Origin of the sequence: Clostridium sp. AM58-1XD (assembly GCF_003464085.1) — a bacterium.
GTDB lineage: Bacteria > Bacillota > Clostridia > Lachnospirales > Lachnospiraceae > Lachnoclostridium_A.
Genome location: NZ_QSDR01000008.1, coordinates 1 through 57,671, shown reverse-complemented (window position 1 = coordinate 57,671; position 57,671 = coordinate 1). Strand labels below are relative to the sequence as shown.

The following is a 57,671-nucleotide window of genomic DNA, read 5'->3' as shown; positions in this document are numbered from 1 at the left end:
TTACCACAGTCTGCATTGTAGGCTCATTCAGCGCAACCAATTCCATTTATGGGGTGATTGTCATGCTCTTGGCCGGATGCCTGGGATATCTTATGAATTGCTGCGATTATCCTACGGCTCCGCTTGTTCTGGCTATTGTGCTGTCTAAGATTTTCGAGACGAATTTGAGAAGGGCATTTCTGATGTCGGGAGGAAGTCCCATGATCTTCTTCCAGCATCCCATATCAGCAGTGTTCATGTGCGTACTGATTGTTTTGATTATGATACCGACTATCCGCGCAGCGCGGGGGAGAATGCGAAAGGAGAACTGATTATGAAAAAAATGATTTTAGGGGCGGCAGTATGGATGTGTATGGCAGCAACAGCTGGATGTTCAGGGACAGGGAAGGAAACTTCGAAGACAGACACCCCAAAGACAGAGGCAGCACAGGCGGTTCAGACAGGGGAGAAGGAAACAGGGCAGGAAGAGAGCGGCCGGGAAAATGCCTGGAAACCGGAAAAAAATATTGAATGGGTCGTGACATCCAGCGCAGGCGGCGGCAGTGATATCTACACAAGAATGATCTCAGACATTATGAAAAAAGAGGGGCTTGTAGATCAGACGATTCTGGTTAATAACCAGACGGATGGAGGAGGTGAAGTGGGACGCCTCAGGGTCAGCCAGGAGAAGAGCGACGGCCACCTGCTGCTCACATTCAACAGCGGGGATCTTGTACCAATGGTTACGAATACGGATAACAGAATTGAAAATTTCAGACCGATTGCAGTTATGGCGGTGGACAGGCATTTGCTGCTGAAAGGAAAAGCAACGCCGTATGCAGATTTGAAAACTGCGATTCAGGCGGCAAAGGATGGAACGAAAGTTACGGTCGGGGGCTCTAAGGGGGAGGATTACAGGCTATATAATATGCTGCTTTCTGTTTCCGGGCTGACAGATAAACAGCTGACTTATATCATGTATGACGCCACTTCGGATGCCATTACTTCCCTTTTAGGCGGCCACATCGATTACTGCATATCGAAACCGGCATCCAGCATTCAGTATATGGAATCAGGCGATGTAGAGGCAGAAGCGGCGTTAGCAAAGGAACGATTTGGAGGAAGTCTTTCCGAGGTCCCGCTTCTTTCCGAGGTTACAGGGCTTGAGGACATAGAAGCTCCTATCTGGAGGGGAATAGTCGGTCCGGCTTCCATGCCGGATGAGGCTGTGCAATTCTGGAGTGATACGATGGGAAAGGTAGCGGAAACGGAGGAGTGGAAGAACGATTACATCGAGAAAAATATGCTCACTCCGCTATATATACCAGCTGAAGAGGCGGCAACTTATATGAAGGATTATCAGGATACGATCCTGGCGGAGAAATAGATAAAGAAAATGGAGGAAAAGCAGTGCGAAACATAACAGTCATGATAAAACCTGCCTCCGGGCTTTGTGATCTGCGCTGCAGATACTGTTTTTATCATGATATCACCGAAAAGCGGAATGTAAAAAACTGCGGTATGATGGATACGGAGACAGCTGAAGTAATCATTAAACGTGTTATGGAAGAACAGGTTCTTTCCTGCTGCTTCGCTTTTCAGGGAGGCGAACCGCTTTTGAGAGGTCTGGACTTTTATCGCTGGTTTACGGAGACGGTACGATCCTGCAATAAGAAAAATAGAAAGGTCAGTTATGCAGTTCAGACAAATGGGATACATCTGAACGAGGAATGGGCAGAGTTTTTCAGGAGAAATCATTTTCTCGTTGGGATTTCCCTGGATGGTCCGGCAGAAATACATAATCAGATGCGGATAGATGGCGATGGGAAAGGCACGTACGGCAAAGTCCGCAGTGCATGCAGCCTGCTGACCAGGTATGGCGTTCCATATAACATACTCTGCGTTGTTACTTCTGCTTCTGCGAGGTATGGAATGAAAATTTATGAATATTGTAAAAAACAGGAGTTTTCTCATATACAATTTATTCCGTGTATGGAACCGTCCGGCAAAGAGAGAGGGGCATATGCCCTTTCCGATCAGGCATTTGAAAGCTTTCTAAAGACCATATTTGATCTGTGGTTTCAGGATTTTCAAAAGGGGAAGTATATCAGTATCCGCCATATCGACAATTACCTGGCCATACTGGCAGGAGAGGTACCGGAATTATGTACAATGAAAGAACGATGCAGCTGTCAGTTTGCCGTAGAGGCTGACGGCAGCGTGTACCCATGTGATTTTTACATGACAGATGAATGGTGCCTGGGCAATATCAAAGACCATTCCTGGGAAGAGATGCGGTCGGGGGAAACGGCAGAAAAATTTATTGCTGGTTCTGCCCTGGGAGAAACGTGTCTGGGCTGTGAATGGAGGCTGGTGTGCAAGGGAGGCTGCCGCCGCGACAGAGAGGAGGGGAAGAATATCTTCTGCCAGAGCTACAAGGGATTTTTCGATTATGCGATTAGGCGGTTGGAGACTGCTGCAATGGCGTTTAATGGAAGGTGACCCGTTTCAAACGGCTCTTTCTGATATCATAATAAAACAGGCCGGCTGTTGTAATCACAGATACGACAGCCGGCTTTTATGATGTTAAAATTTCTTTTTTGGAATTGAACTATTTCCATATAATATTGAAAGCATTACCTTGCCATATGAAATGAATGGAAGTAAGATTGAGGAAAAGAAAGCAGCACCGCTCAATATATCACAGTGAAACAAACCTGTACATCATCAGGAATAAAATTTTTCTTGCGTTACATGCTTTCCTCTTGTATACTTGGGGGTGAAATTATGAAAGAAGGTCCAAAATGGGAATAATAAAAGCTGCTAAATTAATCTTTGATTATGTTAAAAGAGATGATGAAGAGCATGTGGAAGAAGTTAACCGGGCGATCGATGATTTGACGCTGGATATCCGGGAAGGTGACTTTGTGGCAATACTGGGACATAACGGATCGGGAAAATCCACATTTGCCAAGCATGTGAACGGAATACTTATGCCCACAGAAGGCACCATATGGATTTCCGGGATGGATACCAGTGATGAAGAATATATTTGGGATATCCGCAAGACAGCCGGAATGGTGTTTCAGAATCCTGACAATCAGATTATCGGCAATATCGTTGAGGAGGATGTAGGATTCGGCCCTGAGAACATGGGAGTGCCTACGGAAGAGATCTGGAAGCGCGTGGACGAGAGTCTGGAAGCGGTAGGTATGACAGCTTACAGAATGAAATCCCCTAATAAACTCTCCGGAGGACAGAAACAACGGGTTGCTATTGCTGGCGTCATGGCGATGAAGCCAAGATGCATTATTCTGGACGAGCCGACGGCTATGCTGGACCCCAACGGCAGAAAAGAAGTTATCAGAACAATTCGTGAATTAAATAAGAAAGAAAAGATTACGGTTCTTCTGATCACCCATTATATGGAAGAAGTTGTCCGGGCAGACCGCGTAATTGTTATGGACAACGGACGAATCGTCATGGACGGCACGCCGAAAGAAATATTTTCCAGGGTAGGAGAACTGAAAGAATACCGCCTGGATGTGCCGCAGGTGACGGAACTGGCATATGAACTGGCAGAAGCAGGTATTCCGCTGAGCCGCGGGATACTGAGCATGAAGGAACTGATCGCAGAACTCGTTCCTTATATGAAGGAACAGCTGGGGATGGATGAAAAAGAGCCGGAACAGAAAGAAGAAAAGAACGAAGAAAAGAACGAGGCAGAACATGGCAATTAAAGTTGTTAATTTAAGTCATATATATGGAAAAGGCACTGCTTTCGAACAATACGCCCTGAAAAATATTAATATGGAGATTGAAGACGGTCAGTTTATAGGACTGATCGGTCATACAGGATCGGGAAAATCGACATTCATTCAACACTTAAACGGGCTTTTACGGGCGGACAGCGGTGAAATCTATTATAATGGGGAAAATATATATCAAAACGGATATGATATGAAAAAGCTGAGAGGGAAGGTGGGACTCGTTTTTCAGTATCCGGAACACCAGCTTTTTGAAATAGATGTGTTTACGGATGTGTGTTTCGGACCTAAAAATCAGAAGCTGCCGCAGGAAGAGATTGAGCAGCGTGCAAAAGACGCGCTCGAGATGGTTGGCCTGGATGAGAGCTACTATAAACAGTCACCTTTTGAGCTTTCAGGAGGAGAGAAGCGCAGGGTTGCAATTGCAGGAGTTCTGGCGATGAAGCCGGAGGTTCTGATTCTGGACGAGCCGACGGCCGGCCTGGATCCGAAAGGGCGGGATGAAATTCTGGAACATATTGCCGGACTTCACAGAAAAAAGAAGATGACAATCATACTTGTATCCCATAGCATGGAAGACATGGCGAAATATGCGGATCGGATTATCGTAATGAACCAGGGAGAAAAGGTGTTTGACGATACTCCAAGGGAGGTATTTAAACATTTCAGAGAACTGGAAAAAATGGGTCTGGCAGCACCGCAGATTACGTATATCGTACATGCGCTGAGAGAGGCGGGGATTCCGATTGACAACAGTCTGATTACCGTACAGGAAGCAAAGGATGCAATACTGAAATTACTCGGAAGATAGGAGAAGTCATGCTGAGAGAAATTACAATAGGACAATATTATCCTGTCGATTCCGTGCTGCACCGCATGGATCCAAGGACAAAGCTGTTCGGGACGATGATTTTCATCATCTCCCTGTTCATAGCAAAAAATCTGTGGGCCTATCTGCTGGCAACCGCATTCCTGGCCTGTGTTGTCAGGCTGTCGAACGTTCCGTTCCGATTTATTGTCAGGGGGCTGAAAGCTGTTTTTATCCTGCTCCTGATCAGTGTCAGCTTCAACCTGTTTCTGACAACGGGAGAACCTGTAGTGCAGCTGGGCTTCTTAAAGATTACCAGGGAAGGCATTCAGATGGCTGCATTTATGGCATTACGCCTTGTATACCTCGTAATCGGATCGTCGGTTATGACGCTGACAACGACGCCGAACGAACTGACGGACGGGCTGGAAAAAGGGCTTGGTTTTCTTCGGATCGTGAAGGTGCCTGTACACGAAATTTCCATGATGATGTCCATTGCCCTGCGTTTTATTCCTATACTGGTAGAAGAAACAGACAAGATCATGAAAGCACAGATGGCAAGAGGGGCTGACTTTGAGAGCGGAAATCTGATTCAGAAGGCGAAAAGCATGGTACCGCTGCTCGTGCCGCTGTTTATTTCGGCGTTTCGGAGGGCCACGGACTTGGCGATGGCAATGGAAGCGAGATGTTACAGAGGTGGAGACGGCAGGACGAAGATGAAACCGCTGAAGTATGCCGGCAGGGATCAAGCGGCTTACGCATTTTTACTCCTTTATCTGGCCGTCATGATCGGAATCCGATTTGCCTTGAAGAGATGATATAGATTATCCGGTAAGATATGGGATCATTACAGGAAGACATGAATCAAATAAAATCAGGAGAATTTACATGAAACGTGTAAAACTGGTAGTTGCCTACGACGGTACAAAATACTGCGGATGGCAGCTGCAGCCCAATGGGGTGACAATTGAAGAAGTATTAAATAAAGCTCTTTCAGATCTTCTGAAAGAGCCTGTTGCTGTAATAGGGGCCAGCCGAACGGACTCAGGCGTTCACGCGATGGGAAACGTGGCTGTATTCGATACGGAAAGCAGAATTCCCGCTGATAAAATCTGTTATGCACTGAATCAGAGGCTTCCGGAGGATATTAGAGTTCAAAGCTCCATAGAAGTGCCGGCAGGCTGGCATCCCAGGAAACAAAACTGCGTGAAAACATATGAATACAAGATATTAAACAGGAAAATTGATATGCCTGTATGGAGGCGTTACACACATTTCTGCTATTTTCCGCTGGATGTGGAAAAAATGAAGGCAGCGGCTTCTTATTTCCTGGGAGAACACGACTTCAAAAGCTTCTGCACCGTTCGCACTCAGGCTGAGGAAACGGTGAGAACCATATACAGTCTGGATGTGACGAAGTCTCATGACGATATCATTACCATTCGGATCAGCGGAAGCGGTTTTCTGTATAATATGGTACGCATTATTGCAGGTACGCTGATCAAAGTCGGTATGGGCGCTTATCCTCCGGAGCATGTGGAAGAGATTCTGGATGCCAGGGACCGTCAGCAGGCCGGTCAGAAAGTGGCGGCAAAAGGCCTGACCCTCATAGGGCTGGAATATGAAAAAGAGCTGAGGACGTTTCTTTCCGGAAAGAATAAGTACTGGAGCTATGATGTGCTGCAGACCCACATTCCATCAGACAAAACGGCGTATCTCTTTCTTCACAGGAGTACGGAAGAAGAGCTGGCAGGTGTGATGAAACGCGTGATCCACCAGGCTTTCCGAAACGGAGCTGCGCGCGTTATGGTAGCGGATCTTGGAAAATCGGGTGTGAAAGAGGGAATGTACGGGTACTACCGCATGAGAAGAGAAGCGGATGGAGAGCTATTTTGGGGAGGCATGGAACCTTCTGATCTTTCCGCTTTGGATAGGATTCCGGAACTTAAAAACCCAAGGGCCGCTGAGAACTGGCCCGACTGCCCGTATTTATTGCGGAAGATGGAAAAAAGGCCTGATTTCCTACGATTTTACTTGATTTTTCTGGAAAAATGGGTTGACACAAAAGTTTTCATATAATATAATGTATAACTGTGACGTTAGACAAAAATGCTTAACCAATGCCCCGGAGTAAGCATTTTAGGATATAAGTTATCTCTACAATGACATTGATTTTAACAGGAGGTTGACCAATGAAGAGTTTTATGGCTAGTCCAGCGACAATTGATAGAAAATGGTATGTAGTCGATGCAGAAGGATGTACATTAGGACGTTTAGCTTCAGAAGTTGCTAAGGTTTTAAGAGGAAAGAATAAACCGATTTTTACACCACATATTGACTGCGGTGATTATGTAATCGTTGTAAATGCAGATAAAATTACTGTAACAGGTAAGAAGTTAGATCAGAAGATCTACTACAATCACTCTGATTATGTAGGCGGAATGAAAGAGACTACTTTAAGAGAAATGATGGCTAAAAAGCCTGAGAAGGTAGTTGAGTTAGCAGTTAAGGGTATGCTTCCAAAGGGACCTTTAGGAAGAAGCATGATGGACAAACTTCACGTATATGCAGGACCTGATCATGAGCAGGCAGCACAGAAACCAGAAGTTTTAACATTTTAATGAGGTCTTGAAAGGAGGAAATAGAAATGGCTAACGCAAAATTCTACGGAACAGGAAGAAGAAAAAAATCTATCGCCAGAGTATACTTAGTAGCTGGTACAGGTAAGATTACAATTAATAAAAGAGATATCGACGAGTATCTTGGACTTGAAACATTAAAATTAATCGTTCGTCAGCCGCTTGTTGCTACAGAGACAACAGATAAATTTGACGTATTAGTAAACGTTCGCGGCGGTGGTTTCTCCGGCCAGGCAGGTGCTATCAGACATGGTATTTCCAGAGCACTGCTTCAGGTAGACGGTGAATACAGACCAGTTCTGAAAAAAGCAGGTTTCTTAACAAGAGACCCGAGAATGAAAGAAAGAAAGAAATATGGTCTCAAAGCTGCACGTCGTGCACCACAGTTCTCCAAACGATAAGCAATTATTTATTTATGATATAAGCAAAACCCACAAACCTAATGTTTGTGGGTTTTTTTTACTTTCTAGGAAAGGCCTTGTTATTGTAAAGTGATAAAGCGTATGGTTTCCGTTTGCAAATATCCCATACTGGATAGTTGAAAGACTGCGGCTAAAGTGATAGAATACTATTTTCTTCTAAAAATATAATAATATTTAGGATAAGGAGATGACTGCATGGAATGGGAGAAACTGCTTACGGATGAACGCTTTTTTGATAGAAAGAAGGAGGGCGGCAAACCTTATAAAAATGATTATGATACAATTATCTGCAGTACGTTGTTTCGCAGGCTGCAGGACAAGGCACAGGTTTTTCCCCTGGAAGAGGACGATTACGTAAGAACCAGGCTTACGCATTCTCTGGAAGTATCTGCTGTAGGAAAGAAGCTGGGAGAATATGCATTCCAGGAGCTGAAAAAAGAAAAGAAGGATGTATGGTTTGATAACCACTCCGAAAAAGAATTTTCGGATATTCTTTTGTGTGCAGGCCTTGTACATGACATCGGCAATCCTCCTTTTGGACACTTTGGGGAATATGCGGTCCGCGAGTGGTTTCAGGATCATATTCAGGACATGAGACTTGGAGAAAACAAGATCACGGATATATTATCATCGGAACAGCTTTCCGATTTTTTTAATTTTGAGGGAAATGCCCAGTCCCTGAGAGTCCTTTCCAAAACTCCGTATTTAGGCAGAATGGAAGGATTTAACCTGTCTTATGCCGTATTGGGAACAATTGTAAAATATCCGGTTTCTTCGGGAGCTTTGAAGGCGGATAATCCACAGAAATACAGGAAATTCGGCTACAATGTATCGGAGAGAAAGCTGTTTTTGGCACTGGATCGGAAGACGGGCATGAACGGCAGCCGCCATCCCCTTTCTTATCTTCTGGAAGCGGCAGACGACATTGCATACAGGACGTCGGATATGGAAGATGCCATGGTGAAGCAGGTCCTGAATTTTTCACAGATAACTGAGGCCTTTGAATATCATGCCGCCCACCATATGGACGACGAACGTGACAGAAAAATAGTTATTCAGTGTATTTCTAAGTTAAAGGATATGTATCAGGAGGAGATTGACAATAGAGGGCGTAAACCGGAACTGACTGCGGTACAGAGATGGAATCAATTGATACAGGAACTTATGATTCATGATGCAGTCACGTCTTTTGTGAGAAATTACGAGGCGATTATGACGGGTAAATTTGCAGGCGATCTGTTTGAAGGAACGGTTTCAGGCCATATGATACAGGCTATTTCAAAACTGAGTGAAGCATTTATTTACACGAGTTCCGTAAAAATCAAAACAGAACTGTTCGGACGCCGTGTGATCGATTCTCTGCTCAGCCAGTTTATGGCAGCGGCCGTAAAGTATGATACGGAAGAAAAACTGACTTTTATAGACTGCAGAACCATGGATATCGTTTCCGGATTTTACAAATCCATGTACCGTTCGGAGTCAGAGGGGAAGAGCGAGGGAGAACGGCTGTATCTTCGCATTCTTATGATCACTGATTATATAAGCGGTATGACTGATAATTATGCGAAAAGACTGTATAAGGAATTGTTTGCATAACAGAGCCGCAGAGGTTCTGGGCTGCATGTTTAAGCTTGCGGTTAACGGCAGCAAGCTTAAACATGCAGCCGGCTTTCATATGATAAGGTTAAAAAAACAGGGATACGGCACAATAGATCAGAAGCAGGGCCATAACTGTGTTTGTGATTCTGGCGTATTTTGAAAACAGCAGTTTAAAGGCAGAGCCAAAAGCCGACCAGCATAAGGTGAAGAGAAATCCGATGAAAGCCAAAAGCATGGCGAAACAAAACAGGATAAAAGGCGAATGGGAATAATAGGGCAGTATGTATGCTTCCATGGAGATGATACAGTAAATATAGATTTTGGGATTAATAAACTGTAGAATCAGACCTGATAGAAAACTGCTCCGGCTGTTCTGATCCTGTATATCCGAAGAACTGCGGAATGTTTCATAAGCCAGATAGAGCATGTAGGCAGCACCGGCAAGGAGCATAGGCGTTTTGATCCTGGGAATGAACGAGGACAGCAGACTGCAAAAAAGCGTGCACATGGCCATGACAAGAGAAAATCCACCCCATATACCAGATTAAAGGGAAGGGACTTTCGGAAACCAAGGCGGCTTGCATTGGACATGGACATAATATTGTTGGGACCGGGGGTTACAGCGGTAATAATGGCGTAAGTAAGAAAATTCATCCAGCTAAACATAGTAGTTGCTCCTTTTCTGTAATGGTAGTACAATATAGAGTAATAATAGTACAAAATATTGATTTATTATATTGTACTATTGATTCAATATATTGTCAATGAGGAGGAACGATTTTGGATATTAATATGACTGTTGCGGATAATGTAAAGAGAATACGCGAGAAGAAAAAGATGACGCTCGACACCGCTGCAGCCGTTACCGGCGTTTCACGCAGCATGCTGACCCAGATTGAAAAAGGAAGTGTAAATCCAACGATATCAGTCCTTTGGAAGATAGCAAATGGCTATAAAGTGTCGTTTTCATCCCTTGTAGAGGAAAACAGAAAAGAGATGACATTTGTTCCGCTAGCGTCTCTGAATCCTGTTTATGAGGATGAAGGGAAATACATTAATTATCCCATATTTCCTTTTAATGAGGACAAGTTATTTGAGACATACAGGATTCTGATCAAACAGGGCGGAGGTCTGAAGGCGAAACCTCATCTGGCGGAGTCGGAAGAATACGTTACTGTTTTCAGCGGTCAGGTGGAGATCACGGTTGGGGAAGAGGTACATCTCCTGAAAACAGGAGATTCACTGCATTTTTACGCGGATCAGAACCATGAGTACAGAAATGCAGGGGATGGAGAAGCGGCAATGAGCATGATTATTTGTTATGTGAAGTGAAATGGAAGTGTTGCAAAATGTGAAACTATAAATAATATCATTATATAAAAAATATAAAAAGGTGCTTCAAAATCAGAATCGACAGAGTTTTGCGGATCGGAACGACGAATTCTTTATTTTGAAACACCTGATTTTATTTAATAGAAAAGAGTTTCTATGAATCAAAGAATGCACTGCAGGGTGTGCATTCGCATGGAAGGATTGGGGACGCTGAAACAGCTGTGCCCGGCAAAGGAGTTCGCCCCGGCGGACTCTCTGCTCATTGCCTTTCTGCTATCAGCCGCCAAAAAGCGGCGTAGAGAGGTATCTGTCTCCAGAGTCGGGAAGGAGGGCTACAATGCGCCTGCCGTTGTTTTCCGGCCGCTTTGAAAGCTGCACAGCAGCCCATACAGCAGCTCCGGAAGAGATTCCGACGAGAATTCCTTCGGACTTTCCGATTTCCCTTCCTGTGTCGAGGCCTGTTCATCTGTAACGGCAATAATTTCATCATAGATGCTTGGATTCAGATTTTGTGGTACGAATCCGGCGCCGATTCCCTGGATTTTATGGCTACCGGCCCAGCCTTCTGTAAGTACAGGAGAAGAGGCAGGCTCTACGGCAACAATTTTAACAGCCGGATTTCGTGATTTCAGGTATTCACCTACACCTGTAACCGTACCGCCGGTACCGACTCCGGCAACAAAGATATCAATGTTTCCGTCTGTATCTTCCCAGATTTCCGGACCTGTACCAGCCCTGTGGGCAGCAGGATTGGAAGGATTGTCAAACTGGCTGGGGAAAAAGCTTCCGGGCAGCTGTTCTGCCAGCTCTGCCGCTTTCGCGATTGCGCCTTTCATACCTTCTGTTCCTGGCGTCAGGACGAGTTCAGCGCCGTATGCCTTCATAAGGGTACGTCGTTCTACACTCATAGTTTCCGGCATCACGATGATAATACGGTATCCTCTGGCGGCTGCTGCAGAAGCCAGGCCAATCCCCGTATTGCCTGAGGTAGGTTCGATGATAACGGAATCGGGCTTTAAAAGCCCCTGCTTTTCAGCAGCATCCAGCATTGATTTTGCCACCCGGTCTTTTACGCTTCCTGCAGGATTGAGATATTCCAGCTTGGCGATGATTTCCGCTTCGGCTCCATATAGCTTTTCTATATTTTTTAATTCCAGAAGCGGGGTCCTTCCGACCAGCTGTTGTGATGAAGTATAAATTTTCTGCATATTGATTCCTCCTGTCATTATATAATCGATTCAAACGCCTGTGATAAATCAGCAATAATGTCGTCTATGTGTTCGGTGCCGATGGAAAGACGGACCGTAGTAGGCTGAATCCCGGCAGACCGCAGTTCTTCTTCTGTCATTTGAGAATGAGTGGTTGATGCGGGATGAATCACGAGGGATTTCACATCGGCAACGTTAGCGAGAAGAGAGAACAGTTTCAGGGATTCTGTGAAGCGTTTTGCCTGTTCTTCCGTTCCATTGATTTCAAAGGTAAAAATGGAAGCGCCGCCGTTTGGATAATATTTGTCATACAGTTCTTTTTCCTTTCCTGATGAAAGAGAAGGATGATTTACTTTGGATACAAGAGGATGATTTTTCAAGAAGGCAACGGTTTTCAATGCGTTTTCCACATGGCGCTCCACCCTTAGAGACAATGTTTCCAGCCCCTGGAGCAGCAGGAAGGAGTTAAACGGTGAAATGCATGCTCCTGTATCCCTCATAAGTGTAGTTCGGATTTTTAAAATATATGCAAGATTTCCTGCCTCTGTAAATACAATGCCGTGATAGGATGGATTTGGTTTGGAGAGTCCTGGAAACTTATCGTTCCGGGACCAGTCAAAGGTTCCGCCGTCAACGATCACGCCGCCCATAACCGTGCCGTGGCCGCCAATGAATTTTGTAGCGGAATGAACAACGATATCTGCTCCGTGTTCTAAGGGGCGAAAGAGGTAGGGCGTTGCAAAGGTGTTGTCGATGATTACTGGAATTCCATTTGAATGAGCTGCCGCCGATACAGCTTCCAGATCGATAATATCGGAATTCGGATTTCCCAGGGATTCCAGATAAACGGCTTTCGTATTCGGCCGAATGGCCTGTGCAAAGTTCTTTGGGTCCCGTCCATCTATAAATGTCGTTTCAATGCCGACTTCTTTCATGGTGTTGGCAAGGAGATTATACGTGCCTCCATATACGGTAGAGGCAGAAACGATATGGTCACCTGCACCTGCAATGTTGCGTATGGCATATGTAATTGCTGCCGAGCCGGAAGCAGTTGCCAGAGCTCCTGCGCCCCCTTCTAAAGCCGCAATACGCTGCTCAAATACGTCGGAAGTGGGATTCATAAGACGGGTATAAATATTGCCGCCTTCTGTCAGGCCGAATCTTCCGGCTGCCTGAGCGGAATCTCTAAATACGTAGGACGTTGTGGCATAGATTGGAACGGCTCTGGAATCGGTGGCCGGATCGGCATTTTCCTGACCGACGTGAAGCTGAAGCGTTTCGAATCTGTAATTGTTGTTTGACATGGCAAAATCTCCTTTCATTGTAAGCGGTGACAGTTCTCAAATTTGCATACAACATCGGCACATTCGGCCGAAACGAAAATTTGCCCGGATCAGCAGTGCAAATCGTTTTTCCATAGCATTTACCTATCTTTCCCATATGTTTTTAGGAATCATAGCACTATAAACCTACTGTGTCAATAGGTAAAATGAAAGAGAGTGCGGAACCAGCTGAATCCGGCATGCTTATAATACCGGATTTCGTTCCATGCAGCGGCCGGACCACTCCATCCGGCCGCACAGGACCGATTTTTCCTTTTCGGCAGCACTCCCATGACAGATGTGACGCCTTACAGGAAACTGTGAGAATCTGCTGTTTCTTTCTTCATCAGATCGGAGAGCCGTATGCCTTCAAAAAACTCATCGATCAGCCGGTCCAGCTTAATCCACATCGGAAGAGTCCGGCACTGATCAGCCTGTTCACAGTGATTGGGACCGCATTCAAGACACGCTACGGGAGCCAGAGAGCCTTCTGTGAGCTTTAAAATACTTCCGACTGTATATTGTTCCGGCCGCCAGGTAAGGCGGTAACCGCCGCCCTTTCCGCGCAGTCCCTCCAGCAGTCCGGCTTTGGAGAGGATCACAACAATGCTCTCCAGATACTTCTCTGAAATCTGCTGGCGGCCGGCAATATCCTTTAAAGGAATATAGGTACCCTTATCATGCTCTGCTATATCGATCATTACGCGGAGCGCATAGCGCCCCCTTGTTGATATCATCATATACGGCCTCCTTCGTAACCATATTTTCCTACTTTCCTGGAAGGTAAGTAGATTTCATGCTGTTTTTAGCATAGATGCGAAAAGGAAAAAAGTCAATGAATTGTTTTTTTATAAGATAGGCGTTATAATAATAGGCGGCGTAAAATGTGAGACAGGAGAGCAGATGAAAAATGTGTAAGAGTTTTTACTTAAGAAATGATATAATCTGGAGAAACAGTAAGAACGTAAATTCAGTGAAACTGGTAAGAACGGTATAAACGGGAAGAAAAGAACCGGATAATATTCAGAAAGGCGGAGAACAGAGATATGAATGACCAGCTTACAGAAAGCGATATCAAGAAGATTCAGGAAGAAATTGACTACCGTAAACTGGTAGTGCGTAAGGAAGCGATCGAAGCAGTAAAAGAGGCAAGAGCTCAGGGGGATTTGAGCGAAAACTTTGAATATTACGCGGCGAAAAAGGATAAAAATAAAAACGAAAGCCGTATACGATACCTGGAGAGAATGATTAAAACTGCGAAGATCATCTCAGACAAATCAAAGGATGACGAAGTGGGCATTAACAATACGGTTTCTGTTTATTTTGAAGAAGAGGATGAAACGGAAAACTATAAGATTGTGACCACGATCCGCGGTAATTCTCTGGACGGGCGGATCAGCAACGAATCTCCGCTGGGAAGGGCGCTTCTGGGGCACAGGGCGGGAGAACGGGTTTTTGTACAGGCCACCGCAGATTATGGTTATTATGTGGTGATAAAGTCCATAGAAAAAACGGGAGAAGCCGAAAGTGACAGGATCCGTGGCTTTTAAAATTTATACTATTTTAAGAAAATAATAAGTTTTTGTTTCGTGCAATTTTGAGTGAAGTATGGTAACATATGCGCTATGCAGGAGTACCTGCATAGAAGAGGAGAGATCGTTATGAAAAAGAGAACTTACGTAATTGCAGCAGCAAGTGCATTGGCACTGGCACTCACAGCATGTGGAGGCGGAAATACAAAAGAAGAGACAACTACAGCTGTTGAAACCACAGCGGAAAGCTCTGCAGAAGACGCAACAGATGCGGTTTCCCAGGAAAGTACAAATGATAGTTCTGAAGCTGCAGAAGAGACGACTGAAGCAAAAAAGGCAGAGGTGACAGAGGATGACATTATAGCTTTTGTGGAAGAAGTGGAAGATGCAGTCATGAATAAGAATATGAAGTCCCTTGCAGAAATGATTACTTATCCGGTTTACGTCGCATCTGTTAAGGAGAACGAGGGCATTGTAGCAGACAAGGAAGCATTCCTTGCACTCGATAAAAACACTCTGTTTGCAGAGGCTTTTGTGGATGCGGTAACATCCTTCAACGCTTCTGAAATTGAGGAATCTGAGGCAGGCTATGTAATCGGGAACGGAACTCCGAATGTAACGTTTAATATTGGAGAAGACGGTGCCCTGGGAATTACAGGGATTAACAACAAGTAAATCAAATTCAGGACGTTTAAGAACGGAAGGCAGTTTGACGTCTGAGCGAATTGGCATCCATTAAAGTGAAAACCTTTATGGATGCCGTTTTCGCATTTCAGAAGAGGGGGATGGGTCATGAATGAGGAACTGTTGGGGTATGTAAAGAAGATGTCTGTAAAATCAATGAAGATTTATTATGGGCTTCTTGTATGTCTGGCCCTGCTGTTTGGGATCATGCTTTTGTGCAGAGCTCCAGGTATATACCTTCTGTTTTGCGGTGCAGTATCTGTACTGTACATAGCAATTATTTATGCAATTGAGCATTCCAGGCGTAAATCTGCCCGTGAAAATATCGACAGGCTGTTTGGCAGGCTCAGTATGGACGAACAACATGAGGTGATGGAAAAGCTCCGAGAAATGCCGGACGAGCAGTGGAAAGCAGGATTTGCAGCTACACCGGAAATCACCTTTTTTACGAATGGCCATGGTGTACACGCGATTCCTACAAGCACGATTTTATGGGCCTATGAGAAGATTGATATTATGGTTCCGCTCTTTAAATATTATTCTGTCTATATGTACACAGAGGACGGGGAAAAGCACAACTGTGAGGTTGGTATGTGTCCCATCTGGGGCGGAAGAGATCAGGACGACATTGTTACGAATGCCGTTTGGAGTCTGCAGCGGTATTATCCGGGTATCATCAGCGGTTACAGCAGAGATATGTACCGAATGTTTACGAGGGATATAGAAGCAGTGAAACAGATGTACAGGGACAGAGAAGAACAAAATACTATGAGAACATAAAAGGCGGAGAATTTTCTCGCTTTTATGTTATGGTGTTTCTGAATTAATTAAATTAGTGCCTCAGTGATCTTAACAGAAACAGCCGGTTTGGCTTAGAATATAATCCGGAACTTCTTCCGGGCCAATATCCAGTGCCGTAGCCAACTCGCCAAATAACAATTTACGGGCCGTTTTTATGCCGTCTTTTTCGCGCAGAGGCAGCATTTTCCCACGGCCTTTACAGGACTGCTCAATCTGAGCGATTTCTTTAATCATAGAAGCTAACTCCAGACAATTTCCAGATTTAATTACCTGCTTATAGACTTGAGCACGCTCTCTGTCATTCGAATATTTCTTGCATTTGACACCAGGCCAGGACAATACGAAGCTTTCAGCCTCCTGCCTGGATAAAATCGCCCGCATGGTTACCTTGTCGCTGTCCACTGGAATATAAATCGTCATGTTCTTCTCAAATCTGGGAACCAAATAATAATATAATTGATTGTTGTCTGAGAAATCTGTTCTTGATATTTCATTTACCTGGCACACACCAATCGTTTCATAGAGTATAAAATTTCCTTTTTTAAACAAATTCCGACCTTTCTGAACAATGCTGTTCCGTTTAATGGGATATTAGTTTAGTTCAGTACATTTTCTACTTCCCGTGATATAGTTGTAATAATAAGAAAATAATAAAAAGACCGCCCCGCAAGGGAGGCGGTCCGGTTAACTATTGTTAACACAAGGCTTGATTATGCAGCGCAGACATTGACAGCCTGTAAACCTCTGGCGCTGTTTGTGATGTCAAAAGTAACCTGCTGTCCATCCTCTAATGACTTAAAGCCATTGGATGAGATTCCGGAAAAGTGAACGAATATGTCCTGTCCGTCCTCTTCGTTAGTGATGAAGCCAAAGCCCTTCTGTGAGTTAAACCATTTTACTGTACCTTTATTCATGAAAGATACCTCCTAAATTATATTATTATATTTTCCTAAAACAAAAAAATCACATATTTTTGTAACCCATCATAGGAATAATGACTTACAAAAATATGTGAGATCAAAATCTTATAAAAAATACTCCCTTAATATAACACGGATTTTATTTAATGTCAAGAACTATTTTTAGAATTAGTGAAAATTCTAAAATATTTATTAAAACGAAAATTTTATTTGAATTCCACTGAACTAGGGAGGGATGGAATTTACCCTTGCACTGGAATTTCCTTTTTCAAGTCAGCTCGAAAAATCATGATTGACAGACGAATTGAAAATAGCTTATAATAAAGGTACAAAAAGGCAGTTCACTCCAGCGAGTGGCTTCCAAAATATTATGTATCTATAAAAATAGTCACATTTGCTTTGGAGGGCGGGTGACTATTTTTTTGTACCTATAATCATAACAACAAGTACCCCAAACGCAATCATTAAAGAAAGTGTCTCATATGTACTCATGTTATACCACCCCCTTTCGGAGATGGAAGTCACCCAGCAGTAGGAACTGCCTGCTTCAATTATACAAGATGGTAAATAGGCTGTAAATAGAAGAATAAAAAAGAAATCCTTGTTCAAAGCTTGAATTTATAGTAGACTTTATCTATCAAAAAGTAACGGAGATACAGTAAATGACGAAACAATTTAAGAATAACATTAAGATACTTTTCGTTTGTCACGGCAACATCTGCCGGTCCCCGATGGCTGAGTTTGTATTCCGTGATCTGGTGGAAAAAAAGGGGCTTGCAGAGCGCTTTTATGTGGCGTCTGCTGCGACCAGTATGGAGGAAATCGGCAATCCGGTGCACCGGGGAACACGGGAAAAGCTGCGCCGGTATGGGATATCCACAGATGGGAAATATGCGGTGCAGCTGAGAAAGAGTGATTATCAGAAATATGACTATATACTTGGGATGGAACGTTGGAACATCACAAATATGATGAAAATACTGAGGGAGGACCCGGAAGGCAAAGTAAAACGCCTGCTGGATTTTTCAGACCGCCCACGTGATATCGCGGACCCATGGTATACTGGAAATTTTGATGTTACGTATGATGATATTATGGAGGGGTGTCAGGCATTGTTGGAGTGTATAACGAAAAGGGAAGGAAAAGAACGTGGATGAATTCGCATTTGTCAATCAGTATGAAGTGAACGAAAAGAGATATCTGTACTGGCTCAATCATCCGGCAGTGAAAACAAAACAGGTACGAATAGGGGCGATATTCCGAATGATATGGACATTGCTTGGATTATTTGTGGTATTCAATGCATGGAAAGGCTTTGTTTCAGGAGAATTCGGATTCGGTGCAGTCTTTGTACTACTTACATTGTACTGTATATATCGTGGATTTTTGAGAGGAAATGTGATAGGCAGGAATGTATTTCGGCAGCTGGCGAAGATTCAGGGATCTTCGAAATGGACCAGGACGATTCAGTTTGGCGATAAGATCTATCTGAAAGAAAATACGACAGCGTCAGAGTATTGCTATGACAAAATCGGGGAAATCAAAGATATGGAACTGTATTTTGCACTGGTTTACCAGGGCGAAGCCTGTATTTACGTTGCAAAAGACGGATTTATACAGGGCAAGCAGGAGCAATTTGTTCAATGGGTTCGGGAACAGGGCATATCTGCTGAAGGAGAAACAACGTGAAAGAATTATTTACCGTAGGAGAGATCGGGCGGCTGTTCGATATGAATATCAGAACTCTGCGGTATTATGATGAAATCGGACTGCTGCATCCGGAACATGTGGATGAGAAGACGGGATACCGTTATTATTCCACCAAGCAGTTTGAACGCCTGAATACAATTAAATATCTTAGGGCCATGGACATGCCTCTGGAACGGATTATCCGTTTTTTTGAAAACAAGGACACGGCGACTTTGATGGGACTTTTAAAGGAGCAGCAGGAAGAGACGAAGGTCCTGAAGGCCCGCCTGGAAACGATCGAGAGAAAGCTGGAGCGCAGAATTCTACAGCTTTCGGATGCTATGGATTCACAATTGGACGAAATTAAGGTAACCTATATTCCGGATCGAAAAATCGCTTTTCTAAGAAAAGAAATACCACTGGATGAAGATCTGGAATATCCGATACGCGAACTGGAAAAAAAGAACCATTTAAAACCAATGATGTTCTTGGGAAAGGTAGGCGTATCCATCGCATTGGAAAATATTTTAGTGGGAGAATTTTCGAGATTTTCAGGGATATTCGTATTTTTAGAAAAAGAAGACGAATTTCAGTGCCAAGAAGTAAGCTTGGCTGGCGGCAATTATGTGACAATCAGGTATTCAGGCACACATAGAGAGGCGGAACATTCCTATAAAAAGCTTTTGGATTACATTGATGGCCATGGATATTCATGCTGTGGTGATTCCGTGGAGATTACGTTGATTGATTCAGGATTTACCAGTGATTCCGACAAGTATATAACTGAACTGCAGCTGCCTGTTCAGATCAGTTGTCTAAAATATGCCGGCAGCACTTGACTCTCCAGTTACTGGAGGGTCTATTTTATTTTATGGGAAATTATATGTTATGAAGTAAATATAAAATGTTGATCTGCATTGTTTTTCAATCGTTTTGTTCTAAATGAAAAATATAAGATAACTGGGAGGTTTTGGAGTATGAATGCTGAAAACAATTTGACGGAAGGTAATGTTCTGAAGGTGCTGCTGTCATTTTCCGTGCCCTTTTTGATTGCCAATATTATTCAGGCGCTCTATGGGGCGGTGGATTTGATGGTGATCGGGTGGTACTGTTCTCCGGAAAGCGTGGCGGCTGTTTCTACGGGGACTCAGGTGACGCAGATCATTACAAGTATGGTGACCGGCCTGACGCTGGGCGGAACGATAATGGTAGGAAAGTATACGGGGATGCAGGATTTGAAACAGACGCAGAAAACTGTGGCCACAACGCTTTCCATATTTGCCGTTGTAGCAGTGATTCTGACTGTACTGATGATGATTTTTGTGAATCCAATCTTAAGCGCATTAAAGACGCCTCCGGAGGCGTTTGCTCTTGCTAGGCAATATGTTATGGTATGTGCCTGCGGGATATTTTTTACATGCGGATACAATGCGATTAGCGCAGTATTGAGGGGATATGGGGATTCGAAAAGACCTATGCTGTTTGTTGCCCTGGCGTGTGTGCTCAATGTGGCCGGTGATATTATACTCGTTAAATATGCAGGAATGGGCGTAGCCGGTGTTGCTCTGGCGACGATCTCTTCCCAAGCTATCAGCATGTTCTGTGCAATTATATACTTAAATAAAAAGAAATTTATATTCACGTTTGAACTGAAGAATTTCAGGATCGACAGGGAGAGAGCGAAAGAACTGGCAGCGGTGGGTATTCCGATTTCTCTCCAGGAGTGCATGGTCCGGCTATCCTTTCTCTACCTTACCTCTGTGACAAACCGTTTGGGGGTTAACGCGGCGGCGGCGGTCGGTGTAGCCAGCAAATACGACGTTTTTGCCATGCTTCCGGCAACCTCTATTGCAAGTGCACTGGCTGCGATTACAGCACAGAATTATGGAGCGGGGAAACCGAAACGCGCCAAGGTTTCCATGGCCGCCGGCATTGCCTTTGCCTTTGCTGCCTCGGCCTGTTTCTGGCTTTGGGCACAAATGTCACCGGAAACGATGATCGGAGTATTTACAAGGGACCAGAATATCATACAGGCCGGTATACCGTTTTTCCGTTCCTGCAGCTATGATTACCTGGCCGTCAGCTTCGTTTTCGGACTAAACGGCTATCTGAACGGCAGATCCAAGACTATTTTTACAATGATAAGCGTGTGCATAGGCGCCCTGGCCCTGCGTATGCCTCTCATATACCTGGTATTCACTCATTGTCCTGATAACCTTTTTGTTATAGGTTCCATTGCTCCGGCAGTATCAGGTACTATGGCAGTCTACACACTGATTTACGTCATATATCTGATGAAGAAGGAAAAGATTTAGGATAATAGTCTCCGAAATAATGCAGATTTTGTAGAACTAAAATTACATCACACTCTCGAAACTACCAGGCAGTTATGGTATAATGTCTGCAAGGCGGACATTATACCTGCGCATACTGTTCCTGCGGTCGATTATAGGACAAAGGCCGGTGACCGGAATGAGGCAAAGGGGAAATGAGAACACGGTACAGCGGTGGTATGTACGGCAGGAGGCAGGCTTCATTCAGGCGGGGCATGTACATTAAAAATAAATAAGAGGAGTATTGTAAAGGAGTGATTTTATGGCAAAGAAGACAGTGATGGTGACAGGTGCATCCAGAGGAATAGGAAAAGCGATTGCAGTTAAGTTTGCCAAAAAAGGGTATCATGTGGCGATCAACTGTGTGAAGAGTGAAGAGCGTCTCATGCAGGCAAAGAAAGAGATTGAATCATATCAGGTATCCTGTCTGGCGTATGTGGGAGATATGGGAGACAGCAGACAGTGTGCAGAGTTTTATAATATGGTGAAAAAACAGTTGGGAACTCCTGATGTGCTGATCAATAATGCGGGAATTTCTTATATTGGACTTCTTCAGGAGATGACAGATGACGACTGGAATAAGATTATGAGGACAAACCTGACATCTGTTTTTAACTGCTGCCGGCAGGTCATTCCTGATATGGTAGCTCAGAAATCAGGGAAAATCATTAATATTTCTTCCGAATGGGGCGTTGTAGGGGCATCCTGTGAGACGGCATACTCTGCTACCAAAGGCGGAGTCAATGCATTGACAAAGGCTTTGGCGAAAGAACTGGCACCCAGCAACATTCAGGTGAATGCCGTTGCCTGCGGGGCAATCGATACGGAGATGAATCAGTGGATGGAAGAAGATGAATTGATCAGCCTTGTGGATGAGATTCCGGCAGGCCGTCTGGGACGGGCGGAAGAGGTGGCCGGTCTTGTCTATCAGCTGGCATATAAAAATGAATATCTGACCGGACAGGTGATCGGCCTGGACGGAGGCTGGATATAAACTGATTTCATACGGCTGAGAATGTTCAGAAGACGGCAGGAATGCGGAATGGAATAGGAACAGTTGTGCGATGGATAAAAAAGGAGGCGTATGCCTTCTTTTTTGTTAAAGTGCGACCGGCGTATGGAAAACAGTTTCTTTTCTGAAAAAAACCGGCAGCTGTCAAGCTGCCGGATAAAGGGAGGAGTATTTATGAAAAAAATTGTTTTCTATGATTATAGAATACCGTTTATTTGTGTCGAAAGTATGTGAAAATTGTAAATGGATTGTGAAAGGTTTGTGAAGGATGGCGTATAAAATCTTAAATATTTATTACAGTCATCTTGAATTAATTGTATTCTTTCAGAACGCTGTGCTATACTATATAAGAGATACCAGGGTCAAATTGCTTTTGAACCCAACATCTATAAAGTGACGTATTATAGACAATGGAATGCATAATGGATGAGCTTTGAGAAAGTATGAGGAAATAATATGGCAGAGATTTTTGATACCGTAATCATTGGATCGGGCCCGGCGGGCCTGGCAGCTGCAATATACGCAGAGCGCGCAGAGATGAATGCGATTGTAATAGAAAAGAATGTAGTCAGCGGTGGTCAGGTTCTGACCACATATGAAGTAGACAATTATCCGGGGTCCAGAGGCATTGGCGGATTTGATCTGGGGATGAAGTTCAGAGAACATGCAGATGGACTGGGCGCTACGTTTGTAGAAGATGAAGTTCTCCGCATAGAGAAGGATGGAAAAATCAAAAAGGTAGTCTGTGAGAATGGAACATATGAGACGAAGACGGTTATCATTGCGACGGGAGCCAGTCACAGAAAACTGGGAGTACCAGGGGAAGAGAAGCTGACAGGACTGGGCGTTTCTTATTGTGCTACATGCGACGGCGCATTTTTTAAAAATAAAACGACAGCGGTGATCGGAGGCGGTGACGTCGCCATTGAAGACGCGATTTTCTTAGCAAGACTGTGTAAAAAGGTCTATGTCGTCCACCGCAGGGATGAGCTGAGAGGGGCGAAAAGCCTTCAGAAAAAGCTGTTCTCTCTGGAAAATGTAGAAATGGTATGGGACAGCGTTATTGATGAAATTAAAGGGGAAGACCACGTGGAAGCGATGGCAGTATCAAATGTAAAAACAGGAGAGAAAAAAGACGTTGCGGTGGACGGAGTGTTTATAGCCGTAGGTATTTCTCCTAACAGCAAGGGACTGGAGAACCTGACCGAGATGGAAAACGGATATTTCAAAGCAGGTGAAGACTGCCGCACTTCTGAGCCCGGCATTCTCGCGGCAGGTGATGTGAGAACGAAACAGCTGCGCCAGATTGTGACTGCCGTTTCCGACGGCGCAAATGCGATTACTAGCGTAGAGCGCTATCTCGCGGAAGAGTAGGGGGCGCAGAATCCCAATGAAAAAAAGATGGAAGACACTGCTGTTCTTCAGCTGTTTCATGACATTTGGAGGAACGATGATTTCCCATGCGCCCATGACGCTGAGAGCAGAAGGAGCGGCTCAGACCGCTCCTGCAGTTTTGGATAAAAGCAGGAAGACAGATGTGCCGAGAGTCACGGCTACAGAGCAGACATATGACAATGTTGCGATCTCACAGGTAACCGACTACGTAAACGTGCGACAGGAAGCGAATACAAAAAGTACAATTGTAGGAAAGATTTATAACGATTGTGCTGCTACAATATTAAATACGGTGGACGGAGAGGGCGGAAAATGGTATCAGATTCAGTCAGGAAGCGTCCAGGGCTATATAAAGGCACAATACTTTATTACCGGAGATGAGGCGGCTAAAATTGCGAAACAGGTAGGGACAAGCTATGCTACGGTTATTAACGCAACGACGCTGAGGCTTCATGAACAGCCGGATTTAAACAGCAAGACGCTGACACTTCTTTCTCAGGGCGCACGGTATCAGGTAATCGAGGAAAACGGTGAGTTTGCAAAACTTCAGATCGATACGGATCTGGAAGGGTATGTGTCGAAAGAGTATATAAACATTACGGTAGAATTCAGACAGGCTGTTTCTGTTGAGGAAGAGGCGGCGAAAGCAGCTGAAGACCAGAAGTTAAAACAGGAGGCGGCCCAGGCGATTCAGGATTTGGAAGATGCGAAGAAGAAGGCGGGAGAATCCAAGAATAATACTTCCTCAGGTTCATCAGGCTCCGGAGGGGTGATTGAAGCAAACCCGGAAGGAAACGGTCAGTCAAATAATGTGGCGGCACCGCCGGTTGCTTCCGGTGGAAGTCAGTCCGGAGATAATTCTCAGTCCGGCAGCGGCTCAGGCGGCCCAACATCCTCTGAGGTTGGACCTGGAGGAAGTGGAGGATCGTCAGGGCCATACGTATCCGACGGTGTTACATCAGCAACGCGGAGTGCAATTGTAGCATATGCCAAACAGTTCCTGGGTAATCCATATGTGTACGGCGGAACCAGCCTGACAAGCGGTGCAGACTGCTCCGGATTTGTAATGAGCGTATTTGAACATTTTGGCATCACCACGGGCAGAAGCTCCAGAGATCAGGCGGCAAAGGGTAAGGAGATACCGGTTTACAGCGTGCAGCCCGGAGATTTGCTGTTCTACTCCAGCGGAGATTACATAAACCACGTGGGAATTTATATCGGAGGCGGACAGATTATCCATTCCAGTACACCGAAGACAGGAATTACAATTACAAAATCGAATTACAGAACGCCGTGCAAGGCTGTTACTTTCCTTAACTAGGCGCAATAAAATGGAACGGGATCATTGCAGAATCCTGTTCCATTTTTGTATAATAACCTTGTGTGAAAGGTGAGGTTTGAATAGAGGCAGAGGACAGACAGAGAGAAAGGCTGGGAGAAGAGTGGAAAAAAAGGGTGTTATACGTATTTTATTTGTAATTCCGTATCAGAGGGGAGAAAATGTTGTCGAAGAGGTATTGGCTGAGAGGGCATATAAGAATGATATTGAATATGAACGATCGTAGTGAATGCAGGGGAAAAACTGAGTATTTCTTCAGACCGGGCAGACGCTGTCGTATCAAGGGGATATACGGCGGCTACCATCCGAACTCAGCTGCCAAAGATTGAACTGCGCGTGACAGGATTTGATATAGTCAGAGCGGTGAACGAATGTATTGAGAAATATAAATGCCGAAAAATCAAGGTGGTAGGTACGTTTAATATGGTATACGGAGCTGATTCCATCAATGATATCTATAAGGATGTAGATGTCAGCTGCTGCATGCTGGACCAGGAAGAATATCTGGAAGAGACGCTGAGACGGCTTCAGGAGGGAGGGACAGAGGCGTTTGTAGGAGGAAATTCTCTGTATAAAAAAGCGGAGAAGCTGGGTATACCGGCTGTTATGCTGGGATTTGGACGGGAATCGGTTAACAAATGCGTTGACGAAGCAATACGGGCAGTAGAAATCAGGCGAAGTGAACAGGCCAAAAGCGCCAGGATCCAGACGATTATGGATTACACGTTTGAGGGTATTCTTTCGACGGATGTGGAAGGCAGAATTACTATGGCAAACCAGTACGCCCAAAACATTCTGGCAGCTTTGGGGGAGGAGCTGGCTGGAAAACGGATTACACAGTATTTTGAATCTCTTCCGATACAGAATGTTCTGAAAAAGGGCGAGCGTTTTTTGTCCGAGATGTATCAGCTGGAACGAATGGTGGTATCGGTAAACTGTGTTCCTCTCGTAATCCGCGGGGCCATTATAGGAAGTGTGACAACATTTCAGGACATTACGCAGATTCAGGAGGAAGAGGAAAAAATCAGAAAGCAGCTCCATCAGAAGGGCTTCGTTGTTAAATACAAATTTGAAAATATCATATGCAGTGACAGTAAAATGATGGAAACAGTCCGCATGGCGGAAAAGTTTGCAAACTCGGATTCGAATCTTTTTATTTATGGGGAAACAGGCACCGGTAAGGAATTATTTGCTCAGAGTATCCACAATGCCAGCAGCAGGAAAAGCGGGCCATTTGTAGCCATTAACTGTGCGGCTCTGCCGGAAAATCTGCTGGAAAGCGAACTGTTCGGCTATGTAGAAGGTGCCTTTACAGGGGCGGTCAAGGGCGGGAAAAAAGGTCTGTTTGAGCTGGCTCATAACGGTACGATTTTTTTGGATGAGATCGGAGATATGTCGCTGAAGCTTCAGGCCAGACTGCTGCGCGTCATTCAGGAAAGAGAGATCATGAGGCTGGGAGATGACCGCGTACTGCCCGTCAATGTCCGCGTAATATCTGCTTCGAATAAGGAACTTTACCAGGAGGTGGAAAAAGGGGAATTCAGGGAGGACCTGCTGTATCGTCTGAATGTGCTCTGTCTGTCCGTTCCGCCGTTGAGAGAACGGGGAAACGATATTTTGATTCTCATGGAGTATTATATAGAGAAGACCCGGAGCAAGACAAACTGCATCCTGCACGGGATTGACCAGGAGGCCAGAAAAGAAGTCCTTCAGTATGACTGGCCAGGGAATGTCAGAGAACTCAGGAATTTCTGTGAACGGCTGAGCGTAATCTGCGACAGACAGACTGCAGGGAAGAAAGACGTTATGGCGGCCCTGTATGGAGGAAGAGCTCATTTTCCAAGAGAGAGGATGGAATACGGAACAGAAGAACGGATCGTTCGGGGATTTGGCTCCAGTGAAAAAGAGGAGTTGATGGAAGCTTTGAAACGATGTAATTACAGCAGAAAGAGAACGGCAGCAACCCTTGGAATCGATACGAGTACTTTATATAGAAAAATTAAAAAGTATGGGATTCATCTGTAGAAAGTTCAGGCAATCGAGGAAATTATGACTATAATGCAATAATACAATGCATAAACCATGCAATCATGCGTCAGCGGCGAGTGGCGATTTGACAAAAAAGGCGGATTTCCGCCTTTTTTTAGTTGGCATTTCTTTTGCTGTATATATGGTCAGATAAGGAAAGAGATAAATAACAGCATGAGATCAAATGGCCATAAATGATGTACAGCTGGAACCAGGAGGAGAATAAGATGATTTATCACAATTTATATGACAGACATAAGGGAGAGGTAACGACTGCCGGGCTGATCGGTACGGGGCATTTTGGCATTGCAGTGATCGGGCAGTCAGCTATGCAGGAACAGCTCGCGATTGCAGCCATTGCAGACAGAAATATGTCGGCCATATGGACGGCTGCTGAAAAAGCAGGAATTCCAAAAGAGAACATAGCCGTTTGCGAAACGGCAGAGGAAGCGAAATCCTGGTGGGGCACCGGAAAGGTAATTGCAGCAACAGACCCGATGATTCTTATGGAAATCCCATTAGATACAATCGTAGAGGCAACCGGTAATCCTGAAGCAGGTGCAAGATACTGCATGGCGGCAATTGAACGCGGGAAAAACGTGGTTATGGTAAATAAAGAAGTGGATTCCTGTGTGGGCCCCATATTAAGAAAAAAGGCAGAAGAAAAGAACGTCGTCTGTACACCGGTTGACGGTGACCAGCATGGAGCTCTAATGCAGATGATTGAATGGGCGAGAGATTTGGGCCTGGAAGTAATCTGCGCAGGAAAAAGCCGGGATGCAGAATTTATTTATGACAGAGAAGCCGGTACGGTTACGGTATACTGTGATGGGGGAATCACGATTCCTGAGACGGTAACAGCAATGCTGTCGAAAGAGGAATGCCGGTATATGGAGACCATGACCGATGAAGAAATAGGAACTTTTTTGAAAAAGAGAAAAGATCTGCTTCATGAACTGGATCCAAGAGGCGGCTTCGATCTCTGCGAAATGGTCATAGCAGCAAATTCTTCCGGACTTGAACCTGATACTTCTTTGCTATATGACGAAATCTGAGGACGCCTGAAATACCGAAGGTTCTATGTGAAAAGAAGAATGGAGGCATCCTTACGAAAAAAGGCGTGATAGAGGTTGTGACAAATCTTCATGAAAAAGGGGAAGCAGGTCTTGGAGGCGGAGTCTTTTTAACAGTTCACAGCGCGAATCCATATTCACAGATGATATTGGCAACGAAAGGCTGTCTGAGCAGTTCGGATGGAGAAGTATCCCTGATTTACCGGCCTTACCATTTATGTGGAGTGGAAGCTTCCAGTACACTATTATGTGCAGGTCTGCTCCATGTGGGGACGGGTTCAAGAGTTTATGAACAAAGATACGACATTGTTCAGGAAGCAAAGACCGATCTGAAAAAGGGCGAGATTATGGGAAGCGATCACGATACACGGCTTTTGACCCATATGGTGGCGAAATCTCCGGTGAAAGGGAGAGGACCGATACCGGCGCACATGTTAAATGGAAAAAAACTGGTCTGTGATGTGCCTAAAGGGACTGTGATAACTTACGATATGGTCGAAGAGCCAAAGGACAGCATGCTCTGGAAGCTGAGAAGAGAACAGGATGATATGAACATATAAATGAAAGACTATATATAAGGAGGAAAGAAAAATGAAAAAAACGTGGTATGCACTGGCAATGGCAGGATTTATGCTGGCAGGATGCGGACAAGGGGCAGCAAAAGAAACGAAGGCTCCTGAATCGGAAGCTAAGACAGAGGCAGCTTCAGAGGCAACAAAAGAAGGAACGTCTGAGGGCGCAGAAGAGGAAAAGAGTGAGGCACCAGCAGCTGCATGGGAAATGAAAAAAGAAGCGGAATACGTAGTTCCTGCAAACCCAGGCGGAGGCAGCGATATCAGCGCCCGCGTAATTGCAGAAATTGCTCAGAAGAATAAATTTGCGGAAAAGAATCTGATGGTTGTCAATAAACCAGGCGGAGCATGCGCAGTTGGATATAATTATGTGGGAACGAAGAAAGGGGATCCATATACACTTCTCTCCCTGCATTCTGGTAATATTGTAGTTTCGGAAGTGAACGGATGGGAGCAGAAATGGGATGATCTGACGGATATTATAGCAATTATGGCCTTTGACGATGTTACCTTATGTGTCAGAACGGACGGCCCTTACCAGACCATAGAGGAACTGCTGGAAGCAGCCAAAGAAAACCCTGGGACTTTGAAGTTTGGCTCTGACCAGAGAGGCAATACGTCACAGCTGGGATATGAACTGATTAAAAAGTATACGGGTGCCGATTTCAACTATGTGCAGTTTGACAGTTCAGGAGATGTTGCTACAGCGCTTCTGGGAGGCCATGTCGATGTTGGAATCCTCAATCCCTGCGAATGTATTTCTCAGGTAGAATCAGGAGATTTCAAGCCGGTCGTAACATTTGCTCCGGAGAGAATCACAGGTGAATATTTCAAAGACGCGCCTACGTTTGTAGAAACGGGATATCCGGAAGTTACATTCAGAGAGTACCGCGGAATCTCCGGCGCGAAAGATATGCCTGCAGAAGCACTGGCTTATTACGAAGATATGGCCGAAAAGATTGTGGAAACAGACGAATGGAAAACGGGATATCTGGAAGCAAACAGCCTTACGCCGGCGTTTATGGGGCACGACGAGGCAACACAGTATATCAAAGATGACATGGAGAAAGTTATGAATATCTTTACGGAAGTAGGATATTTTGACGAAGCAAAGTGAGGTAGAATACATTGAATATTTTATTTTCCATATTAGCTATTCTGACAGGGCTGTATTGGATGATAAAAGGAACGTCATATAAACTCTGGGTCAATCATGGCCCAGGGGGAGGCGTTTTTCCGGTGATTGCCGGCCTTCTGATCGTCGTATTTGGGATTGTATATCTGATCGGAGAAATCAGAAAGAAATCGGTTGTAAAATTTGAAATACGCATGGTTTATCCAATTGCTGCCGTTTTGGCTGCCGTTCTCTTCAGCTATGCAGCCGGACTGATTGCAGCTCTCAGCCTGTTTGTAACCGGATGGCTGAAATGCTTTGAAAAATACGGCTGGGTAAAATCCATATGCCTGGGGGCAGGAACGGGACTTGTTCTCTTTTTGATATTTGATTATTGGCTGAAGATTCCGGTTCCGGTCGGGAAAATTGCAGAATTATTCAGTAGTTATTAAGGGGGCGGGGAAAATATATGGAAAATATAGGTTTATTAATGCACGGTTTTACGCTCGCAGTCAGCCCGGCAAATCTTGGAGCGGCGCTCTTTGGAGCTGTCATAGGTCTGATTGTCGGGGCAATGCCGGGATTGGGAGGCATTACGGGAGTATCCCTTCTTCTGCCGCTTACATACAGCATGAATCCGACTACAGCAATTATCATGCTGGCTTCCCTTTATTATTCAACTATGTACGGCGGCAGTTTCAGCGCGATTCTTCTTAATATACCAGGGGATTCCCCTGCCGTTATGACGGCCCTTGACGGCAATATGATGACGAAAAAGGGGATGCCGGGAAAGGCTCTGGCTACCTCCAATATTTCATCGTTTATCGGCGGTACAATCGGCATTATTTTGCTTACAATTTCCGGTCCGATCCTGGCCGACTTTGGGCTGAAGTTCGGTCCGCCGGAACTTGCGCTGCTGATTATCTTTGCAATGACTTCTATCGGATGGGTTCTTGGAGACAATCCGGTCAAGGGGCTTTTAGCTACGGGAATCGGTTTAATGCTGGCCACGGTCGGAGTGGATCAGGCGGCTGGGCTCTCCAGATTCAGTTTTGGAAATATTAACTTACTGTCCGGAATCTCATTTATTCCTATGGTAATCGGGGTATTCGGATTCAGCCAGGTCATCGAAATGGCAGTGGCTAATAAAAAGGATGATGGGGAGAAAGTATCCATAAGCCGAAAAGACTGCGTCCTGACAAAAGGAGAAATGAAAAGGGTACTGCCGATCGCTCTAAGGCAGGGATTTCTCGGCACCTTTATCGGAGTTATGCCGGGAGCAGGCGCAACGACATCCGCTTTTTTATCGTATATTATGGAAAAGAGGATTAACAAAAACCGCAGTGAGATGGGAAAGGGATGTATTGAGGGCGTAGCGGCGCCGGAAGCATCCAACAATGCGGCGGCAGCAGGCGCGTTTGCACCGCTTCTGACGCTGGGGATACCAGGAGGTTCCACAACTGCCGTCCTTATGGGCGGGTTGATGATGTGGGGACTGAGGCCAGGACCAACACTGTTCCGTGACAATCCCGATTTTGTATGGCCGCTGATTTCTTCCATGTATCTGGGCAATATTATCTGTCTGGTAATTGCATTCTCATGTATTCCGATTCTGGTGCGTGCAATACGCGTTCCGAACGGGGTTCTCATTCCGATTATTACGGCAATCTGCGTAATGGGCGCTTATGCGACGGCAAATAACATGTTTCATGTTTATTTTATGATTGGAGCAGGAGTGGTGGGATATCTCATGAAGGTTTCCGACATACCGGCGGCCCCCATGCTTCTGACCTTTGTTCTGGCTCCCATGCTGGAAAAATACGTACGCCAGTCATTCGATATGACGCGCGGAGATGTGTCGATTTTCTTCCGCGGCGGGATCTGTTGGTTTTTCATTATTTTAACGGTGCTGATGTGTGCCGTTCCGGTCCTGAAGCCGCTGGCAGAAAAAATTAGAATAAATAAAAGAAGTTAATATGCAGTATAAACAAGAGTGCTGCAGCGAGACTATGAAGAAAAGTTTGTAAACGAGATTTTTTTATGGGTAAGGAAGGGCAAAAGGCTTGAATACCAGGCTTTTTGCCCTTGTTTTATATAGAACAGTATCCCAATTCCCAAAAACATGGTACAATGTTTACAAAGCAAACATTGTACCTGCGCATACCGGTCTCTGCGTACACCGCAGAAACCCGAGCGCTGAGTTCTGTCGGAGGTACCGTATTCGCGCAGCGGATATGGTACAATAATCTTAAATAGCGGCGCGCGTCGGTGCTGTAGTGCAAAATCAAACCGGCGTGGTATGATAAGATTTCCGGATCTGCAGTCACAAAATTGCAGAGGGCGGTTGATAAGCGGACGGATCTGCCTGAAGGCGGGTCCGTCTTTGCAAACGAGGCAGTTCGGGGACGGGACAATTTCTTTGGGAATAGAGAGGTGCTTCTATGGCGGAGAATAGAACGTTTGAGTTTTACGCATTCATCAGTTATAAGAGAGAAGATGAATATTGGGCAGGATGGCTGCAGCGGCAGTTGGAGACCTACCGGATCCCGTTGGTGATCCGCAGACAGCACCAGGATGTGCCGGAAAAGATATACCCAGTCTTTCGCGATAAGACCGATCTGATAGGCGGAAAAGTGTTAAACCAGTTACATAAGGAGCTGGAGGATTCCAGATTCCTGATTGTCATCTGTTCACAGAACAGCGCTAAATCCTCCTGGGTCAACGAGGAGATCAGGCATTTTATCAGGTTGGGGCGAGAGGACTATATCATCCCGTTCGTGGTGGGCGGGGAGCCAAATGCAGCAGACCCGAAGCGGGAATGTTTCCCGGAAGCGCTGCGGGCAGATGTCCAGTCGGAGCTTTTGGGGATCAGTGTGGAGGAACTCGGCAAACGGAAGGCATTTTTGCGGGTGGAGGCTACGCTGCTCTCCCTGAAATTTGATCAGCTTATCATGCGGGATCGCAAGAGGCAGTTAAAATGGCGGCTCCTGGCGGCTGCATCAGCCATTCTGGCAATGGCAGCGTCAGCGGCCGGCCTGTGGTACGAACTGCCTCACAGCGCCTACTACAGGGACTATCTCTACAAAAATGAGGTGCCTGTTGGGATAGGCCGCCTGTCTGGCAAAGAAAGGAAAAGCCTTTACGCCAGCTATCAGATCGTGACGAAAAAGGGAAAGGTTGTCAGCCTGGAGTGTCAAAATTCCATCGGTAAGCCAATGATCTCTACCTATACCGCTAATGAGGAAGCGCCAGTAACGGCCAACTTTTTTTACGAGGAGGATCAGCTCTCCAGAGTGGAGTACAGGGATGAGAACGGACGGGAGGTGATGGTCAAGGACTACACTTCCAATCTGAAGGCAGTGGATTTTTTGCAGTCCGGCGACAGCAGCCAGGTCATGACGCTGGCCTCCAATCAGACAGACTTGGACGACATATACTACAGCTCAGGTATGAACAGATACCAGAATTCCCCCAAGAGCCAGATCACCAGACATTTAAATACATACGATGAGAACGGCTACCTGATCCAGGAGCTTTATATGCGTGACAACTTAAACACACCGGCCAGGGATGCGAACGGAATTTGCGGAAAGCGCTATGAGCGGGATGCAGAAGGGAAAATTGTAAAGATCGTGTACTTGGATGAAAACGGCCGGCCAAAGAGTTCCCGGTACGGAATAGCCGGTGTTAAATACACTTACGATGCCATGGGACGCCAGGTGACGGCCAGCTATTTTGACGTAGAGGAAAACCCAATACCGGGAGAAAACGGTTATGTTACCACAAGCCTGGTCTACGATGAAATCGGCAATGCGGTAGAATGGGACTATCTGGATGAGAACGGGAAACTCTTCAACTCTAAATCTGAGGGGGCGTTTTCGAAACTTACCTATGATTCGGATGGATTTACTGTAAGCCAGAGGTACTTTGACGAGAGTGGTGAGCCGATATTTGAAAAGTTAACGGGTACTCACGGAACTGCTGCTTTTTACGATGAGAATAGGAATCAGAATGAAATATGCTACTATGACGCCGATATGCAGCCGATGAGCAACAATTGGGGCTACGCAAAGATCAGATATAAATATGACAGTAAGGACCGGATCGTGTGGTATCAGGTGCTGGATCAAGAAGGAGCTCCGGTTTATGAAAACAGCACCGGCGTCAGCGGCGCCCGGTATGAATATGACGAAGACGGCAACTTGTCTTTAGTAACTTATCTGGATGAGAATGAGCAGCCGGTCCTGTCAAAATTCGGCTATGCTACTGAAAGAACGAAGCGCGATGAGACAGGAAGAATCGTGAAGCAGTCTTTTTTTGACGAGCAGGGAGAGCCGGTTCGCGGCAAAGAAAACTATGCTGTGATCCAGTACGCATACGACAGAAACGGAAACCTGTTAGAAACCCTGTATCTGGATGAGAGCGGTAACCCATGCATGTGCATCGATGGCAGTGCCAGTGTCACCTGCGAGTATGATGAGGGCGGCAATAGAATCTCTGAAGCCTACTTTGACGAACTGGGACAGCCGGTGATCGGGAAACTGGGATACCATATGATGCGCATGGAATATGACGCTACAGGAAACTGTGCAGAGGAAGCCTACTTTGACACTCAGGAAAGCCCCATGCGGATATCCAGCGGATATGCGGCCATAAGATACGCCTACGACAGTTACGGAAACGAGACGGAGCGGTCCTACCACGATGTGGACGGAGAGCTTACCCCGGCTTTCGATGGAATGCCGGGGGCTGAGCGGCTGGAATACAGCTACGACGGCCGCGGAAACTGTGTGCGTGTCACTAAGATATCAAAAAGCGGAATGTTTCCTGAACCGTCTTCCTACACCACACTGGTACATGAATATGACAAGTGGGACAATCTGACAGCGGAGAGTTATCTGGATGCAGATGGAAATTCCTGGTCTGATGAGGATGGGGTGGCTCTTTATTCCTACTCTTACGATGAGCAGAACCGGCTGGTACTGATGCGGATGTTTGACGATGCCGGACATCCGGTCGCCGCTTCCGGATACGCGGCCAGGCGGGACGAATATGACGGGAAAAACAGAATTGCCGCCAGAATTTACTATGGGGAAAAGGGCGTTCCGGTTAAGAAAAATATACTTTATACTATGCGTTCCATCTACGATGACAGGGGAAACTGTACGGAAATTTTCTATGAAGATAAAGACGGCCGTCCCACTGATATTGTCACAGGATATTACAAAGCGAAGTGGGTATTTGATAAGGTGGGCAATCAGCTGGAAGAAGCGTACTATGATAAAGCAGGAGACTTGTGCGAAAGCTCCGACGGTTACGCCAAAGTTGTGTTTGAGTACGATTCCCGGGGAAATATAGTGGAATTCAGATATTATGACAAGAACGGAGAGCCGGCCATGGCAGGGAAGGGGTTCTTTCGGGCAGTCATAGAGTACAGCCCCCAGGGTTGGAGGCTGTCCTCCATATTCTACGATGACAAAGGGGAGCTGATCAAAGAGGAGGCGTGCAGGGTTGAGTATCGATATGATGCCTGCGGCCGGGAGCAGCAGCGGATACTCTATGACAGCAGCGGCAGCGAGATATACAGGGACTATTACATGATCAGGATTAGCGGGCTGGTTGCCGGCCGGCAGGGTGAGGAAGCCGGTTTAGAGAAATGGGACTGCCTGATTCAATATAACGAATGGAATCTGTATGATTTTGAGAATATCCTGGATGCAGGAGAAGCCTTAAACCGCGTGTTACAAAGTGACCAGGATAAGGAGAAACTTCTGGTGATCGGCCGGTTGGCCGAAGGAGAAACGATGAATTTTATGGAGATCCGTTTGGAGCCGGGGCTGCTAGGGGTCATTTTCAAGGAGCAGCAGTGCAATCCGGAGGAGTATGAGTCGTTTCGCGGCCAGTATGACTATTATTTAAAAGCAAAATGAAACATGGAAAAACAACAGAAAGTCAGAAACGTTATGGAGAAGCTGTGCCGCCTTGTAGCGGCGGAATGGAGATTGCAGCAAGAATAAATAGAGGCGCTGAGAGATGGCTTACACCAGTCTTTCAACGCCTCTATTCGTTATATACTCTAATGAATATTATTATTTTTCTCTGCAGATATGTTTACCGTGAGAAGGACTTCCCAGCAGTTTGCCGTCCTTGGCTACAATCTGTCCGCGGACAACCGTCATTACCGGCCAGCCCTTAAAGGTACGCCCCATATAGGGAGACCATGGACATTTTGAGTGAATCGTTTCTTTTGTAAATTCCTTTTCCAGACTGAGATCCACGATAGTTAAATCAGCATCATATCCAGTCCGAATCTCGCCCTTGGAAGGCAGACGGTAGATATGGGCAGGATTATAGCTTGTCATTCTCACGACGTCTTCCAGAGAGAGTTTTCCTTCATTAACTCCCTGCAGGAATACAGCCAGTTCCGCTTCCAGACCTGGGATGCCATTGGGCGCCTTCCAGATGTTATCGCTTCCTGCTTCTTTTTCCGCGACCGTAAATGGGGAGTGATCGGAACCAATGGAGTCGACATACCCCTTTCCGATTAAATCCCACATGAGGAGCCGGTTTTCCTCTTCGTGCATGACAGGAGTAAATTTAAGATACGGGCCCTGCTTTTCAAAGTCGTCAGTGGTGAAGGTAAAGTATTGAGGGCAGCTTTCCGCCCACACATGCACTCCTTCTTCCTTTGCTCGGCGAACCTCCAGGAGCCCCTCTGCTGTAGACACATGGGGAATCATTACCCTGGCGCCGGTCTGCTTGGCAAAAAACAGGGCGCGCCGGATTGCTTCCACTTCTCCAAAGCCCGGACGGCTGTGATTGAAGGAAAGCCGGTCGGTTCTTCCGGCAGCTTTCATGCGCTCTTCGTTCATTTTAATAATTTCATCATTTTCACAGTGAATAATGACGATGGCATCTTCTTCCTTTGCCAGTTCCAGAGTCTCATACAGAGTCTTATCTGTAACAAATCCCATATTTGCAGAGGCGTAGCACATAAAAACTTTGATGGCAGTGACGCCGCTTTCCCGCCAAAGCTCCCGCGCATGAGAGAAACTGCCGGCGTCCAGGCTCCGTGAATGCCATAGTCCACGTATGCTCTGTCTTTATAGGCCTCGAGATTTTTCTTATATGCATCTAATGTAAAAATAAGAGGATCATTTGTAGGCATCAGCACAACGGTCGTAACGCCGCCCGCTGCACAGGCCGCAGTACCGTGAAGCATGTCTTCCCTGTCCGTATGACCTGGGTCCTCAAAATGAACATGGGCATCAATCATTCCGGGAAGTACATATTTTCCTGATAAATCAATCACCTCTTTTGCCTCAGGCTGTACGTCAGGAGATAGAATATGTGTGATCTTTTCTCCTGTAATTCCGATATTTCCCGCAAACCGGGAATCCTTAGTTACAATTGTGCCATTAATAAACAGTTTATCCAGCATGAGATATCTCCTTTCATTTCTCGAAAATAGTTCCTTTATTAAAACTTGGACTTAATGCGGTATATTTGGTCAGAAGATAATAAATAAGCGATGTGGGGATCAGACTGACAAACCAGGAGACGTTGATGAAGATCAGCCCGATTACAGCTCCACAGGTAATGGCTATGATACCTCTCCAGTTGATGCCTACAAAAGGCCCGGTAGGGCTGTACAAATCCTGAATATCCAGATTCCTGCGCCTGAACAGATAGTAGTCCGTTACAAGGGCAGAGAAAATGGCTCCGAAAAAAGCAGTACATATTTCAATAAAAACAAGGAACGCACCCACAGAAGCAATTTTCCAGGGGAATGTTGCAATGGATAAAAATACACAGATCGGAGCGGCTATTTTGTAGTCCATTTTTGTTAAGTCGATCAGCACATAGCTTGCGGGAACGAGATTGTTGTACAAATTTGTCGTAATCTGTGCGAATGCGATAAAAATAAGGGAAACAATGAGCACAGGACTGTTGGGGAGCGTCTTGGTGAAAAGCTGGATTGGGTCCCATTCCCCTGTAATGCTGGCTGTCATAAGGCCGATTAATCCTAAAAACATATTGGTAGGAACAAAGGCGATCCAGTGAAGCACAGCGGTAAACGGCGTTTTGACAGACTTAGAGACGTCCTTCATAAAGTCGGAAATATTCGTTACGATCGTTGTGGAAAAGCCGATACTGGCAGTAATTGCCGTAATAAAGGGCATTCCCCATGAGCCTTTATATTCAATAAGATTTTCTGATATGCTGGCTCCGAAGTTTGTAACGATAATGTAGGTCATATATACGACCGAAAAGAAAATGACAAAAACACCAATATTTTCAATCCACTTGACGCCTTTGAGACCTGTGTAGGCAAGGATAGCCTGAATGATGACAAAACCAATAAAGACAACAATCAGATTGTCATAATGGAACATGCGGGCTGAAATTACATTGACTGCGGAAGCGCCGACCCAGCTCTGCACACCAAACCATACAAGTGCAGGGATACCGCGTAGAAGGGCCGGAAGCTTTAGGCCTATCGTGCCGAAGACAGGGCGGGCCTGAACTACATAGGGAATACCATATTTATGGCCCGGAGCACCATTGATAGTAAGTACAATAGCAGTCAGAGTTAAACCGATTAACAGCGCCAGGAATGCCTGAACAAGATTTAAACTTCCTGCAGGAGGAACCAGACTGGCCCCTACCATGAATATGGCTACAGAAATATTTCCTCCGATCCAGGCGAATGTATAGGAAACAGGATCCATAACTCTGGTGTCGGATGGACGTAACTGGTCTTTTGAAATGTCATAGGCTGTCTTGTTTTCTTGGCTCATACGTACTCCCCCCTATTTGAACTGGCTGTTATAATCGAGTCCTTCTTTCAAAATATCTTCTCTCATCGGTGTATGGATATCCAGCAGTATGGATTGATCCTCCAGACAGAGCGTGCTGTGAATTTCTCCTTTGTCGGCAAAGCACATATCGCCTGCTTTCATAATTGATGTTTCCCCTCCGCAGGTAATTTCAAAACTTCCCTTTACAATATAAATTCCCTGCAGATGGTCTGGATGGCTGTGAGGAGACACTTCAGAACCTTTCGCAAAGGTCATTTCTACAGCCATAAGCGGCTGACGATATCCCAGCATACGCTGGCTGACACCGCCGCCTTTGTCGGTAAACAGGATTTCTTCAGGTTTTACAATCATAATGTTGCTTCCTCCTTTTTCTAGTGAGATGCTTATATACCTACTTGTATATCACGTGATATATCAATAATACATAAGAAAAAATGTATAGTCAATATACATTAACTACAATAATAGACAAAATATTTGTGCATATTAGTCAAAATAAAAGAAAAAGACGAACGATAATTATTGAAAAATAAGATGGGTAACGCGTAAGCGGTATTGCAAAATAAATACATAGATCTACAGAGAAGGAGAGAAGAAAGGTGGAAACGTGATATATATAAGAAAAACCATATCAAACCTTCCCCTGCCAAGCCTTGAGGAGTTTGACTGTCCGGTTCATCTCCTTCTGACTAAAAAGCAGACAAAAGAAGGAAAAGCTCATCCGGACTTATACCGTTACCTGACAAACAAATCCCGCTATGATTTAGCGGTCTTTCCGAGAATTGAAATATCGTTATAAAGCAGAAAAACATAAAACATAGTTATCAGATCAACGTTACGGCTGCCGTTTTGATATTCAGACAATTTTTCAGAGGCAGGATTCCTCCACGTGAAATAAAAACACCCAAAAACTATCAAACCTGTTTTTGGGTGTTTCCCTTTTTGCAACATCCTCTTTGATGTTTCAGATATAATTTTTTTTGATTTCTTCCCGGATTCGCGCACGCTGGGCCTGGGCAACACTGCGTGCTTTTTCGGCATCCCCGTCCAGCAGGCTTTGGTACAATTCCTTGTGCTCATCATTCGACCGCTTACGGTCGACTCTTGGAGTAATAAACCAGGAAACACAATTGAACTGTGTTCTTATCTTGTGGATGTATTCCTGAAGGATCGTATTATCACATAAGGAATACAGGATCTCGTGGTATTTTTCATCGGTCATTACCCATGACTTCGGATCATTTTGCTCATAGTAGGAGTCCATGGCTTCAATGCATTGGCGCAGGGGCTGAAGCTGCTCCTGCGTGATCAGGCATTCTCTTACCTGAGCAGCAATATGGTAAGCCAGCATACCCTCCAATCCTTCCGTTACCTCGTAGCACATAATCAGTTCGTTGGCCGTGAGATGGCGGATAAACGTTCCCTTTCTGGGAATGACTTCCACTAATCCTTCTGATTCCAGACGCTTAATTGCATCACGGACAGGAGTTCGGCTCATCTCAAGCTGCTGCGCCAGCTCGATTTCCCCGATCGCGCTTCCTGGACGGAGAACCTGATTTAATATCTGCTCTTTAATATTTTCGTAAGCGATTGCAGTCAGTGATGTGTGAGTTTTCATTTTATTTTGTCCTATTCGTTTGTTTGTGTATATTATACAACTGTCACGATTAAAAGTATAGAAAATATTTACGGCGCTTCGGATTTTTCCTGTTTCAATTCTCCTATACACTTGCGTAATGCTTTGGCTTTTTAAATAGAGAACTTTTACTGCATAGGGAAATTTAAGGGATATTCTCATGCAATTAATAGAGAAAGACCGCCACATTTAAATGCGGCGGCCCATTATCATACGTTCCAGTGCTGTTTGCCCGGGGGCACAAAATGTTTTAAAACTCCGGTTCGATCAGTCCGTAGGTATTTCCTTTTCTCTTATAAACGACATTGACTTCATCGGTCTCGGAATTTAAGAATACATAAAAGCTGTGGCCGAGAAGTTCCATCTGCACGCATGCTTCTTCAGGATCCATTGGTTTGATCCCAAATTTCTTTGTTTTTACAATGCGGACTTCGTCATCTATATCGTATTCTTCATTTACAAAAGCTTCTGAGAAAGAGAGTGCGGACTGCTTTTTATCAATTAATTTTCTCTTATATTTCTTGATCTGGCGTTCGATAATCTCTTCTACTAAATCGATGGAAACATACATATCGCTGCTGGATTCTTCCGCGCGGATAATATTGCCTTTCATAGGGATGGTTATCTCGATCTTCTGTCGATCTCTCTGAACACTTAAGGTGGCGATTACCTCAGTATCGGGAGTAAAATAACGCTCTAGCTTTCCAATTTTGTCCTCAACTGCGGATTTCAATGCAGGAGTTACCTCAATATTTCTACCTGTAATCACATAACGCATAAACCATCAGCTCCTTTTTCTTGTGATATGATTATTATAGCATATGAAGTTGTAAAACTCAACAGGACAAGCTTGAATATTTCGACAATTATTCTAAATTTTTCGTGAAAAGTTTCTACTTAAAAATTAAAAAGCTGTTGAAAAACTATATATGGCCTTTTTAAAAAGTCAAGTAGAATCGTGTTTTTTTTGTCGAAATATGCAAGTTTATGACAAGTGTACAAAAATTAAAAAAGTATGAACTTTTTCGGAAAAAACAGAATCGTGGGGAAAAAAGATGTGGATAATGTGGATAACTTGGTGTATAAGTGCTTTTTCTGTTAAAATGGCGGGTTTTTGGTGGGGATAAAAATGGGTACTTTTTCACAAGGTTCGTGTGGATAATGTGGATAAGTGTAAAATAGAACCTATTTTCTGTGCAATATGCTAAGTTTACCATAATTTTGTCGATTATGTCAATTTGTGTCATGTTGTGGAAACGGTATTAAAAGCATGGAATCCTGTCAATGATAATATGGGAGAAGATGATCAAAAATCAAAACGGATGCTTGACAGCGGGTGTGATATACATATGAACGCAGGTGCCTGTCTGCTCATACCGGCTTGATCAGGCGCGGTATGGACGGAATAACACGCAAGCTCCGAGTGTTTGCTCAATTATGACACATTCATAGTAATATTGTTAAATTTTCATGAACGAGTTGAATAAAAGAATGGAAGGTGTTACAATATACGGGATTGTACCGTTAAATATGTTAAGAAAAGTAATAGATAAGAAGCAGGAGAGACTCTATGAATATTATTGAAAAAGTATTTGGTACGCATAGTGAGAGGGAGCTGAAGCTCGTTTATCCGATTGTGGACAAAATAGAAAGCCTTAGACCGGAGATGATCGAACTGACTGATGAGCAGCTCCGCGACAAGACGAGAATTTTTAAAGAGCGTTTAGCCGCAGGAGAGACTCTGGATGATATTCTTCCGGAGGCTTTTGCTGTTGTCAGAGAGGCTGCACGAAGGGTGCTCAGTATGGAGCATTACCGGGTACAGCTCATCGGCGGCGTCGTTCTTCATCAGGGGCGCATTGCCGAGATGAGAACAGGTGAAGGTAAGACGCTTGTTTCCACAGCACCGGCATATCTGAATGCGCTTTCCGGCAGGGGCGTTCATATCGTAACTGTCAATGACTATCTGGCAAAACGAGATGCAGAGTGGATGGGCAAGGTCCATGAGTTCCTTGGCCTTACGGTTGGCGTTGTGCTGAATTCCATGAATAATGATGAGAGACGTGCTGCTTACGCATGTGATATCACATATGTAACCAATAATGAATTAGGTTTCGACTATCTGAGAGACAACATGGCTATATATAAAGAACAGAGAGTTCTCAGAGAGCTGGATTATGCGATCATTGATGAGGTCGATTCCGTGTTGATCGATGAAGCGAGGACACCGCTTATCATCTCCGGTCAGAGCGGAAAATCCACAAAGCTTTATGAGGTCTGTGATGTTTTGGCCCATCAGCTGATTAAAGGTAAGGAATCAGCTGAATTTTCCAAGATCAATGCAATTATGGGCGAGGAGATTGAGGAAGAGGGCGACTTCGTTGTCAATGAAAAGGATAAGATTGTCAACCTTACAGCCGACGGTGTAAAGAAGGTAGAGAAGTTTTTTAATATAGAAAACCTGGCTGATCCGGAAAATCTGGAAATCCAGCATAACGTGATTCTGGCACTACGCGCCAATTATCTGATGTTCCGTGATAAGGATTACGTGGTGAAAGACGATGAAGTATTGATTGTAGATGAATTTACGGGCCGTATTATGCCTGGACGCCGCTATTCTGACGGCCTTCATCAGGCGATTGAGGCGAAGGAGCACGTACACGTAAGACGTGAGAGCAAGACACTTGCGACGATTACATTCCAGAACTTCTTTAATAAGTTCAATAAAAAAGCTGGTATGACCGGTACGGCTCTTACGGAGGAAAAAGAGTTCCGTAACACCTACGGCATGGATGCGATTGCAATTCCTACGAATAAACCAGTTGCCCGTATCGATCATGAAGACGCCGTTTATAAGACGAAAAAGGAAAAATTCAATGCAGTAGTCGACGAGATTGTGGAAACCCATAAGAAAGGGCAGCCAGTGCTCGTCGGTACGATTACGATTGAAACTTCTGAGATGTTGAGCCGCATGCTCCAGAAGAGAGGAATTCCGCATAAAGTCCTGAATGCGAAATACCATGAGCTGGAAGCGGAAATTGTAGCTGATGCAGGTATTCACGGTGCGGTTACAATCGCTACTAATATGGCTGGCCGTGGTACGGATATTAAACTTGACGACGAGGCAAAGGACTTAGGCGGACTGAAGATTATTGGTACGGAGCGCCACGAATCAAGACGTATTGACAATCAGCTGCGAGGCCGTTCCGGACGTCAGGGAGATCCTGGTGAATCCAGATTTTACATCTGTCTGGAAGACGACCTGATGAGGCTGTTCGGTTCCGAGCGTCTGATGAGTATGTTTAATGCCCTTGGAGTGCCGGAAGGCGAGCAGATCGAGCATAAGATGCTGTCGAATGCGATCGAAAAAGCCCAGATGAAGATTGAGAACAATAACTACGGAATCCGTGAACAGCTTCTCAAATATGATGAGGTCAACAACGAGCAGCGTGAAATCATCTATGAGGAGAGGAAGAAGGTACTGGACGGAGACAATATGCGTGAAGTCGTTCTGAAGATGGTTACGGATATTGTGGAGAATGCAGTAGATATGTCTATCTCTGAAGAGCAGACGCCGGAAAACTGGGATATTGGAGAGCTGAACAGCCTGCTGCTTCCGATTATTCCGTTAGAGCCTGTTACTCTGACGGATGAAATAAAGAACATGAAGAAGGATGAGCTGAAGCATCTGCTGAAAGAAAAGGCAATTAAGCTTTACGAAGCAAAAGAGTCAGAATTCCCGGATGCAGAGCAGATCCGTGAGATTGAGCGTGTAGTCCTTCTGAAAGTAATCGATAATAAGTGGATGTCTCACATTGACGATATGGATCAGCTGCGCCAGGGCATCGGCCTTCAGGCTTACGGACAGCGAGATCCGCTTGTAGAGTATAAGATGAACGGCTATGAGATGTTTGAGGGAATGACGGCTGCAATCGAAGAAGATACGGTCAGAATTCTTTTCCATATCCGTGTAGAGCAAAAGGTTGAGCGAGAGCCCGCCGCAAAAGTGACAGGGACGAATAAAGACGATTCTTCCGTACAGGCTCCAAAACGCCGTGAGGTGAAGAAGGTTTATCCGAATGATCCGTGCCCATGCGGAAGCGGTAAGAAATATAAACAGTGCTGCGGCCGAAATCCGGTATAATCGGTTTAGCTGCCAAAGCGCCGGGAGTATTTATAAATAATTATAAAAATGAAAGAGGGTGACACAGTGGTTGAATTAGACCAGTTCAAGTATACGTTATCTACGTTCAAAAAACCATTAGTGGAAGTGAGGGATTCACTTTGACCTGGATAACAAGGTAAAGCGAATCGACGAGTTAGACAAATCCATGGAAGAACCGGATTTTTGGAATGATCCGGAACGTTCTACCAAGGTTGTAAAAGAAGCAAAAAATCTGAAGGATACGGTAGAAGGCTATAAAAAGCTGGAAGAAGCCTATGAAGAGATTGAATTCATGATTGAAATGGGCAACGAGGAAAATGATCCATCCGTAATTCCGGAGATTGAAGAAATGATGAAAGAATTCGGAGAGAAGCTCGATTCCATGAGGATATCTACGTTGCTTTCCGGAGAATATGACAATTGTAATGCAATTTTGCGCCTGAACGCCGGAGCCGGCGGAACAGAGTCCTGCGACTGGTGCAGCATGCTTTACCGGATGTACTGCAGGTGGGCAGACAGTAAGGGATTTTCGACAGAAGTTCTGGATTATCTGGATGGAGACGAGGCCGGAATCAAGTCTGTGACTGTTCAGATCAACGGGGATAATGCATTTGGCTATCTGAAATCAGAGAGGGGAGTTCACCGTCTGGTAAGAATTTCCCCGTTTAATGCTGCCGGTAAGAGGCAGACATCTTTTGTGTCCTGCGATGTTATGCCGGATATTGAGGAAGATCTGGATGTGGATATCAATCCGGATGATCTTAGAATTGATACGTACCGTTCCAGCGGGGCCGGCGGGCAGCATATCAACAAGACGTCTTCCGCTATCCGTATTACCCATATTCCGACGGGAGTTGTGGTTCAGTGTCAGAATGAGCGCTCCCAGTTCCAGAATAAGGATAAAGCCATGCAGATGCTGAAAGCAAAGCTGTTTCTGCTGAAACAGCAGGAGAATGCAGAAAAGATTTCCGATATCCGCGGCGATATAAAAGAAATCGGATGGGGAAACCAGATCCGTTCCTACGTGCTCCAGCCATATACGATGGTTAAAGATCACAGGACAGGCGCGGAGAGCGGCAATGCTGCTGCGGTACTCGACGGCAATCTGGACCCGTTTATCAGCGCTTTTCTGAGATGGCAGAGCCTGGGCGGAGAAGCTCAGGGACAGGAAGATTAACAGTTCACGAATTTGTTTTTATTAAAGAGGTTAAAAAAGGGTGTTGCTTTTGCAACGCCCTTTTTTGCTTTCCAGGAAAGATCTTGTTATTGTAAAGTGATAAAGCGTATGATTTCCTAGAAAACAAAAACGCTCCGCTATGGATGTGCACTCGCGCGAAAGGAATTATGTCGCTAATGCGATTGCATGCCCCGCTTTATCGGGTACTGCGCTCAGCGCGAGAGTTTCGCAAGCGGAACTCTTTGGTCTATGGTGAAAAAAATTCGGATGCTGCCGGATATACAGGCGGGCTGCCATGAAAGAAACTCATATTTTTTCATGATTATTGCATAAAATACAAAAGCGGTTCAGCAGCATTTGAGGATATTCAAAATGCGTATTTTGAAAACTTTTGCAAAAAAATTTTAAAAACTGATTGCATTCCTGTTTCAATCATGGTAATATCTTTTCTACAAACACAGATGTATTTGTACAACGAACAGGAAGGGATGGCATGGAAGACAAGAATAAGTATTTCGTAGTAAAACAGAAAGCAGTTCCGGAGGTATTGCGGAAAGTTGTGGAGGCAAAGCGCCTTTTGGAGACAGAACGTGTGATTACGGTACAGGAAGCGACGGACAGGGTCGGCATTAGCCGAAGTTCTTTCTACAAGTATAAAGATGACATTTTTCCGTTTTATGACAATGCCAAGGGCAAGACGATTACCCTGGTCATTCAGATGGACGATATTCAGGGATTCCTGTCGGAAATTCTTCATGTAGTTGCCATGTATAAAGCAAATATTCTGACAATCCACCAGAGTATCCCGGTTAATGGCGTAGCTACGCTGACATTGAGCGTGGAAGTCCGTTCGGACACCGGAAACATATCAAAGATGGTGGAAGATATTGAAGAAAAAAAGAATGTACACTATGTAAAAATTTTAGCCAGGGAGTAAATGACGATGATGTATGCAGCAGTAATGGGATACGGAACAATTGGTTCCGGAGTGGTAGAGATACTGGAACAGAACAGAGATGTGGTTGCAGAGCAGGCAGGACAGGAAATCGAAGTAAAATACGTCCTGGATTTGAGAGAATTCCCGGGAACCTCCGTGGAAAAGAAAATTGTGCATGATTTCTCTGTGATTCAAAATGACGAAAGCGTAAAAATAGTTGTAGAGACCATGGGCGGTCTGAATCCGGCATATCCATGGGTGAAGGCGTGTCTGGAAGCAGGAAAGCACGTGGTTACTTCCAATAAGGCCCTCGTTGCGGCGCACGGCACTGAGCTTCTGGAGATTGCGAGAGAAAAACAGGTGAATTTCCTGTTTGAAGCAAGCGTAGGAGGAGGAATCCCGATTATCCGGCCCCTTTACCGCTGCCTGATGGGAGAGAAAATTGAAGAAGTAACGGGCATTTTAAACGGTACTACGAATTATATCCTGACAAAGATGGATCAGGAAGGGGCATCTTTTGAAGAAGTACTGAAAGAGGCTCAGGCGCTGGGATATGCGGAGAGAAATCCGGAAGCGGATGTGGAAGGCCACGATACCTGCCGCAAGATCGCAATCCTGACAGCGATGGTAACGGGAAAAGAAGTAAATTATGAGGATATCCATACGGAAGGCATCACGAAGATAACGGAAGAGGACTTTCAGTATGCGGACAAGCTGGGAGCTTCTATCAAGCTGTTCGGTTCCAGCCAGATCAAAGACGGTAACGTCCATGCATGGGTAGCTCCTGTTATGATTGGCCCGGAACATCCGCTCTTTGCTGTAAATGATGTTTATAACGGAATCATGGTTAAGGGAAACATGCTGGGAACTACCATGTTTTATGGAAGGGGAGCGGGCAAACTTCCGACTGCCAGCGCCGTTGTGGCAGATATGATTGAAGCGGTTCAGAATATGGAGACAAACGTACCCATGGGCTGGACAGCGGAAAAACAGGTGATAGCTCCGATGAATACATCCTCCTGCCGCTATTTTGTAAGGATATCCGGAAGGCCGGAGACAATGGGAAAAGAAGCGGAAAAAGCCTTTGTGAATATCCAGACTATTGATATTGCAGATGAGAACGAATTTGCAGTCCTAACGGGAGAGATGACAGAGGAATCATTCGACAGGGCCAAGGCTGCACTTCCCGTAATCAAGGTTATCAGGGCAGAGATTTAAGATATATGATCGAACAGATGACAGATTGGATTGCAGGAATTGTCAGGCAGGGATTTCCCTGCCTGTTTCATCTGGTTACCGGATTCTATTGCCCCGGCTGCGGAGGAACGAGGTCGGTGCGGTTTCTGATTCATGGAAACTGGCGGGAGAGCTTCATTTATCATCCTATTGTGCCGTATATGGCGCTTGTAGCGGCGGCGGAACTGATTACGTGGCTTCTGTCAAAAGTATTTAAGAAGAAAAAGCTGTTTATCGGCCGGCTGCCATTGTTTGTCTATGTTGGTCTTGGCATTGTTCTCATTAACTGGGCTTACAAAAATTATATGCTTATAGCAAAGGGAATCGATCTTCTTTCCTGAAAGGAGTTTTGGGCGCCAAATCAGTTTATATTTACACATAAAAAACACCCGTCTTGTGATTCGGCTTCTGCCTTAAAACAAGATAGGTGTTTTGCTTTTTTAAAACAGGATTGATGAACGTTACTTTTCTATTATTTTGGCGCCATCTGTCCCCAGTATCCCATGACCTGTTCGTACATGTCATTGTAAATCGGCCCCATAACCGGATCGTTTAATACGACACGATACACATAAATGATCGAAAAGAAAATAATCAGGCTCAGGATAACGGCCATAATACCCGTAACCATTCCGACGGATGTCTGTACGTTGCGGATTCCCTGCTGTCTGGATAGAAAGGAAAATGCGATGGCGGCGATCCCGAGGGGAAGCTGTATTAAAGGGGAGACACAGAAGAGGGCGCCGGTTATGCCGAAAATCAGCGAAAACGCGGCCATCCAGCTGGCTGGATTTTTCTGCGGTACAGGCGTTCCGTGCCTCTCTCCCTGGTCGTTAAAATTATTTGTTGGTTCCATTAAAAATTTCCTCCGTTTGTGATAGTATCACATGGTAAACACTTTCCCCATATTAACATGAAAAAGAAATATTGTCTAGACGTAGCCGGAGTTTCGCTATATAATAAACAGGATTAAGCGTAGCAGTTCAAACGTCTGAACTGTTACGCTTAGGCCGGTCCGGACGGCCGGTTTAAATACGCCCGCGGAGGTTTGAAAATGGACATAACAGAAGTACTGCAAAAAGAATTACAGATTGGCCGCCATCAGGTAGAGGCGGCGGTAAAGCTGATTGATGAGGGTAATACCATTCCTTTTATTGCCCGATATAGAAAGGAAGCAACAGGCTCTTTGAACGACGAGGTTCTTCGTAACTTGGATGAACGCTTGAAATATCTGCGCAGCCTGGAAGAGAAAAAAGAACAGGTACTCTCTTCTATTCGTGATCAGGAAAAGCTGACTCCGGAACTGGAAGAAAAGATTAAACATGCCATGACCATGGTGGCTGTGGATGACTTATACCGTCCTTATCGTCCGAAACGCAGAACGAGAGCGATGATTGCAAAGGAAAAGGGATTGGAGCCGTTTGCAGATTATATCAGCCTTCAGATGGCAAAAGTTTCTTTAGAAGAGACGGCGGCAGAATACGTTTCCGCAGAAAAAGGTGTTGAAGATACAGCGGCGGCCCTAGAAGGTGCAAAAGATATTCTGGCTGAGAGAATTTCTGATAATGCGGAATACCGCACTTATATAAGGAAGACAACGTACGATCAGGGCATGATTCAGTCTTCGGCGAAAGAAGAGGGGAAAGAATCTGTATACGAACTGTATTACAACCATGAAGAGCCGGTGAAAAAGTGTGCCGGCCACAGAATTCTGGCATTGAACAGAGGAGAAAATGAAAAGTTCCTGACAGTAAAAATTATGGCGCCGGAAGAACAGATACTCCGCTTTCTGGAAAAGCAGGTAATTATCAGGGACAATCCATATACGGCGCCTGTGCTGAAAGAAGTCATTGAAGACAGCTATAAAAGACTGATCGCGCCTGCCATTGAAAGAGAAATCAGGAATGCGATGACCGAAATGGCAGAGGATGGGGCGATCAGGGTATTTGGAAAAAACCTGGACCAGCTGCTTATGCAGCCTCCGATTACAGGGAGAGTCGTGCTGGGATGGGATCCTGCGTTCCGTACGGGCTGTAAGCTGGCGGTTGTGGATGATACGGGAAAAGTGATGGATACCGTGGTCATTTATCCGACTGCGCCTCAGAACAAGGTGGAGGAATCCAAGAAAATTTTGAAAGACATGATTAGGAAATATCATATTTCCCTCATTTCAGTAGGCAATGGAACGGCTTCTAGAGAATCGGAACAGATTATTGTAGATTTGCTGAAGGAAATAAAGGAACCGGTGCAGTACGTGATCGTTAATGAAGCAGGAGCTTCCGTGTATTCGGCCAGTAAACTGGCTACGGAAGAATTTCCAGAATTCGACGTAGGACAAAGAAGTGCTGTTTCTATCGCCAGAAGGCTCCAGGATCCGCTTGCAGAACTGGTAAAAATCGATCCAAAATCCATTGGCGTAGGCCAGTATCAGCATGATATGAATCAAAAGCATTTAAGCGAGACGCTGCAGGGCGTGGTAGAAGACTGCGTGAACAAAGTAGGTGTCGATTTGAATACTGCTTCTGCGTCCCTGCTGGAATATATTTCAGGAATCAATAAGACAATCGCTAAGAACATCGTATCTTACAGGGAAGATAACGGTGCTTTTACAGACAGAAAGCAGCTGCTGAAGGTTGCAAAACTGGGACCGAAGGCATTTGAACAGTGCGCGGGCTTTATGAGAATCCAGGGTGGTAAAAATCCCCTTGACGGGACGTCGGTACATCCGGAAAGCTATAAGGCGGCAACGGCTCTTCTGGAACGGTTGGGGTACAAGCCATCGGATATCACTTCCGGAGGCTTAAGGGAACTTGGAAAAAAAGTGCATGATTACAAAAAGCTGGCGGCGGAACTGGAGATCGGCGATATTACGCTGAAAGATATCGTTAAAGAGCTGGAAAAGCCGGCCCGTGACCCAAGAGATGAGATGCCCAAACCGATCCTGCGCACGGACGTCCTGGATATGAAGGATCTGAAGCCGGGAATGGTATTAAAGGGAACGGTGCGCAACGTAATTGATTTCGGCGCATTTGTGGATATCGGAGTTCATCAGGACGGTCTGGTACATATCTCCCAGATGACGAAGCGCTATATCAAGCATCCGCTGGAGGCGGTGAGCGTTGGAGATATTGTGGAAGTAAAAGTGCTTTCCGTGGACCTTGCGAAAAAAAGGATTTCTTTAAGCATGCTGCTGTAAGAAGGCCGTAGAGAATCGAAAGGTGGAGGAAAAATGAGATTTCATGTAAAATTAGAAGCTATGGATCTGTGGAGATACTCCGTATATAACATGATCCACAGCAAACAGGGGTTATTTAACATATTTATTGCAGTTGTTATGGTTGCGCTTTTATTTCTGCGCTGGGGATGGCTGTCAACAAATCTGAATTATATAGTGCTGTTTATCATGTGGATTTTGATTTTTGCCGTATGGCAGCCGGTCATTGCGTATATAAAGGCTAAAAAACAGATTAAAAGTGCCGAGGGGCAGGCGGCTCTTGATTTCGAATTCGGAACGCAGGAAGTAAAAGTGAGCCAGGGAGGTCAGGAGATCAAGTTTCCTTGGAAAAAGATTGTTAAGATTGTCGTAACACGTACCATGGTCATTATATATATGGATAAGATACGTGCATATCTTCTTCCGGCCCGTGTGATCGGAGGAGATATGGGAGAATTCTCCAGGCTGGTTCATAAACATCTGGAGGAAAAACAGCTGAAAGGAATCTGATAATATGGTAATTGAGACTTATGGAGCAGAGGAGACATTTGCCCTGGGTGAAAAGATGGGAAAAGAAGCAAAGCCCGGCGAAGTGTACTGCCTGAACGGTGACCTCGGTACGGGAAAGACGGTATTTACCCAGGGATTTGCCAGCGGTCTGGGAATTAAAGGGCCTGTTAACAGCCCTACATTTACGATCCTTCAGCAGTATGAGGATGGCCGGCTCCCTCTTTACCATTTTGATGTGTACAGGATCGGTGACGTGGAGGAAATGGAAGAAATCGGATATGAAGACTGCTTTTACGGGGAGGGAGTAAGCCTGATCGAGTGGTCCGGGCTAATTGAAGAAATCCTTCCTGACCGTGTGATCGATATTGTGATCGAAAAAGATGTGGAAAAGGGCTTCGATTACCGGAAAATCACAGTGGAGGGAAAAGCATGAGAATTTTAGGAATAGAAAGTTCATCACTGGTGGCCTCTGTCGCCCTTGTGACAGACGATGTACTGACCGCCGAATATACGATCAATTTTAAAAAAACTCATTCCCAGACCCTTCTCCCTATGCTGGATGAAGTAGCTAAGATGATAGAGTTGGATTTGAATTCGGTCGATGCGATTGCCGTTTCCGGCGGCCCCGGTTCTTTTACAGGGCTCAGGATTGGTTCGGCTACGGCCAAGGGGCTTGGCCTGGCGCTGAAAAAGCCTCTGATTCATGTGCCTACGGTGGACGCCATGGCTTACAATATGTGGGGATACAATGGGCTTGTATGCCCGATTATGGACGCCAGAAGAAATCAGGTATATACGGGAATATACCGAATGAGCGCCGGAATGGAAATCATAAAGGAACAGTGTCCGATGGATATGAGAAAGCTGGCAGAGGAATTGAATGTGCTGGGAGAAAAGGTTGTATTTTTAGGGGATGGAATGCCTGTCTGCCGCCCGATTATTGAGGAGGTCATGGCTGTGCCATATGAATTCGCACCGCCTCATATGAATCGTCAGAGAGCCGGCGCCGTTGCCGCTCTTGGCGCAGTCTATTACAGGGAAGGGAAGACGGAGCCAGCAGCAGAGCATGCGCCGGATTATCTGAGAAAATCCCAGGCAGAGAGAGAAAGGAATGGAGAATCTCTATAGAGACAGGAGGACGGACATATGGATGAGAAAAAACGGTACAACAGCGCAATCCGCAGAATGGAAATGTCCGATATCAGAGATGTAGCAGAGCTGGAAAGGCTCTGCTTTTCTTCTCCGTGGTCGGAAAAACTTTTGGCAGAGCTGCCCAAAAGCCGCCTGGATACCTGTTTCCTTCTGGATCAGGGAGAGGGGAAAGGGACTGCGGCATATGGAATTCTCCGCATTCTTGCAGGAGAAGGGGAAATACAGAGAATCGGGGTCCTGCCTTCTGAAAGAAAAAAGGGGCTGGGAAGTAAAGTGATGGAAGCCATGACAGAGTATGCCAGGGAAATGGGAGCGGAATGTATCCTTCTGGAGGTGCGTGAAAGCAATACAGCAGCCAGAAAGCTTTATAAATCATGGGGATTTGAAGAGGAAGGACGAAGGAAGAATTACTATGACAATCCCAGTGAGGATGCCGTACTGATGGGACTGCGTTGTATTTGAAACATTTACCACTTAAAAACACCGTTTTTCGGATTATAATGTAGGGGTACCCGGGCAGCTGCACCTTTTGTGAAGCCAAAAAAGGAGAGGCAAGGCGGCCGGAAAGAGAAAGGTGAGGATAAAATGAGAAGGTACAGAAACGGAGGAGTGCTGGAGTCCGTAATCTGCAACAACTGTGGGAAAAAGATCGTAGTTGAGAGTGGAATTGTACGGGAAGGCGTAATTTCAATTAATTATGCATGGGATTTCTTTTCGGAGAAAGACGGGGAAATCCATCACTTTGATTTATGTGAATGTTGCTATGATGAAATTACAAGTCAGTTCAGAATTCCTGTAGAAGAGGAAGAGCAGACAGAGCTGCTCTGAAAAAATGAGAAATCGCTGCTCATGATGCAGTGATTTCTTTTTTTGTTCTATTTCTTTTATTATAGTTGATTCCGGCGAGACATTTGTGCTATGATTCCAAATAGGCGTTTCACGAAGAAATAAGAGCGGAGTGGGACGGAATTCGAATGAAATGAGGATGCTTATGTTAGATATTTGTCTGCTGGGAACAGGCGGAATGATGCCGCTGCCTTACCGATGGCTGACTTCCATGATGGCACGATGCGATGGAAGCAACCTTCTGATTGATTGTGGAGAGGGGACGCAGGTCGCTCTGAAAGAAAAGGGATGGAGTCCAAAACCAATTGATATCATCTGCTTTACTCATTATCACGCAGACCATATCAGTGGCCTTCCCGGACTTCTGCTGACGATGGGAAATGCGGAACGGACGGAACCGTTGATTATGATTGGCCCTAGGGGTCTGGAGCGGGTAGTGGGAGCACTTAGAACCATTGCGCCCGAGCTCCTTTTCCAATAAAATTTATTGAGCTTACGGAGCCCAGGGAGCAGGTTTCAATCGGTCCATATGTGATCGATGCATATAAGGTGAATCACAATGTGGTATGTTATGGTTACGCCGTTTCAATTTTAAGAACAGGCCGTTTTGACGTAGAACGGGCACGTGCACAGGAGGTTCCCCAGAAGCTCTGGAGCAGACTTCAAAAGGGAGAAACGATCAGCGATAACGGCACGGTCTTTACTCCTGACATGGTTCTTGGACCGCCGAGGAGAGGCCTGAAGGTTGTTTATTGTACGGATACCAGGCCGGTACCTGTCATAGCCGAGTACGCAAAAGAGGCAGACCTCTTTATCTGCGAAGGGATGTACGGGGAAGACGGAAAAGAAGCGAAGGCCAGAGAATACAAACATATGACGATGTATGAGGCGGCGCGTCTGGCTAAAACGGCCGGACCAAAGGAGATGTGGCTGACACATTACAGCCCGTCGCTTACGAGGCCGGAAGAATTTATCGATAGCGTGCGTAAGATTTTTCCAAAAACGAAAGCAGCCCGTGACGGATTTACCATGGAGCTGGAATTTGATAAAGATGATAAATAAGGAGGACCTCATGGAAAAAGATGTGCTTATACTGGCTATAGAGAGTTCGTGCGACGAGACGGCTGCGTCTGTCGTTAAGAACGGCCGCCAGATTCTTTCCAATGTGATTTCTTCTCAAATCGCACTGCACACGCTGTACGGCGGCGTAGTTCCTGAAATCGCATCCAGAAAACATATAGAAAAAATCAATCAGGTGATTGAAGAAGCACTGTCAGAAGCAGGAGTAACATTGGAAGAGATCGATGCAGTCGGCGTCACTTATGGACCAGGACTTGTTGGAGCGCTTCTGGTCGGGGTAGCAGAGGCGAAGGCAATTGCATATGCCGCAAAGAAGCCGTTAATCGGCGTTCACCATATTGAAGGCCACGTATCGGCTAATTTTATTGAACATCCCGATCTGGAGCCGCCTTTCGTCTGCCTGATCGTATCCGGCGGACATACACACCTCGTAGTAGTAAAGGATTATGGGGAATTTGAGATTATCGGCAGAACGAGGGATGATGCAGCAGGGGAAGCGTTTGACAAAGTTGCCAGGGCAGTAGGACTCGGTTATCCGGGAGGGCCTAAAGTGGACAAGGCGGCAAAAGAGGGCAATAAACATGCGGTAGAGTTTCCGAGGGCAAAGGTGGCGGATGCACCTTATGATTTCAGCTTCAGCGGCTTGAAGTCGGCGGTGCTGAACTACATTAACCATGCGAAGATGATGGGGGAAGAGATATGCGTTCCGGACCTGGTGGCGTCTTTTCAAAATGCGGTGGTGGATTCTCTGGTCACAAGAGCAGTGGCTGCAGCGAAGGAATTCGGATATGATAAGCTGGCGATTGCTGGAGGAGTGGCCTCTAATTCTGCACTGAGAGAAGCCATGAAAGAGGCATGTGATAGGGAACATCTGAAATTCTATTACCCATCACCAATTTTTTGCACGGATAACGCGGCTATGATCGGAGTAGCGGCTTATTACGAATACAAGAAGGGAAACCGTTCCGGATGGAATCTGAATGCGGTGCCGAACTTAAAGCTTGGGGAGCGGTAAGGATGGAGAACAGGAGAAAACGCACGGCGGCTATCGTACTGGCAGCAGGACAGGGAAAACGGATGCAGAGCAGTATTCAGAAGCAGTATATGCTTCTGCAGGGGAATCCCCTCATATATTATGCTCTGAAGGAGTTTGAATCAAGCGGGGTCGATGATATTATTCTGGTAGCCGGTAAAGGCGAGATGGAGTACTGCCGCGAAGAGATTACAGACAGATATGGATTCTGCAAAATAAGAAGGGTCGTGGAAGGCGGCAGGGAGAGATATCATTCCGTCTATGAAGGGCTGAAGGCCGTCGGTGAGCTGAATGAGGAAATTGGACAGTGCGGGACGGTTTTGATCCATGACGGGGCCAGACCATTTATTACACCGGAAATAATCCGCTCATGCATAGAGGGAGCATGTGAGTTTAAGGCCTGCGTAGTAGGGATGCCTGTTAAGGATACGATCAAGGTAGCGGATGAAGAAGGATTTGCAAAGGAAACCCCGAAGCGGAGCAGCTTGTGCAGATTCAGACGCCGCAGGCATTTGATTACGAACTGATTCGTGCTGCTTATGACAGGCTGTTCTCGAAAGAGGAGTATCAGAATGGGGTGACCGATGATGCTATGGTTGTGGAAAGTATGACCGATTGCAGGGTAAAGATGATTCCGGGAGATTACCGCAACATCAAGATCACAACGCCGGAAGATATGGTTTTGGCAGAAGCATTTTTTACTGAAAGACAGAAAACTTGTTAAATGAGAGAGAAGCCGCGGGGCGGGAGGATTTTGGATGAGAAAAAACTTCAGTACTACGGAAATCAGAAAACAGGCAGGTCTGTTACTGCTGGCTGTAATGACAGTATTGATGGTTTCATGCATGAGAACGGAAAACACGAAAGCTGCTACGTCAGGAGGAGCGGGGGCGTCAGGAGGACCGGCAGGGGAAAACGGTTTTATTTCGGACGCAAAAGTAACAGAAAAAGGGTATATTTTACGGCCTGAAGGAAATAATTTGAAAGAACGGTTTCTGACGCCTTCCGGTTTTGTAAGAACAAATCAGACAGAAGGCAGTTTCGAAGAATTTATAAGAAATTATCCTCTTTTGCCGGATGGGAGCCCTGTGCTCCTTTATAATGGGGAAGAGAAGGGAATTCAGACTGATCATGCCGCCGTTTTTAATATGCACTTGCCAAACCGCGATCTTCAGCAGTGCGCCGACTCAATTATGAGAATCTATGCGGAATACTATTGGAAGAATGGCCATCATGAGAAAATTAATTTTCGCTTTGTAAGCGGTTTTCAATGTCCATACAGCAAATGGAAGGAAGGATACCGGGTAAGTATTAGCGGAAATAACGTACAATGGGTAAAAAAAGCAGCGCCGGATTCCTCATGGGAAAGCTTCGAACAGTATTTAAATACGGTATTTGCATATGCCAGTACGCTTTCAATGAAAGAAGAATCCATTCCGTTAGAAATCGATGATATAAAAATCGGAGATGTTTTTCTTTATAGCGGAAGTCCTGGACACGTTGTAATGGTGGCCGATGTATGTGAAGACGAAAACGGAGAGAGGGCATTTCTTCTGGCGCAGGGATACATGCCGGCTCAGCAGTTTCATATACTGAATAATCCGAAGCATGAAGATGATCCGTGGTATTATACATCTGAGTTTGCTTGGCCGTTTGAGACACCTGAATTTACATTTCAGGAAGGAAGTCTCCGAAGAATGACATATTAAAGGAAAATACACGTTGAAATAAGCGGAAAAAAGGTGGAAAAAACGTAAAAATGAGCATTTTCCACCTTTTTGAAAAACCTATGTAAAAAAATGAAAATTAAGGTAAAAAAGTGCTTGACAAAATGATGGAATTTATATAGAATAATAAAGCACGTTCGGTGAACAACGCGTTTTGGAGAGGTATCGAAGTGGTCATAACGAGGCGGTCTTGAAAACCGTTTGTCCGCAAGGGCGCGTGGGTTCGAATCCCACCCTCTCCGCTGCAGATTATTCTGCTGGAGTAATTAAATAGAAGATTTTAATCAGCTACATGAGCAGAAGTACCCAAGCGGCTGAAGGGGCTCCCCTGGAAAGGGAGTAGGTCGTTAGTAGCGGCGCGAGGGTTCAAATCCCTCCTTCTGCGTTAGCAGTTAAGAAGAAACTGCTTCAACAAAAAACTTCAAAAAAGTTTCAAAAAGTTGTTGACAAGGCCGAGCAGTTATGATAAGATATAACGCGTCGCTGAAAAAAACAGCCGACAGAAACAGACAAAAGAACCTTGAAAATTGAAGATTAAACAGTATGTAAAACCCTGAAAAATTCTTAT

At 45.3% G+C, this 57,671-nt stretch carries 56 protein-coding genes, 2 tRNA genes and 2 pseudogenes (1 of these 60 running past the window's edge); 46 read left to right on the top strand and 14 right to left on the bottom strand.

Annotated features, from left to right (window positions below; translation table 11 throughout):
• The 10 genes from DXA13_RS06535 to DXA13_RS06490 form a co-directional block, all read left to right on the top strand.
• Positions 1-311, top strand: the 3' portion of a protein-coding gene (locus DXA13_RS06535; protein WP_347559735.1) for a tripartite tricarboxylate transporter permease. The gene continues 913 nt to the left of window position 1, outside the view; only the last 311 of its 1,224 coding nucleotides appear in the window; its start codon lies off the left edge, out of view; it ends in the stop codon at positions 309-311.
• A 2-nt stretch (positions 312-313) separates the two neighbouring features.
• Positions 314-1,366, top strand: coding sequence for a tripartite tricarboxylate transporter substrate binding protein (locus tag DXA13_RS06530; protein ID WP_118242644.1), 1,053 nt, complete (start codon positions 314-316; stop codon positions 1,364-1,366).
• Positions 1,367-1,389: 23 nt separating this feature from the next.
• Entirely contained in the window at positions 1,390-2,481 is a 1,092-nt protein-coding gene (locus DXA13_RS06525; protein ID WP_147348000.1) for an anaerobic sulfatase maturase, read from the top strand.
• 302 nt (positions 2,482-2,783) lie between these two features.
• Positions 2,784-3,719 carry an energy-coupling factor transporter ATPase gene (locus DXA13_RS06520; protein ID WP_118242639.1) on the top strand — a complete coding sequence of 312 codons (936 nt, stop codon included), beginning with the start codon at positions 2,784-2,786 and terminating at the stop codon, positions 3,717-3,719.
• The gene (locus DXA13_RS06515; RefSeq protein ID WP_118242637.1) at positions 3,709-4,557 is read left to right on the top strand and encodes an energy-coupling factor transporter ATPase; all 849 of its coding nucleotides are present in this window, start codon (positions 3,709-3,711) and stop codon (positions 4,555-4,557) included. Before DXA13_RS06520 ends, DXA13_RS06515 begins: the two co-directional genes overlap by 11 nt.
• An 8-nt stretch (positions 4,558-4,565) precedes the next feature.
• On the top strand, positions 4,566-5,372 hold the full coding sequence (locus DXA13_RS06510) for an energy-coupling factor transporter transmembrane component T (RefSeq protein WP_118242634.1): 807 nt from the start codon (positions 4,566-4,568) through the stop codon (positions 5,370-5,372).
• A 70-nt stretch (positions 5,373-5,442) separates the two neighbouring features.
• Positions 5,443-6,633 (top strand): tRNA pseudouridine(38-40) synthase TruA, encoded by a 1,191-nt coding sequence (gene truA / locus DXA13_RS06505; RefSeq protein ID WP_118242632.1) that lies wholly within the window; start codon positions 5,443-5,445, stop codon positions 6,631-6,633.
• A 113-nt stretch (positions 6,634-6,746) separates the two neighbouring features.
• The gene (gene rplM, locus DXA13_RS06500; protein ID WP_118242630.1) at positions 6,747-7,175 is read left to right on the top strand and encodes a 50S ribosomal protein L13; all 429 of its coding nucleotides are present in this window, start codon (positions 6,747-6,749) and stop codon (positions 7,173-7,175) included.
• Positions 7,176-7,201: 26 nt separating this feature from the next.
• Complete coding sequence (gene rpsI / locus DXA13_RS06495; RefSeq protein WP_118242628.1) at positions 7,202-7,594, top strand: 30S ribosomal protein S9; 393 nt, start codon at positions 7,202-7,204, stop codon at positions 7,592-7,594.
• Positions 7,595-7,810: 216 nt separating this feature from the next.
• The gene (locus tag DXA13_RS06490; protein WP_118242626.1) at positions 7,811-9,211 is read left to right on the top strand and encodes a deoxyguanosinetriphosphate triphosphohydrolase; all 1,401 of its coding nucleotides are present in this window, start codon (positions 7,811-7,813) and stop codon (positions 9,209-9,211) included.
• Positions 9,212-9,299: 88 nt separating this feature from the next.
• Here the strand turns inward: DXA13_RS06490 and DXA13_RS22865 are convergent, their stop codons facing one another.
• Complete coding sequence (locus DXA13_RS22865; RefSeq protein WP_347559733.1) at positions 9,300-9,665, bottom strand: LysE family transporter; 366 nt, start codon at positions 9,663-9,665, stop codon at positions 9,300-9,302.
• Positions 9,666-9,994: 329 nt separating this feature from the next.
• Here DXA13_RS22865 and DXA13_RS06480 point away from each other — a divergent pair, with 329 nt between their 5' ends.
• The gene (locus DXA13_RS06480; protein WP_243009008.1) at positions 9,995-10,546 is read left to right on the top strand and encodes an XRE family transcriptional regulator; all 552 of its coding nucleotides are present in this window, start codon (positions 9,995-9,997) and stop codon (positions 10,544-10,546) included.
• 276 nt (positions 10,547-10,822) lie between these two features.
• Here the strand turns inward: DXA13_RS06480 and cysK are convergent.
• The 3 genes and pseudogenes from cysK to DXA13_RS06465 form a co-directional block, all read right to left on the bottom strand.
• Positions 10,823-11,754, bottom strand: a pseudogene (cysK, locus tag DXA13_RS06475) (cysteine synthase A).
• 17 nt (positions 11,755-11,771) lie between these two features.
• On the bottom strand, positions 11,772-13,058 hold the full coding sequence (locus tag DXA13_RS06470; RefSeq protein WP_118242624.1) for an O-acetylhomoserine aminocarboxypropyltransferase/cysteine synthase family protein: 1,287 nt from the start codon (positions 13,056-13,058) through the stop codon (positions 11,772-11,774).
• Between the two features lie 326 nt (positions 13,059-13,384).
• Positions 13,385-13,816, bottom strand: coding sequence for an Rrf2 family transcriptional regulator (locus tag DXA13_RS06465; protein ID WP_118242622.1), 432 nt, complete (start codon positions 13,814-13,816; stop codon positions 13,385-13,387).
• Positions 13,817-14,122: 306 nt separating this feature from the next.
• Between DXA13_RS06465 and greA the strand changes: the two genes are divergently transcribed.
• The 3 genes from greA (at position 14,123) to DXA13_RS06450 (ending at position 16,072) form a co-directional block, all read left to right on the top strand.
• Complete coding sequence (gene greA, locus DXA13_RS06460; protein ID WP_118242620.1) at positions 14,123-14,626, top strand: transcription elongation factor GreA; 504 nt, start codon at positions 14,123-14,125, stop codon at positions 14,624-14,626.
• Positions 14,627-14,737: 111 nt separating this feature from the next.
• Positions 14,738-15,283, top strand: coding sequence for a hypothetical protein (locus DXA13_RS06455; protein ID WP_118242618.1), 546 nt, complete (start codon positions 14,738-14,740; stop codon positions 15,281-15,283).
• Positions 15,284-15,400: 117 nt separating this feature from the next.
• Complete coding sequence (locus tag DXA13_RS06450; protein ID WP_118242616.1) at positions 15,401-16,072, top strand: hypothetical protein; 672 nt, start codon at positions 15,401-15,403, stop codon at positions 16,070-16,072.
• Positions 16,073-16,141: 69 nt separating this feature from the next.
• Here the strand turns inward: DXA13_RS06450 and DXA13_RS06445 are convergent, their stop codons facing one another.
• From DXA13_RS06445 to DXA13_RS21575, 3 genes are all read right to left on the bottom strand, one after another.
• Positions 16,142-16,642 (bottom strand): CarD family transcriptional regulator, encoded by a 501-nt coding sequence (locus DXA13_RS06445; protein ID WP_118242614.1) that lies wholly within the window; start codon positions 16,640-16,642, stop codon positions 16,142-16,144.
• A 161-nt stretch (positions 16,643-16,803) separates the two neighbouring features.
• On the bottom strand, positions 16,804-17,007 hold the full coding sequence (locus DXA13_RS06440) for a cold-shock protein (RefSeq protein ID WP_118242612.1): 204 nt from the start codon (positions 17,005-17,007) through the stop codon (positions 16,804-16,806).
• Between the two features lie 420 nt (positions 17,008-17,427).
• Positions 17,428-17,478 carry a hypothetical protein gene (locus DXA13_RS21575; protein ID WP_233460676.1) on the bottom strand — a complete coding sequence of 17 codons (51 nt, stop codon included), beginning with the start codon at positions 17,476-17,478 and terminating at the stop codon, positions 17,428-17,430.
• Positions 17,479-17,675: 197 nt separating this feature from the next.
• On the opposite strand from DXA13_RS21575, the gene DXA13_RS06430 reads away from it, so the two are divergent.
• The 14 genes from DXA13_RS06430 (at position 17,676) to DXA13_RS06365 (ending at position 35,498) form a co-directional block, all read left to right on the top strand.
• The gene (locus DXA13_RS06430) at positions 17,676-18,170 is read left to right on the top strand and encodes a low molecular weight protein-tyrosine-phosphatase (protein WP_118242608.1); all 495 of its coding nucleotides are present in this window, start codon (positions 17,676-17,678) and stop codon (positions 18,168-18,170) included.
• Entirely contained in the window at positions 18,163-18,702 is a 540-nt protein-coding gene (locus DXA13_RS06425) for a hypothetical protein (RefSeq protein WP_118242605.1), read from the top strand. The genes DXA13_RS06430 and DXA13_RS06425 overlap by 8 nt, the downstream gene beginning before the upstream one ends.
• Positions 18,699-19,541 (top strand): MerR family transcriptional regulator, encoded by an 843-nt coding sequence (locus DXA13_RS06420; RefSeq protein ID WP_118242603.1) that lies wholly within the window; start codon positions 18,699-18,701, stop codon positions 19,539-19,541. The genes DXA13_RS06425 and DXA13_RS06420 overlap by 4 nt, the downstream gene beginning before the upstream one ends.
• Positions 19,542-19,679: 138 nt before the next feature.
• Positions 19,680-21,017 carry an MATE family efflux transporter gene (locus DXA13_RS06415; protein WP_118242601.1) on the top strand — a complete coding sequence of 446 codons (1,338 nt, stop codon included), beginning with the start codon at positions 19,680-19,682 and terminating at the stop codon, positions 21,015-21,017.
• A 280-nt stretch (positions 21,018-21,297) separates the two neighbouring features.
• The gene (fabG, locus tag DXA13_RS06410; RefSeq protein ID WP_118242599.1) at positions 21,298-22,029 is read left to right on the top strand and encodes a 3-oxoacyl-ACP reductase FabG; all 732 of its coding nucleotides are present in this window, start codon (positions 21,298-21,300) and stop codon (positions 22,027-22,029) included.
• Between the two features lie 474 nt (positions 22,030-22,503).
• A complete protein-coding gene (trxB, locus tag DXA13_RS06405; RefSeq protein ID WP_118242597.1) occupies positions 22,504-23,421 on the top strand; it encodes a thioredoxin-disulfide reductase in 918 nt (305 codons plus the stop codon).
• Between the two features lie 16 nt (positions 23,422-23,437).
• Positions 23,438-24,763 carry an NlpC/P60 family protein gene (locus tag DXA13_RS06400; protein WP_118242595.1) on the top strand — a complete coding sequence of 442 codons (1,326 nt, stop codon included), beginning with the start codon at positions 23,438-23,440 and terminating at the stop codon, positions 24,761-24,763.
• 243 nt (positions 24,764-25,006) lie between these two features.
• Positions 25,007-26,806, top strand: coding sequence for a sigma 54-interacting transcriptional regulator (locus DXA13_RS06395; RefSeq protein ID WP_243009007.1), 1,800 nt, complete (start codon positions 25,007-25,009; stop codon positions 26,804-26,806).
• A 230-nt stretch (positions 26,807-27,036) separates the two neighbouring features.
• The gene (locus tag DXA13_RS06390; protein ID WP_181995551.1) at positions 27,037-27,864 is read left to right on the top strand and encodes a hypothetical protein; all 828 of its coding nucleotides are present in this window, start codon (positions 27,037-27,039) and stop codon (positions 27,862-27,864) included.
• A complete protein-coding gene (locus DXA13_RS06385) occupies positions 27,861-28,442 on the top strand; it encodes a hypothetical protein (RefSeq protein WP_347559738.1) in 582 nt (193 codons plus the stop codon). Before DXA13_RS06390 ends, DXA13_RS06385 begins: the two co-directional genes overlap by 4 nt.
• 31 nt (positions 28,443-28,473) lie before the next feature.
• A complete protein-coding gene (locus DXA13_RS06380; protein ID WP_118242589.1) occupies positions 28,474-29,571 on the top strand; it encodes a tripartite tricarboxylate transporter substrate binding protein in 1,098 nt (365 codons plus the stop codon).
• An 11-nt stretch (positions 29,572-29,582) separates the two neighbouring features.
• On the top strand, positions 29,583-30,020 hold the full coding sequence (locus tag DXA13_RS06375) for a tripartite tricarboxylate transporter TctB family protein (RefSeq protein ID WP_118242587.1): 438 nt from the start codon (positions 29,583-29,585) through the stop codon (positions 30,018-30,020).
• A gap of 17 nt (positions 30,021-30,037) precedes the next feature.
• Positions 30,038-31,543 (top strand): tripartite tricarboxylate transporter permease, encoded by a 1,506-nt coding sequence (locus DXA13_RS06370; RefSeq protein ID WP_181995550.1) that lies wholly within the window; start codon positions 30,038-30,040, stop codon positions 31,541-31,543.
• A gap of 466 nt (positions 31,544-32,009) precedes the next feature.
• Positions 32,010-35,498, top strand: coding sequence for a TIR domain-containing protein (locus DXA13_RS06365; RefSeq protein ID WP_118242584.1), 3,489 nt, complete (start codon positions 32,010-32,012; stop codon positions 35,496-35,498).
• 159 nt (positions 35,499-35,657) lie between these two features.
• Here DXA13_RS06365 and DXA13_RS06360 read toward each other — a convergent pair whose 3' ends face one another.
• From DXA13_RS06360 to raiA, 6 genes are all read right to left on the bottom strand, one after another.
• Positions 35,658-36,542 carry an amidohydrolase family protein gene (locus DXA13_RS06360; protein ID WP_278287032.1) on the bottom strand — a complete coding sequence of 295 codons (885 nt, stop codon included), beginning with the start codon at positions 36,540-36,542 and terminating at the stop codon, positions 35,658-35,660.
• Positions 36,437-37,009: a dihydroorotase family protein gene (locus tag DXA13_RS22345; RefSeq protein ID WP_278287031.1), complete on the bottom strand. Its 573-nt coding sequence runs from the start codon at positions 37,007-37,009 to the stop codon at positions 36,437-36,439. Before DXA13_RS22345 ends, DXA13_RS06360 begins: the two co-directional genes overlap by 106 nt.
• Before the next feature lie 13 nt (positions 37,010-37,022).
• Entirely contained in the window at positions 37,023-38,369 is a 1,347-nt protein-coding gene (locus DXA13_RS06355; RefSeq protein ID WP_118242582.1) for an NCS1 family transporter, read from the bottom strand.
• A gap of 12 nt (positions 38,370-38,381) precedes the next feature.
• Entirely contained in the window at positions 38,382-38,741 is a 360-nt protein-coding gene (locus DXA13_RS06350) for a cupin domain-containing protein (protein WP_118242580.1), read from the bottom strand.
• 613 nt (positions 38,742-39,354) lie between these two features.
• A complete protein-coding gene (locus DXA13_RS06340; protein ID WP_181995549.1) occupies positions 39,355-40,008 on the bottom strand; it encodes a GntR family transcriptional regulator in 654 nt (217 codons plus the stop codon).
• Positions 40,009-40,276: 268 nt separating this feature from the next.
• Entirely contained in the window at positions 40,277-40,804 is a 528-nt protein-coding gene (gene raiA, locus DXA13_RS06335; protein ID WP_118242573.1) for a ribosome-associated translation inhibitor RaiA, read from the bottom strand.
• Positions 40,805-41,596: 792 nt separating this feature from the next.
• Between raiA and secA the strand changes: the two genes are divergently transcribed.
• The 5 genes from secA to DXA13_RS06310 all read left to right on the top strand — a co-directional run bounded on the left by secA (position 41,597) and on the right by DXA13_RS06310 (position 47,882).
• On the top strand, positions 41,597-44,170 hold the full coding sequence (gene secA, locus DXA13_RS06330; protein WP_118242571.1) for a preprotein translocase subunit SecA: 2,574 nt from the start codon (positions 41,597-41,599) through the stop codon (positions 44,168-44,170).
• Between the two features lie 66 nt (positions 44,171-44,236).
• Positions 44,237-45,368, top strand: a protein-coding gene (prfB, locus tag DXA13_RS06325) for a peptide chain release factor 2 (protein WP_118242569.1) whose coding sequence is annotated in 2 segments (ribosomal slippage) — positions 44,237-44,311 and positions 44,313-45,368 — 1,131 coding nt in all. Because the reading frame shifts where the segments join, the coding sequence is not laid out codon by codon here.
• A 493-nt stretch (positions 45,369-45,861) separates the two neighbouring features.
• Positions 45,862-46,305 (top strand): ACT domain-containing protein, encoded by a 444-nt coding sequence (locus DXA13_RS06320; protein ID WP_118242567.1) that lies wholly within the window; start codon positions 45,862-45,864, stop codon positions 46,303-46,305.
• A gap of 6 nt (positions 46,306-46,311) precedes the next feature.
• Complete coding sequence (locus DXA13_RS06315; protein WP_118242826.1) at positions 46,312-47,523, top strand: homoserine dehydrogenase; 1,212 nt, start codon at positions 46,312-46,314, stop codon at positions 47,521-47,523.
• A gap of 5 nt (positions 47,524-47,528) precedes the next feature.
• Positions 47,529-47,882: a DUF2752 domain-containing protein gene (locus DXA13_RS06310; RefSeq protein WP_118242564.1), complete on the top strand. Its 354-nt coding sequence runs from the start codon at positions 47,529-47,531 to the stop codon at positions 47,880-47,882.
• 131 nt (positions 47,883-48,013) lie between these two features.
• Here DXA13_RS06310 and DXA13_RS06305 read toward each other — a convergent pair whose 3' ends face one another.
• On the bottom strand, positions 48,014-48,397 hold the full coding sequence (locus DXA13_RS06305) for a hypothetical protein (protein ID WP_118242561.1): 384 nt from the start codon (positions 48,395-48,397) through the stop codon (positions 48,014-48,016).
• Between the two features lie 198 nt (positions 48,398-48,595).
• On the opposite strand from DXA13_RS06305, the gene DXA13_RS06300 reads away from it, so the two are divergent.
• From DXA13_RS06300 to DXA13_RS06245, 13 genes and pseudogenes are all read left to right on the top strand, one after another.
• Positions 48,596-50,737, top strand: coding sequence for a Tex family protein (locus DXA13_RS06300; RefSeq protein WP_118242558.1), 2,142 nt, complete (start codon positions 48,596-48,598; stop codon positions 50,735-50,737).
• Between the two features lie 33 nt (positions 50,738-50,770).
• Complete coding sequence (locus tag DXA13_RS06295) at positions 50,771-51,265, top strand: YcxB family protein (protein ID WP_118242556.1); 495 nt, start codon at positions 50,771-50,773, stop codon at positions 51,263-51,265.
• Between the two features lie 4 nt (positions 51,266-51,269).
• Positions 51,270-51,698 (top strand): tRNA (adenosine(37)-N6)-threonylcarbamoyltransferase complex ATPase subunit type 1 TsaE, encoded by a 429-nt coding sequence (gene tsaE / locus DXA13_RS06290; RefSeq protein WP_118242554.1) that lies wholly within the window; start codon positions 51,270-51,272, stop codon positions 51,696-51,698.
• Positions 51,695-52,393, top strand: a complete 699-nt coding sequence (gene tsaB / locus DXA13_RS06285) for a tRNA (adenosine(37)-N6)-threonylcarbamoyltransferase complex dimerization subunit type 1 TsaB (RefSeq protein ID WP_118242552.1) — start codon at positions 51,695-51,697, stop codon at positions 52,391-52,393. The genes tsaE and tsaB overlap by 4 nt, the downstream gene beginning before the upstream one ends.
• Positions 52,394-52,411: 18 nt before the next feature.
• On the top strand, positions 52,412-52,879 hold the full coding sequence (rimI, locus tag DXA13_RS06280; protein ID WP_118242549.1) for a ribosomal protein S18-alanine N-acetyltransferase: 468 nt from the start codon (positions 52,412-52,414) through the stop codon (positions 52,877-52,879).
• 123 nt (positions 52,880-53,002) lie between these two features.
• On the top strand, positions 53,003-53,245 hold the full coding sequence (locus DXA13_RS06275) for a hypothetical protein (protein WP_118242824.1): 243 nt from the start codon (positions 53,003-53,005) through the stop codon (positions 53,243-53,245).
• A 163-nt stretch (positions 53,246-53,408) separates the two neighbouring features.
• A pseudogene (locus DXA13_RS06270) lies at positions 53,409-54,325 on the top strand (ribonuclease Z).
• A 10-nt stretch (positions 54,326-54,335) separates the two neighbouring features.
• The gene (gene tsaD, locus DXA13_RS06265; RefSeq protein ID WP_118242547.1) at positions 54,336-55,358 is read left to right on the top strand and encodes a tRNA (adenosine(37)-N6)-threonylcarbamoyltransferase complex transferase subunit TsaD; all 1,023 of its coding nucleotides are present in this window, start codon (positions 54,336-54,338) and stop codon (positions 55,356-55,358) included.
• Between the two features lie 2 nt (positions 55,359-55,360).
• A complete protein-coding gene (locus tag DXA13_RS06260; protein ID WP_347559731.1) occupies positions 55,361-55,903 on the top strand; it encodes a 2-C-methyl-D-erythritol 4-phosphate cytidylyltransferase in 543 nt (180 codons plus the stop codon).
• Positions 55,864-56,100, top strand: a complete 237-nt coding sequence (locus DXA13_RS22860) for a 2-C-methyl-D-erythritol 4-phosphate cytidylyltransferase (RefSeq protein WP_347559730.1) — start codon at positions 55,864-55,866, stop codon at positions 56,098-56,100. The genes DXA13_RS06260 and DXA13_RS22860 overlap by 40 nt, the downstream gene beginning before the upstream one ends.
• Positions 56,101-56,134: 34 nt before the next feature.
• Complete coding sequence (locus DXA13_RS06255; RefSeq protein ID WP_118242545.1) at positions 56,135-57,085, top strand: DUF4846 domain-containing protein; 951 nt, start codon at positions 56,135-56,137, stop codon at positions 57,083-57,085.
• 174 nt (positions 57,086-57,259) lie between these two features.
• Positions 57,260-57,345: transfer RNA gene (locus tag DXA13_RS06250), tRNA-Ser, on the top strand.
• Between the two features lie 54 nt (positions 57,346-57,399).
• Positions 57,400-57,488: transfer RNA gene (locus DXA13_RS06245), tRNA-Ser, on the top strand.
• Positions 57,489-57,671 lie beyond the last annotated feature (183 nt).

Excerpts from the sequence above, each read along its gene's own strand:
- DXA13_RS06530 (WP_118242644.1), top strand. The coding sequence starts at position 314 with ATGAAAAAAATGATTTTAGGGGCGGCAGTATGGATGTGTATGGCAGCA.
- DXA13_RS06520 (WP_118242639.1), top strand. The coding sequence starts at position 2,784 with ATGGGAATAATAAAAGCTGCTAAATTAATCTTTGATTATGTTAAAAGA.
- DXA13_RS06515 (WP_118242637.1), top strand. The coding sequence starts at position 3,709 with ATGGCAATTAAAGTTGTTAATTTAAGTCATATATATGGAAAAGGCACT.
- DXA13_RS06510 (WP_118242634.1), top strand. The coding sequence starts at position 4,566 with ATGCTGAGAGAAATTACAATAGGACAATATTATCCTGTCGATTCCGTG.
- truA (WP_118242632.1), top strand. The coding sequence starts at position 5,443 with ATGAAACGTGTAAAACTGGTAGTTGCCTACGACGGTACAAAATACTGC.
- rplM (WP_118242630.1), top strand. The coding sequence starts at position 6,747 with ATGAAGAGTTTTATGGCTAGTCCAGCGACAATTGATAGAAAATGGTAT.
- rpsI (WP_118242628.1), top strand. The coding sequence starts at position 7,202 with ATGGCTAACGCAAAATTCTACGGAACAGGAAGAAGAAAAAAATCTATC.
- DXA13_RS06490 (WP_118242626.1), top strand. The coding sequence starts at position 7,811 with ATGGAATGGGAGAAACTGCTTACGGATGAACGCTTTTTTGATAGAAAG.
- DXA13_RS22865 (WP_347559733.1), bottom strand. The coding sequence starts at position 9,665 with ATGCTCCTTGCCGGTGCTGCCTACATGCTCTATCTGGCTTATGAAACA.
- DXA13_RS06470 (WP_118242624.1), bottom strand. The coding sequence starts at position 13,058 with ATGTCAAACAACAATTACAGATTCGAAACGCTTCAGCTTCACGTCGGT.
- DXA13_RS06465 (WP_118242622.1), bottom strand. The coding sequence starts at position 13,816 with ATGATGATATCAACAAGGGGGCGCTATGCGCTCCGCGTAATGATCGAT.
- greA (WP_118242620.1), top strand. The coding sequence starts at position 14,123 with ATGAATGACCAGCTTACAGAAAGCGATATCAAGAAGATTCAGGAAGAA.
- DXA13_RS06455 (WP_118242618.1), top strand. The coding sequence starts at position 14,738 with ATGAAAAAGAGAACTTACGTAATTGCAGCAGCAAGTGCATTGGCACTG.
- DXA13_RS06450 (WP_118242616.1), top strand. The coding sequence starts at position 15,401 with ATGAATGAGGAACTGTTGGGGTATGTAAAGAAGATGTCTGTAAAATCA.
- DXA13_RS06440 (WP_118242612.1), bottom strand. The coding sequence starts at position 17,007 with ATGAATAAAGGTACAGTAAAATGGTTTAACTCACAGAAGGGCTTTGGC.
- DXA13_RS06430 (WP_118242608.1), top strand. The coding sequence starts at position 17,676 with ATGACGAAACAATTTAAGAATAACATTAAGATACTTTTCGTTTGTCAC.
- DXA13_RS06415 (WP_118242601.1), top strand. The coding sequence starts at position 19,680 with ATGAATGCTGAAAACAATTTGACGGAAGGTAATGTTCTGAAGGTGCTG.
- fabG (WP_118242599.1), top strand. The coding sequence starts at position 21,298 with ATGGCAAAGAAGACAGTGATGGTGACAGGTGCATCCAGAGGAATAGGA.
- trxB (WP_118242597.1), top strand. The coding sequence starts at position 22,504 with ATGGCAGAGATTTTTGATACCGTAATCATTGGATCGGGCCCGGCGGGC.
- DXA13_RS06400 (WP_118242595.1), top strand. The coding sequence starts at position 23,438 with ATGAAAAAAAGATGGAAGACACTGCTGTTCTTCAGCTGTTTCATGACA.
- DXA13_RS06390 (WP_181995551.1), top strand. The coding sequence starts at position 27,037 with ATGATTTATCACAATTTATATGACAGACATAAGGGAGAGGTAACGACT.
- DXA13_RS06380 (WP_118242589.1), top strand. The coding sequence starts at position 28,474 with ATGAAAAAAACGTGGTATGCACTGGCAATGGCAGGATTTATGCTGGCA.
- DXA13_RS06370 (WP_181995550.1), top strand. The coding sequence starts at position 30,038 with ATGGAAAATATAGGTTTATTAATGCACGGTTTTACGCTCGCAGTCAGC.
- DXA13_RS06365 (WP_118242584.1), top strand. The coding sequence starts at position 32,010 with ATGGCGGAGAATAGAACGTTTGAGTTTTACGCATTCATCAGTTATAAG.
- DXA13_RS06360 (WP_278287032.1), bottom strand. The coding sequence starts at position 36,542 with ATGGGATTTGTTACAGATAAGACTCTGTATGAGACTCTGGAACTGGCA.
- DXA13_RS22345 (WP_278287031.1), bottom strand. The coding sequence starts at position 37,009 with ATGCTGGATAAACTGTTTATTAATGGCACAATTGTAACTAAGGATTCC.
- DXA13_RS06355 (WP_118242582.1), bottom strand. The coding sequence starts at position 38,369 with ATGAGCCAAGAAAACAAGACAGCCTATGACATTTCAAAAGACCAGTTA.
- DXA13_RS06350 (WP_118242580.1), bottom strand. The coding sequence starts at position 38,741 with ATGATTGTAAAACCTGAAGAAATCCTGTTTACCGACAAAGGCGGCGGT.
- DXA13_RS06340 (WP_181995549.1), bottom strand. The coding sequence starts at position 40,008 with ATGAAAACTCACACATCACTGACTGCAATCGCTTACGAAAATATTAAA.
- raiA (WP_118242573.1), bottom strand. The coding sequence starts at position 40,804 with ATGCGTTATGTGATTACAGGTAGAAATATTGAGGTAACTCCTGCATTG.
- secA (WP_118242571.1), top strand. The coding sequence starts at position 41,597 with ATGAATATTATTGAAAAAGTATTTGGTACGCATAGTGAGAGGGAGCTG.
- DXA13_RS06320 (WP_118242567.1), top strand. The coding sequence starts at position 45,862 with ATGGAAGACAAGAATAAGTATTTCGTAGTAAAACAGAAAGCAGTTCCG.
- DXA13_RS06315 (WP_118242826.1), top strand. The coding sequence starts at position 46,312 with ATGATGTATGCAGCAGTAATGGGATACGGAACAATTGGTTCCGGAGTG.
- DXA13_RS06310 (WP_118242564.1), top strand. The coding sequence starts at position 47,529 with ATGATCGAACAGATGACAGATTGGATTGCAGGAATTGTCAGGCAGGGA.
- DXA13_RS06305 (WP_118242561.1), bottom strand. The coding sequence starts at position 48,397 with ATGGAACCAACAAATAATTTTAACGACCAGGGAGAGAGGCACGGAACG.
- DXA13_RS06300 (WP_118242558.1), top strand. The coding sequence starts at position 48,596 with ATGGACATAACAGAAGTACTGCAAAAAGAATTACAGATTGGCCGCCAT.
- DXA13_RS06295 (WP_118242556.1), top strand. The coding sequence starts at position 50,771 with ATGAGATTTCATGTAAAATTAGAAGCTATGGATCTGTGGAGATACTCC.
- tsaE (WP_118242554.1), top strand. The coding sequence starts at position 51,270 with ATGGTAATTGAGACTTATGGAGCAGAGGAGACATTTGCCCTGGGTGAA.
- tsaB (WP_118242552.1), top strand. The coding sequence starts at position 51,695 with ATGAGAATTTTAGGAATAGAAAGTTCATCACTGGTGGCCTCTGTCGCC.
- rimI (WP_118242549.1), top strand. The coding sequence starts at position 52,412 with ATGGATGAGAAAAAACGGTACAACAGCGCAATCCGCAGAATGGAAATG.
- DXA13_RS06275 (WP_118242824.1), top strand. The coding sequence starts at position 53,003 with ATGAGAAGGTACAGAAACGGAGGAGTGCTGGAGTCCGTAATCTGCAAC.
- tsaD (WP_118242547.1), top strand. The coding sequence starts at position 54,336 with ATGGAAAAAGATGTGCTTATACTGGCTATAGAGAGTTCGTGCGACGAG.
- DXA13_RS06260 (WP_347559731.1), top strand. The coding sequence starts at position 55,361 with ATGGAGAACAGGAGAAAACGCACGGCGGCTATCGTACTGGCAGCAGGA.
- DXA13_RS06255 (WP_118242545.1), top strand. The coding sequence starts at position 56,135 with ATGAGAAAAAACTTCAGTACTACGGAAATCAGAAAACAGGCAGGTCTG.